This window comes from Pandoraea sp. NPDC090278 (genome assembly GCF_044772185.1).
GTDB lineage: Bacteria > Pseudomonadota > Gammaproteobacteria > Burkholderiales > Burkholderiaceae > Pandoraea.
This window is the reverse complement of sequence record NZ_JBIVYJ010000007.1, coordinates 1-56816: the sequence shown is the minus strand read 5'-3', so window position 1 is coordinate 56816 and position 56816 is coordinate 1. Positions and strand designations below refer to the sequence as shown.

At 63.4% G+C, this 56816-nt stretch carries 49 protein-coding genes and 1 tRNA gene (1 of these 50 running past the window's edge); 30 read left to right on the top strand and 20 right to left on the bottom strand.

The window, feature by feature from the left end:
- Window positions 1-498, top strand: the 3' portion of a protein-coding gene (locus ACIQWO_RS23205; RefSeq protein ID WP_402829306.1) for a filamentous haemagglutinin family protein. 11706 nt of this gene lie to the left of the window's left edge; 498 of the gene's 12204 nt are visible here — the last part of the coding sequence; the start codon falls outside the window, past its left edge; it ends in the stop codon at window positions 496-498.
- Between the two features lie 64 nt (window positions 499-562).
- Here ACIQWO_RS23205 and ACIQWO_RS23200 read toward each other — a convergent pair whose 3' ends face one another.
- Window positions 563-1468 carry a LysR substrate-binding domain-containing protein gene (locus ACIQWO_RS23200; protein ID WP_402829304.1) on the bottom strand — a complete coding sequence of 302 codons (906 nt, stop codon included), beginning with the start codon at window positions 1466-1468 and terminating at the stop codon, window positions 563-565.
- Between the two features lie 351 nt (window positions 1469-1819).
- Here ACIQWO_RS23200 and ACIQWO_RS23195 point away from each other — a divergent pair, with 351 nt between their 5' ends.
- From ACIQWO_RS23195 to ACIQWO_RS23180, 4 genes are all read left to right on the top strand, one after another.
- Window positions 1820-3427 carry an MFS transporter gene (locus ACIQWO_RS23195; protein WP_402829302.1) on the top strand — a complete coding sequence of 536 codons (1608 nt, stop codon included), beginning with the start codon at window positions 1820-1822 and terminating at the stop codon, window positions 3425-3427.
- 60 nt (window positions 3428-3487) lie between these two features.
- Entirely contained in the window at window positions 3488-4747 is a 1260-nt protein-coding gene (locus ACIQWO_RS23190) for an NAD(P)/FAD-dependent oxidoreductase (protein ID WP_402829300.1), read from the top strand.
- Between the two features lie 259 nt (window positions 4748-5006).
- On the top strand, window positions 5007-6152 hold the full coding sequence (locus ACIQWO_RS23185) for a porin (RefSeq protein ID WP_402829298.1): 1146 nt from the start codon (window positions 5007-5009) through the stop codon (window positions 6150-6152).
- A 13-nt stretch (window positions 6153-6165) separates the two neighbouring features.
- Window positions 6166-7365 carry a 3-hydroxybenzoate 6-monooxygenase gene (locus tag ACIQWO_RS23180; RefSeq protein ID WP_402829296.1) on the top strand — a complete coding sequence of 400 codons (1200 nt, stop codon included), beginning with the start codon at window positions 6166-6168 and terminating at the stop codon, window positions 7363-7365.
- Here ACIQWO_RS23180 and ACIQWO_RS23175 read toward each other — a convergent pair.
- Complete coding sequence (locus ACIQWO_RS23175) at window positions 7355-8305, bottom strand: LysR family transcriptional regulator (protein WP_402829294.1); 951 nt, start codon at window positions 8303-8305, stop codon at window positions 7355-7357. The two genes, ACIQWO_RS23180 and ACIQWO_RS23175, sit on opposite strands and share 11 nt — an antisense overlap.
- Window positions 8306-8396: 91 nt before the next feature.
- Here ACIQWO_RS23175 and ACIQWO_RS23170 point away from each other — a divergent pair, with 91 nt between their 5' ends.
- Window positions 8397-9473, top strand: coding sequence for a zinc-binding dehydrogenase (locus ACIQWO_RS23170; RefSeq protein ID WP_402829292.1), 1077 nt, complete (start codon window positions 8397-8399; stop codon window positions 9471-9473).
- Between the two features lie 61 nt (window positions 9474-9534).
- Here the strand turns inward: ACIQWO_RS23170 and ACIQWO_RS23165 are convergent, their stop codons facing one another.
- Entirely contained in the window at window positions 9535-9960 is a 426-nt protein-coding gene (locus ACIQWO_RS23165) for a GFA family protein (protein ID WP_402829290.1), read from the bottom strand.
- Between the two features lie 165 nt (window positions 9961-10125).
- Here ACIQWO_RS23165 and ACIQWO_RS23160 point away from each other — a divergent pair, with 165 nt between their 5' ends.
- Window positions 10126-10584 carry a YaiI/YqxD family protein gene (locus ACIQWO_RS23160; protein ID WP_402829288.1) on the top strand — a complete coding sequence of 153 codons (459 nt, stop codon included), beginning with the start codon at window positions 10126-10128 and terminating at the stop codon, window positions 10582-10584.
- Window positions 10585-10590: 6 nt separating this feature from the next.
- Here the strand turns inward: ACIQWO_RS23160 and ACIQWO_RS23155 are convergent, their stop codons facing one another.
- Window positions 10591-11235, bottom strand: coding sequence for an ankyrin repeat domain-containing protein (locus ACIQWO_RS23155; RefSeq protein WP_402829286.1), 645 nt, complete (start codon window positions 11233-11235; stop codon window positions 10591-10593).
- A 126-nt stretch (window positions 11236-11361) separates the two neighbouring features.
- Window positions 11362-12234 carry a LysR family transcriptional regulator gene (locus ACIQWO_RS23150; protein WP_402829284.1) on the bottom strand — a complete coding sequence of 291 codons (873 nt, stop codon included), beginning with the start codon at window positions 12232-12234 and terminating at the stop codon, window positions 11362-11364.
- Window positions 12235-12553: 319 nt separating this feature from the next.
- On the opposite strand from ACIQWO_RS23150, the gene ACIQWO_RS23145 reads away from it, so the two are divergent.
- From ACIQWO_RS23145 to ACIQWO_RS23135, 3 genes are read left to right on the top strand one after another with little or no spacing between them, the layout of a single operon-like run.
- Window positions 12554-13831, top strand: coding sequence for an efflux RND transporter periplasmic adaptor subunit (locus ACIQWO_RS23145; protein ID WP_402829282.1), 1278 nt, complete (start codon window positions 12554-12556; stop codon window positions 13829-13831).
- A gap of 5 nt (window positions 13832-13836) precedes the next feature.
- The gene (locus ACIQWO_RS23140) at window positions 13837-16989 is read left to right on the top strand and encodes a multidrug efflux RND transporter permease subunit (RefSeq protein WP_402829280.1); all 3153 of its coding nucleotides are present in this window, start codon (window positions 13837-13839) and stop codon (window positions 16987-16989) included.
- Window positions 16986-18446, top strand: a complete 1461-nt coding sequence (locus ACIQWO_RS23135) for an efflux transporter outer membrane subunit (RefSeq protein ID WP_402829278.1) — start codon at window positions 16986-16988, stop codon at window positions 18444-18446. The genes ACIQWO_RS23140 and ACIQWO_RS23135 overlap by 4 nt, the downstream gene beginning before the upstream one ends.
- Window positions 18447-18563: 117 nt before the next feature.
- On the opposite strand, the gene ACIQWO_RS23130 is transcribed toward ACIQWO_RS23135, so the two are convergent.
- The gene (locus ACIQWO_RS23130) at window positions 18564-19163 is read right to left on the bottom strand and encodes a nitroreductase family protein (protein ID WP_402829276.1); all 600 of its coding nucleotides are present in this window, start codon (window positions 19161-19163) and stop codon (window positions 18564-18566) included.
- 202 nt (window positions 19164-19365) lie between these two features.
- Here ACIQWO_RS23130 and ACIQWO_RS23125 point away from each other — a divergent pair, with 202 nt between their 5' ends.
- Window positions 19366-20319: a LysR family transcriptional regulator gene (locus tag ACIQWO_RS23125; protein WP_402829274.1), complete on the top strand. Its 954-nt coding sequence runs from the start codon at window positions 19366-19368 to the stop codon at window positions 20317-20319.
- Here the strand turns inward: ACIQWO_RS23125 and ACIQWO_RS23120 are convergent.
- A complete protein-coding gene (locus ACIQWO_RS23120) occupies window positions 20219-21394 on the bottom strand; it encodes an MFS transporter (protein ID WP_402829272.1) in 1176 nt (391 codons plus the stop codon). The genes ACIQWO_RS23125 and ACIQWO_RS23120 overlap by 101 nt on opposite strands.
- Before the next feature lie 101 nt (window positions 21395-21495).
- Here ACIQWO_RS23120 and ACIQWO_RS23115 point away from each other — a divergent pair, with 101 nt between their 5' ends.
- The 3 genes from ACIQWO_RS23115 (at window position 21496) to ACIQWO_RS23105 (ending at window position 23863) form a co-directional block, all read left to right on the top strand.
- Window positions 21496-22389, top strand: coding sequence for a LysR family transcriptional regulator (locus ACIQWO_RS23115; protein WP_402829270.1), 894 nt, complete (start codon window positions 21496-21498; stop codon window positions 22387-22389).
- Window positions 22390-22537: 148 nt separating this feature from the next.
- Window positions 22538-23305, top strand: coding sequence for an autoinducer binding domain-containing protein (locus ACIQWO_RS23110; protein WP_402829268.1), 768 nt, complete (start codon window positions 22538-22540; stop codon window positions 23303-23305).
- Window positions 23306-23599: 294 nt separating this feature from the next.
- Window positions 23600-23863 carry a DUF4148 domain-containing protein gene (locus ACIQWO_RS23105; protein WP_039400593.1) on the top strand — a complete coding sequence of 88 codons (264 nt, stop codon included), beginning with the start codon at window positions 23600-23602 and terminating at the stop codon, window positions 23861-23863.
- A 271-nt stretch (window positions 23864-24134) separates the two neighbouring features.
- Here ACIQWO_RS23105 and ACIQWO_RS23100 read toward each other — a convergent pair whose 3' ends face one another.
- From ACIQWO_RS23100 to ACIQWO_RS23080, 5 genes are read right to left on the bottom strand one after another with little or no spacing between them, the layout of a single operon-like run.
- Entirely contained in the window at window positions 24135-25643 is a 1509-nt protein-coding gene (locus ACIQWO_RS23100; protein WP_402829638.1) for an efflux transporter outer membrane subunit, read from the bottom strand.
- A 5-nt stretch (window positions 25644-25648) separates the two neighbouring features.
- Window positions 25649-26620, bottom strand: a complete 972-nt coding sequence (locus tag ACIQWO_RS23095) for an efflux RND transporter periplasmic adaptor subunit (RefSeq protein WP_402829266.1) — start codon at window positions 26618-26620, stop codon at window positions 25649-25651.
- A complete protein-coding gene (locus tag ACIQWO_RS23090) occupies window positions 26617-26826 on the bottom strand; it encodes a DUF1656 domain-containing protein (protein WP_039400588.1) in 210 nt (69 codons plus the stop codon). The genes ACIQWO_RS23095 and ACIQWO_RS23090 overlap by 4 nt, the downstream gene beginning before the upstream one ends.
- A complete protein-coding gene (locus ACIQWO_RS23085; protein ID WP_402829263.1) occupies window positions 26823-28838 on the bottom strand; it encodes an FUSC family protein in 2016 nt (671 codons plus the stop codon). The genes ACIQWO_RS23090 and ACIQWO_RS23085 overlap by 4 nt, the downstream gene beginning before the upstream one ends.
- A 15-nt stretch (window positions 28839-28853) precedes the next feature.
- Window positions 28854-29327, bottom strand: a complete 474-nt coding sequence (locus tag ACIQWO_RS23080; protein WP_150662332.1) for a MarR family winged helix-turn-helix transcriptional regulator — start codon at window positions 29325-29327, stop codon at window positions 28854-28856.
- A 210-nt stretch (window positions 29328-29537) separates the two neighbouring features.
- Between ACIQWO_RS23080 and ACIQWO_RS23075 the strand changes: the two genes are divergently transcribed.
- From ACIQWO_RS23075 to ACIQWO_RS23040, 8 genes are all read left to right on the top strand, one after another.
- Window positions 29538-30707: an acyl-CoA dehydrogenase family protein gene (locus ACIQWO_RS23075; RefSeq protein ID WP_402829261.1), complete on the top strand. Its 1170-nt coding sequence runs from the start codon at window positions 29538-29540 to the stop codon at window positions 30705-30707.
- Window positions 30708-32111 (top strand): MFS transporter, encoded by a 1404-nt coding sequence (locus ACIQWO_RS23070; RefSeq protein WP_402829259.1) that lies wholly within the window; start codon window positions 30708-30710, stop codon window positions 32109-32111.
- A 355-nt stretch (window positions 32112-32466) separates the two neighbouring features.
- The gene (gene nirB, locus ACIQWO_RS23065) at window positions 32467-34944 is read left to right on the top strand and encodes a nitrite reductase large subunit NirB (protein ID WP_402829257.1); all 2478 of its coding nucleotides are present in this window, start codon (window positions 32467-32469) and stop codon (window positions 34942-34944) included.
- A gap of 9 nt (window positions 34945-34953) precedes the next feature.
- Window positions 34954-35319: a nitrite reductase small subunit NirD gene (gene nirD, locus ACIQWO_RS23060; RefSeq protein WP_402829255.1), complete on the top strand. Its 366-nt coding sequence runs from the start codon at window positions 34954-34956 to the stop codon at window positions 35317-35319.
- A 55-nt stretch (window positions 35320-35374) separates the two neighbouring features.
- Window positions 35375-38089, top strand: coding sequence for a molybdopterin-dependent oxidoreductase (locus tag ACIQWO_RS23055; RefSeq protein WP_402829253.1), 2715 nt, complete (start codon window positions 35375-35377; stop codon window positions 38087-38089).
- Window positions 38090-38154: 65 nt separating this feature from the next.
- Window positions 38155-38922 carry a uroporphyrinogen-III C-methyltransferase gene (gene cobA, locus ACIQWO_RS23050; RefSeq protein WP_402829252.1) on the top strand — a complete coding sequence of 256 codons (768 nt, stop codon included), beginning with the start codon at window positions 38155-38157 and terminating at the stop codon, window positions 38920-38922.
- Window positions 38923-38950: 28 nt separating this feature from the next.
- Window positions 38951-39526: an ANTAR domain-containing response regulator gene (locus tag ACIQWO_RS23045; RefSeq protein WP_402829636.1), complete on the top strand. Its 576-nt coding sequence runs from the start codon at window positions 38951-38953 to the stop codon at window positions 39524-39526.
- A gap of 9 nt (window positions 39527-39535) precedes the next feature.
- Window positions 39536-40735, top strand: coding sequence for a CmpA/NrtA family ABC transporter substrate-binding protein (locus tag ACIQWO_RS23040; protein WP_402829251.1), 1200 nt, complete (start codon window positions 39536-39538; stop codon window positions 40733-40735).
- A gap of 9 nt (window positions 40736-40744) precedes the next feature.
- Here ACIQWO_RS23040 and ACIQWO_RS23035 read toward each other — a convergent pair whose 3' ends face one another.
- Window positions 40745-41005, bottom strand: coding sequence for a hypothetical protein (locus ACIQWO_RS23035; RefSeq protein WP_150576399.1), 261 nt, complete (start codon window positions 41003-41005; stop codon window positions 40745-40747).
- A 237-nt stretch (window positions 41006-41242) separates the two neighbouring features.
- Between ACIQWO_RS23035 and ACIQWO_RS23030 the strand changes: the two genes are divergently transcribed.
- Window positions 41243-41641 (top strand): GFA family protein, encoded by a 399-nt coding sequence (locus ACIQWO_RS23030; RefSeq protein ID WP_402829248.1) that lies wholly within the window; start codon window positions 41243-41245, stop codon window positions 41639-41641.
- A 2-nt stretch (window positions 41642-41643) separates the two neighbouring features.
- On the opposite strand, the gene ACIQWO_RS23025 is transcribed toward ACIQWO_RS23030, so the two are convergent.
- On the bottom strand, window positions 41644-41985 hold the full coding sequence (locus ACIQWO_RS23025) for a zinc ribbon domain-containing protein YjdM (protein WP_150576401.1): 342 nt from the start codon (window positions 41983-41985) through the stop codon (window positions 41644-41646).
- A gap of 187 nt (window positions 41986-42172) precedes the next feature.
- On the opposite strand from ACIQWO_RS23025, the gene ACIQWO_RS23020 reads away from it, so the two are divergent.
- Together ACIQWO_RS23020 and ACIQWO_RS23015 are read left to right on the top strand one after the other, a co-directional pair.
- Window positions 42173-42469: a hypothetical protein gene (locus tag ACIQWO_RS23020; RefSeq protein WP_402829245.1), complete on the top strand. Its 297-nt coding sequence runs from the start codon at window positions 42173-42175 to the stop codon at window positions 42467-42469.
- 165 nt (window positions 42470-42634) lie between these two features.
- Window positions 42635-43042 (top strand): hypothetical protein, encoded by a 408-nt coding sequence (locus ACIQWO_RS23015; protein ID WP_402829243.1) that lies wholly within the window; start codon window positions 42635-42637, stop codon window positions 43040-43042.
- Window positions 43043-43048: 6 nt separating this feature from the next.
- Here the strand turns inward: ACIQWO_RS23015 and ACIQWO_RS23010 are convergent, their stop codons facing one another.
- Window positions 43049-43849 carry a hypothetical protein gene (locus ACIQWO_RS23010; protein WP_402829241.1) on the bottom strand — a complete coding sequence of 267 codons (801 nt, stop codon included), beginning with the start codon at window positions 43847-43849 and terminating at the stop codon, window positions 43049-43051.
- 453 nt (window positions 43850-44302) lie between these two features.
- Between ACIQWO_RS23010 and ACIQWO_RS23005 the strand changes: the two genes are divergently transcribed.
- Window positions 44303-49048: an IPT/TIG domain-containing protein gene (locus ACIQWO_RS23005; RefSeq protein WP_402829239.1), complete on the top strand. Its 4746-nt coding sequence runs from the start codon at window positions 44303-44305 to the stop codon at window positions 49046-49048.
- 63 nt (window positions 49049-49111) lie between these two features.
- On the opposite strand, the gene ACIQWO_RS23000 is transcribed toward ACIQWO_RS23005, so the two are convergent.
- The gene (locus ACIQWO_RS23000) at window positions 49112-49612 is read right to left on the bottom strand and encodes a PaaI family thioesterase (protein WP_402829237.1); all 501 of its coding nucleotides are present in this window, start codon (window positions 49610-49612) and stop codon (window positions 49112-49114) included.
- Window positions 49613-49691: 79 nt separating this feature from the next.
- Between ACIQWO_RS23000 and ACIQWO_RS22995 the strand changes: the two genes are divergently transcribed.
- On the top strand, window positions 49692-51059 hold the full coding sequence (locus ACIQWO_RS22995) for a PLP-dependent aminotransferase family protein (protein ID WP_402829235.1): 1368 nt from the start codon (window positions 49692-49694) through the stop codon (window positions 51057-51059).
- Between the two features lie 141 nt (window positions 51060-51200).
- Window positions 51201-52169, top strand: coding sequence for a GNAT family N-acetyltransferase (locus ACIQWO_RS22990; RefSeq protein WP_402829233.1), 969 nt, complete (start codon window positions 51201-51203; stop codon window positions 52167-52169).
- Between the two features lie 11 nt (window positions 52170-52180).
- Here ACIQWO_RS22990 and ACIQWO_RS22985 read toward each other — a convergent pair whose 3' ends face one another.
- Window positions 52181-52804, bottom strand: a complete 624-nt coding sequence (locus ACIQWO_RS22985) for an isochorismatase family cysteine hydrolase (protein ID WP_402829231.1) — start codon at window positions 52802-52804, stop codon at window positions 52181-52183.
- A 165-nt stretch (window positions 52805-52969) separates the two neighbouring features.
- Here ACIQWO_RS22985 and ACIQWO_RS22980 point away from each other — a divergent pair, with 165 nt between their 5' ends.
- Window positions 52970-53692, top strand: coding sequence for a hypothetical protein (locus tag ACIQWO_RS22980; RefSeq protein WP_402829229.1), 723 nt, complete (start codon window positions 52970-52972; stop codon window positions 53690-53692).
- 55 nt (window positions 53693-53747) lie between these two features.
- Here ACIQWO_RS22980 and ACIQWO_RS22975 read toward each other — a convergent pair.
- Together ACIQWO_RS22975 and ACIQWO_RS22970 are read right to left on the bottom strand one after the other, a co-directional pair.
- Window positions 53748-53824: transfer RNA gene (locus ACIQWO_RS22975), tRNA-Met, on the bottom strand.
- Between the two features lie 125 nt (window positions 53825-53949).
- The gene (locus ACIQWO_RS22970) at window positions 53950-54678 is read right to left on the bottom strand and encodes a transporter (protein ID WP_402829227.1); all 729 of its coding nucleotides are present in this window, start codon (window positions 54676-54678) and stop codon (window positions 53950-53952) included.
- A 365-nt stretch (window positions 54679-55043) separates the two neighbouring features.
- Between ACIQWO_RS22970 and ACIQWO_RS22965 the strand changes: the two genes are divergently transcribed.
- Window positions 55044-55502 (top strand): metal-dependent hydrolase, encoded by a 459-nt coding sequence (locus ACIQWO_RS22965; protein ID WP_402829225.1) that lies wholly within the window; start codon window positions 55044-55046, stop codon window positions 55500-55502.
- 25 nt (window positions 55503-55527) lie between these two features.
- Here ACIQWO_RS22965 and ACIQWO_RS22960 read toward each other — a convergent pair whose 3' ends face one another.
- The gene (locus tag ACIQWO_RS22960; protein ID WP_402829223.1) at window positions 55528-56538 is read right to left on the bottom strand and encodes a serine/threonine protein kinase; all 1011 of its coding nucleotides are present in this window, start codon (window positions 56536-56538) and stop codon (window positions 55528-55530) included.
- Window positions 56539-56816 lie beyond the last annotated feature (278 nt).

The following is a 56816-nucleotide window of genomic DNA, read 5'->3' as shown; positions in this document are numbered from 1 at the left end:
ATTGCAACGCTCGCGCCGTTGCCGGAAGTACCACCGGGCGACGTCGATCTGGTCGCGCCGCTGGGCACGATCGATGCAGGCGAGGCCGGGGTGCGGGTGTCGGGCAACGTCAACTTCGCCGCGCTGGCGGTGGTGAATGCGGCCAACGTTCAGGTGCAGGGTAAGTCGACGGGGCTGCCGGTGATTGCGGCGGTCAATGTCGGGGCGCTGACGAATGCGAGCGCGACGGCAGCGCAGGCGTCGTCTGCGGCACAGGACGCAATGGCGCGTGAGCGCGTGGCGCAGCGACAGAACACACCCTCGATCTTCACCGTGCGCATGTTCGGTGGAGAGCCGTCGGGCGGCGCGTTTGCCCCGTCGACGTCGGTGCATCCGGGCGGTGCCACTTATGACTCCGCGAGTGCGGTCCAACTGATCGGGGTGGGCGCGGACTACGACGCGAAGCAAGTCGCACGATTGAGCGACACGCAGCGGCAAAGTCTGGCACGCGCCCGCTAGGCCGCATTAATGCACGACGTCCGGTCGGCTGCTTTCATGGGGCTGACCGGGCATCTGTCCGAGACTACGCGACAGGTTGCTGCCCAAACAACTCCGCGACGCTCTGCCGTATCCATCGACAGGCAGGGTTCTGGTGAAAGCGGGCGTGCCAGTACTGCATGATCGTGAAGGAGGGCAGGCTCACCGGCATCGGCAGCACGCGAAGTGCATTGCGCCGCTGCAGCACGTCGGCGAGCAATCGCGGGACGGTGGCCAGCAAGTCGCTGCTCGTCAGAATCTCACCGATCCCGAGATAGCTCGGAATACGCAAATGGACCCGGCGCAGCGGCGCTTCCGTCTCAAGCATTCGAATGACGGCAGCAAAGCCGCTGCCTGCGACCTTCACTTCCAGATGAGCTTCGGTCAGATAGCGCTTGAGCGTCAGACGCGAGTCGATCCTCGGATGGTTGTCGCGCAGCAGGCAAACCACATGGTCGTCGAACAGCTTCTGTTGATAGAAGCCCGCTTCGATTTGCGGCATGTAACCGATGATCAGATCGACTTCGCCGCTCTCCAGTTGAGCCGCGGTTTCCGTGGAGATATGCGTCGTCTCGATGCGCACGTTCGGGGCCTCGGCGCGCACTTTCGCGAGAATTTGCGGCAGCAACACGACCTGACTGATGTCCGTCATCGCGATGTTAAATACGCGTTGCGACGACAGCGGATCGAACACGGCCTGAAGCGACAACGTGTGCTGCAACAGGCGTAACAGCTCGCGTATCTGCGTAATAAGCGCTTCCGCATGCGGCGTCGGCCGCATCCCGCCACCGATCCGCACGAACAGTGGATCGTTGAATCGCGTTCGCAATTTGGCAAGCCCCACACTCAGCGTTGGCTGACTCAATTCGAGTTTTTCCGCTGCACGGGACACGCTTCCCGTGGCGTAGATCTCGGCAAAGATCTGAAGCAACTTCAGATCGAATTCATTCATGCCACACCCCATCGTTTGGCTTCCGGCATTGACGTCCCCCGGCGCTCGATTCCATTTCCTGAGGAAAGCGAGGATGTCATATCGCCCGGATTTTCGCCGTTGCCATGCACCGGCCGGACCACGTCGAATCCCGTCGAATCCACGTCAGGCCAAGCCGGGCGGCCTTTATTAGGTTTCGTAATAGAACGTATTGAATCCGATTTATGGACCTTACGTCGGTCAGCGTCTACCGTAGCCCAATACATGCATATCCACGCGGTCGATGACCTCCCATGAGGTCAATCGTCCCGGAAACGGCACCGATAGCCGTCATTAAATAATTCAAATACTGAATAATCAGGAGACATGCAATTGGAAACTTCGCTAACCCGGAAGCAGGAAAGTCACTGCCCACGCCCGCGAGCGCATGCGGTGAAGGGCACGCGTGTGGTGCTGGCGTCGTCCTTCGGCGCGCTGCTCGAATGGTACGACCTGTATATCTACGCCGCACTCGCCAGCACCTTCGCCCATCTGTTTTTCCCGCCGGGCAATCCGACGGCAGCGGCATTGTCGAGTCTGGCAGTGTTCGGGGCCGCCTTTGTGCTGCGACCTATCGGCGCGATTGTCTTCGGATACATCGGCGACCGTGTCGGACGCAAACGCACCTTCGGCATGACCATCGTGCTGATCGGCGGCGCAACGCTGGGTATCGGGTTGTTGCCGACCTATGCCCACATCGGCATTCTTGCGCCGACGCTCCTCGTCGTGCTGCGACTGCTTCAGGGCCTTGCGCTCGGCGGTGAGGTCGGGGGCGCAGCGACCTATCTGACGGAACATGCGGATCAGCGGCGTCGCGGCTTCATGAGCAGCTTCCTGCAAGTGACCGCGACCGGCGGTCTGGTGCTGTCGATTGCCGTAGTGACCGTGACGCGTGCGTGCATGAGCACGGCAGCGTTCGAAACCTGGGGATGGCGCGTGCCTTTCCTCGTCTCGCTGATCCTGCTGTTCATCGCGATCAAGCTGCGTGCGGGACTTGGGGAGTCGCCTGTCTTCGAACAGTACAAAGCCGAGGGCAAGCTGGCGCGCAATCCCATCGCGGCAAGCTTTCTTGACCGCAAGAATCTGAAGAACGTGTTTGTGCTGCTGTTCAGCGCGGCCTCGGGTGTTGGCGTGCTGTATGGCACAGCGCATTTCTACTCGTTCTACTTCGTCGGCACCGTCCTCAAGGTCGATCCGGAGACGACGAATCTGCTGATGGTGATGTCGTTGCTGGCGGCGGCGCCTTTCTACTTCGTTTCCGGCTGGATGTCGGACCGGTTCGGACGCAAATGGGTCATGGTGCTGGCGTGTCTCGCGGCGGCGCTGACCATTCAACCGGCGTTCAAGGGGCTGACTCATTTCGCCAATCCGGGTCTGGAAACGTTCCTCGCGAACACGACGGTCGAAGTCTCCGCCAATAACTGCAAGTTCCATCTGTTCTCCGCGCCTGGGTCCGACTGCGACAAGGTGCGCGATTTTCTGAGCGCCTCCGGGGTGTCGTACACGATGACACCGGCCACGAGCGACAGCGTCGTCACCCGCATCGGGTCGCAACGTATCGACAATTTCGACGTGCCGGCGCTTAAATCCGCACTGGAAAGCGCCGGATGGCGGGCGCACGCAGACGACCGGCAGATCAACAAGCCGATGGTGTTCCTGATTCTCTGGTACCTCATCGTGCTGCTGGCCATGGTGTACGGCCCGATTGTGGCGTTCATGGTGGAACTGTTTCCTGCGAACGTTCGCTACACGTCGCTCTCGTTGCCGTATCACATCGGGTCCGGCTGGTTCGGCGGCATGCTCCCGTTCGTTGTCTCGGCGATGAACCTCTCGTTGGGGAATGTCTATGGCGGGCTGTGGTATCCGGTCGGTGTCGCGGCGCTCTCGTTTATCGTCGGCGCGTTGTTCATGACTGAGACGCGCCACAACAAGATCGATTGATGCGACCGGTCCGATTGCCGAACGCATGAATGCCTTGAGCTCTTTTATTCAGGAATGATCATGAAGCGTATTTTGATTGTCGGTGGGGGATTTGCCGGGCTTTGGAGCGCGTTGGGCGCGGCACGCAAACTCGATGAAGCGCAGGCGACGTCGGATGTCGAAGTGGTGCTGGTGAATCCCACGGCGCATCACAGCATCCGCGTGCGCAATTACGAGGACGACCTCGATGCCACGCTCGTCCCGCTGGTCGACGTGCTGGAACCTGCTGGTGTGCGCTGGATTCGGGGAAGCGCAACGCACATCGATGCCGCCGCCAGAACGGTGACGATCGATACCGACGGCAAAGCGACGTCCGTCGCCTACGACAAGCTTGTGCTTGCGTCGGGCAGCCACTTGGCCTATGCGCCCGTCGAAGGTCTGGCGGTGCATGCTTTCGATGTGGATACGTACGAGGGCGCGCGGCGGCTGGAGCAACATCTGGCGACCGTCGTGAGGGAGGACGGCGCTGGCAAGCGAACCGTGATTGTGATCGGCGCGGGGCTGACTGGTGTCGAGCTCGCGGCCGAACTGCCGAGCCGCCTGCGCGCGCTCGTCGCAGCGCAGGGTGGGCACGCGGATCAGCAGGCATCGCGCGTGATCCTCGTCGACCGGACCTCGCTGATCGCATCGGCCATGGGCGGCGCGCAGCCTGTCATCGAACAGGCGATGACCGAGATGGGCGTGGAGATGATGCCCGGCGTCGATATCAAACGCGTGGACAGCACCGGCATCACGCTGGCCGATGGCACGCATATCGAGGCGGCTACGGTGGTCTGGTGCGGTGGCATGCGTGCGAGTCCGTTGGCGGAATGTTTCCCGGTCGAGCGCGACGCGTTGGGCCGTTTGCCTGTCGACAAGAACATGCAGGTCGACGGTGTCGCGAACGTCTTCGCCGCGGGTGACGTAGCGCGTGCGCTCTTCGAGGACGGCAAGCACGCGTCCGTCATGTCGTGCCAGCACGGACGCCCGATGGGGCGCTTCGCGGGACACAACGTGGCCGCCGACTTGCTCGGCCTGCCGATGCTGCCGCTCGACATCGACTGGTACACGACGATTGTCGATCTCGGCCCGTGGGGGGCGGTCTACACCGAAGGCTGGGACCGCAAGCTAGCGGCGCAGGGACAGCTCGCTAAAAAAGTCAAACAGGTCATCAACTGCGAGCGCATTTACCCGCCGCGCACAGGCGTACGGGCCGACCTCTTCAAGGCCGCCGAGCCGTCCGTTCAGGCCCCGCCGCCCATCGGCAAACAAACGTCGGTCGACGCCAGCGCGGAAGGTTGACGACGACGCGCTGCGTCCTCGCTTCCCCGTGAGTCGCACGCTGCTATCGAATCAAGTCGTCTGAGCGACGACGCGAACATCCGGCAGCGCGCTTTCTAAAAGGAGACCGTCGGCGTCCCACGGGACCTCGACAAGAGCATTCCGGCAAAGGTGCGGAGGTATCGACACGCCTGCCCGGAGGTCGGCGCTCGTCTTTCGATCCGCCGAGCCACACACATAACAACGCAATAACAAAGATAAATTCGGTTTGGAGACAACCATGATCTCGAAGAGTCATCAGCAGATGTTGCGGGGCGCGCTCGGCGGCGCACTGCTATGGAGTTGCGGTGCTCACGCCACCAGCTACATGAATCTCTACGGCGTTTTTGACACGGGCATCGAGTACGTTTCACACGCGTCGATGAGCGGCGGACTGTTCCGTGTACCCAGCCTGACGGGGGAAGTGCCATCGCGATGGGGGATTCGCGGCGTTGAGGATCTGGGCGGCAACCTCAGCGCAGTCTTCACGCTCGAAAGTGGCTTCAACCCGAACAACGGCACGTTGGGGCAGGGCGGCCGATTGTTCGGACGTCAGGCTTTCGTGGGCTTGCAGTCGGATTATGGCCTGGTGTCGTTCGGCCGTCAGTACAACATGACGACCTGGGCGCTGGCAGACGCGAACCTGCTCGGCCCCAACATCTACAGCATCAGCTCACTCGATCCGTACCTTGCCGTGGCGCGCAGCGACAACACGGTCGCTTACAAGGGCACGTTTCGCGGGCTGACCGTCGGTGCGACGTATTCCCTCGGGCGCGACGCCGGGGGCACCGGCAACACGCCGGGGCAAGGCACCTGCTTCGGCAGTATCCCGGGCCATACGTCGACGTGCAGTCAGTGGACGGCGATGCTCAAGTACGACGCTGCACACTTCGGTCTGGCGTTCGCCTACGACGTCCAGCATGGCGGTCCGGGCGCTGCCGTCAGCTACTTCGACGGGACGCCTTCGACGCCTCTGACCGGCCAGATGGACAAGGACGTGCACACCACCGTGAACGGCTACGCCACGTGGGGCGCGCTGAAGGTCGGCGGCGGATGGATCGGGCGCTACGTGACGACCGAGGGCGGCGCGCCGGAAGGACGCTACGACATGTTCTTTGCGAACGCGAGCTACACCTTCACGCCCGCCTTTCAGGTCGACGGGCAGCTCGTCAGGATCATCAATACGCATCAGAACACGCGCGCGACGCTGGCGGTGTTGCGCGGGACGTATTCGCTCTCGAAGCGCACGGCGGTCTATTTGCAAAGCGGCTATCTGATCAACAGTGCGAACGCCAGCTACACAGTGAGCGTGGGCGGCGGCGGAACGACGCCGCCACAAGGCGCGACCCAGCTCGGCGTCATGGCAGGCATGAAGACAAGTTTCTAAGCAGGAGGCAACGATGACGGAAAAGGACAAAGGACGGCGTGTGCTGATCGTGGGCGGTGGCATCGGCGGGCTCGCGGCCGCGCTGGCGCTCGCGCGTCAGGGGATTCGGGTGCAGTTGCTGGAGCAGGCGGCAGAGATCAAGGAAATCGGTGCCGGGATTCAGCTCGCGGCGAACGCGTTCAATGCGCTCGATGCGCTTGGCGTCGGCGAAGCGGCGCGCCGACGAGCCGTGTTCACGGACCACATGACGATGTTCGATGCCATCGACGCGAAGGAAGTTGTGCGCATCAACGTCGGTGCGCCGTATCGCGTGCGCTTCGGCAATCCGTACGCGGTGATCCATCGTGCCGACATTCATCTCTCCATTCTCGAAGCCGTGCAGGACGATCCGCTGATTCGGTTCCACACGAATACGCACGTATGTGGACTGGAACAAGACGCCAGCGGGGTGACGGTGACCGATCAACATGGCGAGCGATATCGCGCCGATGCCGTGATCGGCTGCGATGGCGTGAAGTCGACTGTCCGTGAGGTGCTGATCGGCGACGACGTGCGGGTAACGGGGCACGTCGTCTATCGCGCTGTCGTCGACGTCGAGAACATGCCGACGGACTTGCAGATCAACGCGCCGGTCGTCTGGGCGGGGCCACATTGTCACCTCGTTCACTATCCGTTGCGCGGCGGGCTGCAGTACAACCTCGTTGTGACGTTCCACAGCCGCGAGCAGGAGGAATGGGGCGTGCGTGAGGGTAGCAAAGCGGAGGTGCTTTCGTACTTCGAGGGCATCCATGCGCTGCCGCGTCAGATGCTCGATCGTCCGACCTCATGGAAGCGATGGGCGACGGCCGATCGCGATCCGGTCGAGCGCTGGAGCTTCGGACGTGCGACGTTGCTGGGCGACGCCGCGCATCCGATGACGCAATACGTCGCGCAGGGGGCGTGTCAGGCGCTGGAAGACGCTGTGACGCTGGGCGCAGCCGTTGCCGCCAGCGACGGCGATTTCGAGCGTGCGTTCCAGCGTTACGAGACCGCCCGGATTCCCCGCACCGCACGTGTGTTGTATTCGGCGCGCGAGATGGGCCGGATCTATCACGCCCAAGGCGTCGAGCGGCTGGTGCGCAATTCGCTGTGGACGGGGCGCACCGACGAAGGCTTTTACGATGCGCTGGACTGGTTGCACGGCTGGCGCGCGGAGGACTGCCTTAAGGTCTGACGGGCCCACCACGCATCACCACTTCTCTCGAAACCCCGGCCGCTTCACCTAGCCTCTCTCGTAGCCACACCATGCCGGGATCGTTGTGATTACGTGGGTGCCATGCCGCGCTCAGCGAGAAGCCGGGGAGGGGGAAGGGGAGAGCGAAGGCGTCCAGACGGTCGGCGTATCGGGACACCAGTCGTGCTGGCATCGTGCAGACGTAGTCGCTGTGGCACAGCAAGTCCGGTACCACCGTGAACGTCTGAACCGAGACCGCGACGTCGCGTGAGCGTCCGAGCGACTGGAGGTGTTCGTCCACGAAGCCCGTGAAACTGCCGCCGCTCGTCGAGACGAGCACGTGCCGCAGTGCGCAGTAGGCACTCAGCGTGAGCTTGCGAGTGCCACGAGGGTGCGACTTGCGCTGGGCCATCACGAACGTCTCATCCACGAGCTTTCGTGCGCGCATGGTCGGCGGCACCATGCGCTCGGAGCCGATCAGCAAATCGACTTCGCCGGATTCGAGCTGTGCAGCGATGTCCGTCGCACGTGCGTGGACGAAGGCAATCTGCACCCCTTTTCCCGTCACGGAGGGCAGTGCCTCCAGCAACGCCATGCCGATCGTTGACGTCGCGTTATCGCTTGCAGCGATGACGAAGCGGCGCGCATCGGACATCGGATCGAACGTCGGCGACTGATGCACGACCGTCGCCAGATCGCTTAACGCTGCGCGTAGCGGCGTGAGCAGCGTCAAGGCGCGGGCCGTGGCGATCATGCCGCGTCCGGTATCGGCCGGGATCAGCAGCGGATCACCGAACAGGCGCCGTAGTCGCGCCAGCTGGGCCGACACGGCGGGCTGCGACAGTCCGAGCCGCTCCGCCGCGTGCGTGACGTTCCGGTCTGCGAGCAGTGCGTCCAGCGTCACCAGCAGATTCAGATCTATTCCCTTGAAATCGACCACGGTTATGCCTCGTATGTTTGTTATCTATTTCAAACATACGTCCGCAGCGCCTAGAGTGCAAGGCATGTCATCTCAACCCGGAGTGTCGATCATGAAAGCCTGGATTCTCGAACGTATCGGACAACCCCTCGTACTGCGCGACGTCGATACCCCGGACGTGCGGCCCGGTGCCGTGCTCGTGCGCATGGAAGCGGTCCCGCTGCTCAGCTATACACGCGCCTATCTGAACGGCGAGTTGCCGTATCAGTACCCGGAAGGGCCGTTTACACCGGGGACGAACGGCGTCGGCACTATCGTGGCAACGGGGGCTGGCGTGCATCACTTCCGCGCCGGTCAGCGTGTGGCGGTCAATCCGTATCTGACGAGCACCGAAAACGTCGACTCGCCTGCGGAGGTCCTGATCGGACTGACGGGCATCAGCGACGACAGCGCGCCGCTGCTGCAAGACTTCCCGCATGGCACGTTGCGTGAGATTGCCGAGTTTCCTGCGTCGGCGCTGGTGAGTCTGGAGGGGCTGGAACATGTCCCGTCGGAACGGCTGGCCACGCTTTCCAAATTTGCTGTGCCGATGGGCGGCTTACGTCGCGGGCGTCTGGTGGCGGGTGAGACGGTCGTCGTGAACGGCGCGACGGGGGCCTTCGGTTCGGCCGCCGTACTGGCTGCGCTGGCGATGGGGGCGTCGAGCGTCATCGCGCTGGGACGCCGCATCGAGCCGCTTGAATCGCTCGCCCGACTCGGCGGCGAACGGGTGCGCCCGGTGGTCTTGTCCGGCGACGCGGTGCGTGATGCCGCGGCCATCCGGTCGGTTGCGCCCTCGGGCGTCGATCTGGCGTTCGACATGGTGGGGCAGGCGACGGACCCGTCCAGTACGCTGGCCGCGCTGCGAAGCCTCAAACGCCGTGGACGCATGGTGCTGATGGGCAGCATGAACGTGCCCCTGCCGCTGCCCTATGGCGAGATGTTGCGCAACAGCTGGGAGGTGATGGGCCACTTCATGTACGCGCCGTCCGACTATCGCGCACTGGTGGCCATGGTTCGCGCGAACCAGCTTTCCCTTGAGACGATCAGCGTCAAAACCTTCGTGTTCGACGCCATCGAAGCCGCGATCGACGCCGCAGGCGCGCAGGCGGGACTGGATGCCACTGTGGTTTCGTTTGCCCGCGACTGAGCGCGGTAGTTGGTGACCGTCACCGCGCTGACGGCTACGCGTGGTGCCGTCGTCTGGGGGCTTACGCCGACACGTAAGTCGGGCCGTCCCAACCGTCGAGGTACTTCGGCAAGTCGTCGACGACATCCACCACGCGTTCCCGGTAGAACAGGTGCATCGTCGGCGCGAGTGCGGCGTCGAGTTTTCCGCCGGTCGCGCGGGCGGTGAGGGCGTTCGGCACCACCCGCATGCCAAGACGATTGGTGCCGAAGACGACTTCGCCGCAGACGTCGCAGAACGTTTTCGTCATCTGCTTTTCCGGGTGTTTGAACGTGTGTCCGACGCGCTCGCCAACCGTGACGGCTTCAGACGCCCACGCCGTCGCGGAAAAGACCGACGTGCCGTAAAAGTCCCTGCATGACGAACAGTGACAGTTCGCGCGCGCAGCGGGACTTCCGTGCAAATTCAGGGTCATATTTCCGCACAAGCACGTAACGTTCAGTGACATGAGTCTCTCGCTAAGATGATGTCGACAATCTTTTTTGGGGGCGACGAATTCGCACTGCGAACTAGTGTCAAGAATCTGCGTCGCGCCCGAGTCTAGCACTCGTCGCAACGGCACCGTTCGCGCCTTGCCGTATCATGACGGCCTCTCTCCCGAAAAAGTCCTGAAATGCAAGTCCTCGTCGACGCTGACGCCTGCCCCGCAGTCATCAAGGACATCCTGTTCCGTGCGGCCAAGCGTGAAGAAATGATGGTGACGCTGGTGGCGAACCAGTTCCTGCGCACGCCGCCGTCGCCGTTCGTCAGATCGATTCAGGTGCCGTCGGGGTTCGACGTGGCGGACGCGCGTGTCGTCGAGATGGTCGAAGCCGGGGATCTGGTGATTACCGCCGACATTCCGCTCGCGGCGGCGGTCATCGAGAAGGGTGGGCGTGCGCTCGACCCGCGTGGAAGCTGGTTCACGTCGGAGAACATCAAGGAGCGTCTGTCCGTGCGCGACATGATGGATCAGTTGCGCGCCGCCGGGATCGAGACCGGCGGTCCCGCCCCGTTCAGTCCGCGTGACAGCAAGGTGTTTGCCGGTGAGCTAGATCGCTTTCTGGCACGTCAGCGCAAGTCGCCTCGCTAGGCTTCGTCAGTCCTCTGCGCGAGGCCCGCGCGCCGTCAGCGCCACCAACATCTCCACGATATCGCTCGGCAGCTTCCGTTCGCGGGCGATGTCCACACAATCTCGGCCACGGTCGTCGGCAATCGCAGGGTCGGCACCCGCATCGATCAGCAGACGCAGCGTGGCGAGTCGTTGCAGCCGTGCGGCGTAGAACATCGGCGTCTCGCCGTGGGCGCGCAGGTTGAGCAACGGACGGTGGGCGAGGAGGGCGCGACACATGGCGTCGTCGTCGCGCCAGACGGCGGCCCAGAGCGAATAGCTCGGGTTCGCACCACGACGCAGCAAGAATTCCACGAGCGAACGGTTTTCCCCGCGCGCCACGGCGTACCAGAGGGCTGTCGCCTGAAAATCGCCCTCGTCCTCATCCATCGGGACGACTTGCTCCAGTACCGCGCCCGCGTCCAGCAACGTCTCGACTGTCTTCAGGCCGTTCGGCTCGGCCAGTCCTGCCGTCTCCGAGGGACGGATAGAACAGGCCAGATGTAGCGCCGTCCGGTGCTTCGGATCCATGGCGCCAACGAGGTCGGGAGCGTCGCTCAGCAATCGCTCAACCGTGCCGCAATCCCACTTCCGTGCTGCATTGAACAACGCTGTTTTCGAGGGCTTCGCCATTGCTGGCTCTCCTTGAGGGCGTCTGCGACGCCCAGGTCCATGACCGTCTCCTAGACTAACGGTGCTATGTGTGCGCGGTGTGGCAATCGGTGATTCTCTGCGCCGTGCTTTGCTTGCCGCGCAAACTCACGCTTGTGGCGCACTCGCACGCAGCAATTCGGCAAAACGTGCTTCGCACCAGCGCATCACGTCGTTGGGTTCGCGACCGAACCGCCACAGCATGCGCACCGGCAACTGCGGAAGACCGAGATCGTCGCAACGAAGTTCGTGAAGATCTTCGTATGCCGCAATATCGATGGGCAGCACTGCCCAACCCAACTTGTCCACGACCATGCTGGCGATGACGTACGAGCTGTCCGCACGCCAGATCGACGGGCTCAGTTGCAACGGTGTGATGTCGTCCATTTGCAACAGAAGCTGACGATATTTCGCGAGATCGCCGCGCGTGACCTGATCCCGATAGGCCAGCGGATGGTCCCCAGCGACGAACACGCCTTGCACAGCTGAGCCGATGTACTTGTGGCCGAGCGCCGACGGGATCGCCCCACGGTCGACGTGAAAGCCGATATCCGCGCGCTGCTTTTCCACGTATTCCGTGACTTCCGTCGAGGTGCCGTTGAGCAGCGTCAGTTCGAGATAGGCGAACTGATAGGCGAGATCGCGCACCAGTTCGCTGACGGCCTGATACGGCAGCGCCTCGTCCAGCGCCAGCGACAACTGCGGCTGCTCGCCGAACGCCAGCGCGTTCGCCCGATGGTTCAACCCCTCGGCCTGCCGCAACAATTCCTTGGCTTCGAGCAGCATCACCTCGCCCTGATCGGTGAGGCGCGCATTTCGGCGGCTGCGGTCGAATAGTTCAAATCCCAAATCCGCTTCGAGCAGCGAAATCGCCGTGCTCACCGCCGACTGGGCTTTCCCCATGCGACGGGCGGCAGCGGATATCGAGCCGTCCTCCGCTGCCGCCACAAAGTAGCGCAATTGTTCAATTGTCCAGTTCATCCATTCATTTTATAGATAGGTTCCAACTTTTTCTAACAACAATTTCGCGGCAGAATCGCGCAGCTCCAATATGAAACGCCAGATTGAAATGCCAACATAGGCTTGGCGGCAGACGACCGGATCCCCCGGTCCGGTGGTCTCGGGCAATAGACCTCCTTCGCGCAACGCGTACCTGCCGTCCATGGTGTCTCCGGAGCGATGCGGGGCCCCCGGTCCTCCCCCATCGCTGGCTCACTTGCAGCCAGCCCGTCGCTCGACGCCGCGCACCGAACGCGGTTGCGACACCCTTGACCGGATGTCGTAAATCCAACGTGCTTACATGTCATCGAAAATCGATAACCGAACTCTCCGTACCCGTTTCGGAGTCCTGACGGGTGTCTCCGCCACCCTGATCGCCAGCGTGCTGCTTCTCGCCGCGTGCTCTGGCCGCGACAAAAAGGAAGAAGCCGACGCCACACCGGAGGCCGTCGTGCGCACGGTCGAGCGTCGTGCCGAGCCGCTCACGACCGAGCAGCCCGGCCGTCTCGAGGCCTACCGCAGTGCCGACGTGCGCGCCCGTGCGGGCGGCGTCGTCATGGAGCGTAAATACCAGGAAGGCCAGAAGGTCGCCAAGGGCGATGTGCTGTTCCGCATCGACCCGCAGCCGCTGTCCGCTGCGCTCGACGCCGCGCGTGGTGCGCTCGCCAAGGCGCAAGCCGAACACGATTCCGCGAAAGACAAGATCGAGCGCTATCGTGGCCTGCTTGAGGAGCGTGCCATCAGCGCCCGTGAAGACGCCGAGTCCCGTGCCGCCGAAGCGCGTACGCGTGCCGAAGTGCTGGCCGCCCGCGCCGAAGTGCGCAAAGCGGAACTCAACCTCGGTTACACAAGCGTCGTCTCGCCTATCGCGGGACGCGTGCGTCGTGCCGAAGTCACCGAAGGCGCGCTGGTCGGCCTCGACTCGCCCACACTGCTCACGCGGGTGGAGCAGATCGATCCGATCTACGTGAACTTCTCGCAGCCCGCCGCACAGGTCTACGCCATGACGCGCGACCTGCGGGCAGGCAAGCTGGAGCATGGCAACGAGGCGGCCGCGCCGCAGGTGCACGTCACACTGCCGGACGGGCGCGAGTACACCTTGCCCGGCAAACTGCTCTTCACGGACCTGGCGGTCGACCCCGGTACGGACACCATCGCCATGCGCGCCTTGCTGCCGAACCCGGACGGCGTGCTGCTCCCCGGCGCGTTTGTACAAGTGCGCATGCAGGGTGCGGTGAATCCGAACGTGGTGCGAGTGCCGCGCGAAGCGCTCACGCGCACGACGGCGGGCGCCATCGTCCGTGTGGTCGGCGCCGACGGCAAAGTGCACGACCGCAAGGTCCACGCCGACGCCATCGAAGGTCATGACTGGCTGGTGACGGACGGTCTCAAGGGCGGCGAGCAGGTCATCGTTCAGAACCTGACGCAGTTCTCCGACGGCATGAAGGTCAAGACCAAGGTTGCAGGCAATGACGCCAAAGATGCCAAAGACGTGAAGAACGCTGGCGAAGACACCGCCAAGTCCACTGACGCCAAGCCTCAGGGCAACGGCAGTCCGGCCTCCAAAGCGGAGACGTAATCCAAATGGCTCGTTTCTTTATCGATCGCCCGGTCTTTGCCTGGGTGATCTCTCTGATGATTACGCTCGTCGGCCTGCTGGCCATTCGGGCGCTACCCGTCGCGCAGTACCCTGACATCGCGCCGCCGATGGTCAGCGTGTACAGCAGCTACCCGGGCGCTTCGGCGAAGGTCGTCGAAGACTCGGTCACGGCCATCATCGAACGTCAGATGAACGGTGCGCCGGGGTTGATGTATACGTCGGCCACGAGCGGTAACGGTGAGTCGTCGGTCAACCTCACGTTCCGTCAGGGCACCAGCCTCGATCTGGCCGCCGTAGAAGTGCAGAACCGGCTGAAGACGGTCGAGTCGCGCTTGCCGGAAGTCGTGCGTCGCTATGGCGTGAAGGTCGAACGTGCGGCCGACAACATCCACATGGTGGTGACGCTGTCGTCGCGCAATCCGGCCATCGGCGAATTCGATCTGGGTGAGTTGGCGGCGTCGCAGGTCGTCAACCAGCTCAAGCGTGTGCCGGGCGTCGGTCAGGTGCAGTTCTGGGGGACGGAGAAGGCCATTCGCATCTGGCCCGATCCAGCCAGACTCGTCGCGCTCGATCTCACCGCCTCGGACATCGTGTCCAAGGTGCGGGCCTATAACGCGCGCGTGACGGTGGGCGATCTGGGCGCGGGCTCGACCCCGACGTCCGCGCCGATCAACGCGAACGTCGTGTCCGACACCACCTACTCCACGCCGGAGCAGTTCGCCAGCATTCCGTTGCGCGTGCGCGCCGATGGTTCGGCCATCCGGCTGGGCGACGTCGCGCGTGTGGAACTGGGCGCGTCGGACTACAACTATTCGTCGCGTGTCGACGGGCTTCCGGCCACCGCAATGGGCATCAAGCTCGCGGCAGGCTCGAACGCCGTCGAAGTCATGAAGGCCGTGCGCGCCGTGATGGACGAGCAGGCGAAGCTGTTCCCGGCGGGCGTCGAATATCAGATGCCCTACGAGACGGCATCGTTCGTGAAGGTGTCGATCCAGAAGGTCGTGAAGACGCTGCTCGAAGCCATCGTGCTCGTGTTCATCGTGATGTATCTGTTCATGCAGAACCTGCGTGCGACGCTGATCCCGACACTCGTCGTGCCGGTGGCGTTGCTGGGCACGTTCGGCGTATTGCTGGGCCTCGGGTACTCCGTCAACACACTCACGATGTTCGGCATGGTGCTGGCCATCGGCATTCTGGTGGACGACGCCATCGTCGTGGTGGAGAACACCGAGCGGATCATGGTCGAGGAGGGGTTGTCCCCGTACGCGGCGACGGTCAAGGCGATGAAGCAGATCAGCGGCGCCATCATCGGTATTACGGTGGTGCTGGTGATGGTGTTCATCCCGATGGCGTTCTTCTCGGGTGCGGTGGGCAACATTTACCGGCAGTTCGCGGTCACGCTCGCGGTGTCGATCAGCTTCTCGGCATTCCTCGCGCTCTCGCTGACACCGGCGCTGTGCGCGACGTTGCTGCGTCCGGTGGCACACGACCACCACGAGAAGCGCGGCTTCTTCGGCTGGTTCAACCGTACCTTTGCGGTGGGCACCGAGCGCTACACGCGCCGGGTCGACAAGACGCTGCGTCATCCGTGGCGCTCGATGCTGGTGTACGGGGCGATCCTGATCGCGGTGCCGCTGGCGTTCATGCGTCTGCCGTCTGCCTTCGTGCCGGAGGAAGACACCGGCAGCTTCATGGTGATGGCCTCCGAGCCTCAGGGCGCAACGTTGCCTGAGGCGATGACCGCGCTCAAGCGCATCGAGAGTTATCTGATGCAGAACGAGCCTGTCAAGCACGTGTTCGTGCTGGGTGGCTGGAACGAGTTCGGTGCAGGTCCTGGCGGCGGCATGTTGTACGTGACGCTCAAGGACTGGCACGAGCGCACGTCGAAGCATGACGGCGTGAACGCCATCGTCGAGCGCGTGAACGCGAAGTTCACCGGCCAGCCGGACCGCATGATGATCGCGATGAACAGCCCGGCGTTGCCGGAACTCGGTTCGTCGAACGGCTTCAATCTGCGGTTGCAGGATCGTGCTGGTGTGGGCGCGGAAGTGTTCACCGCTGCGCGCGACGAGTTGCTGCAAAAGGCGGCCAAAGATCCCGTGCTCAAGAACGTGATCTTTGCCGGGCAGGGTGAAGTGCCGCAGATCGACATCGCCATCGACCGTCGCAAGATGGAAGCGCTCAAGGTCAACATGGACGACGTGAACACCACGCTTGCCACCATGTTCGGGTCGGAGTATGTGGGCGACTTCATGCTGGGTGCCGAGAATCGTCGCGTGGTCGTGCAGTCGGACGGGCGTCAGCGTGTGTCGCCGGACGACATCGGCAACCTGCGTGTGCGCAACGCCAGCGGCGAGATGGTGCCGCTGTCGTCGTTCGTCACGCTCAAGTGGAAGCTCGGTTCGCCGCAGTTGAAGCGTTACAACGGCTATCCGTCGTTCACGCTGCAGGGCGAATCGGCCCCGGGCAAGAGCAGCGGCGAAGCCATGGCGCGCATGGAGCAACTGATGTCGGAGATGCCTGCGGGCATCGGGCACGAGTGGAGCGGCCAGTCGCTCGAAGAGCGAGCGTCGGGCGCGCAGGCACCGATCCTGTTCGCGTTGTCGGTGCTGGTGGTGTTCCTCGCGCTCGCGGCGCTTTACGAGAGCTGGGCGATTCCGGCGGCGGTCATCATGGTGGTGCCGCTGGGCGTGATCGGTGCACTCGGTGCCGTGAGTCTGATGGGCATGCCCAACGACATCTACTTCAAGGTGGGCCTGATTGCGACCATCGGTCTGTCGGCGAAGAACGCCATTCTGATTGTGGAAGTGGCCAACGATCTCGCGAAGCAGGGCATGACGTGGTTCGATGCGGCGGTGGAAGCTGCGCGACTGCGTTTGCGTCCGATCGTGATGACGTCGCTGGCGTTCGGCTTCGGCGTGGTGCCGCTCGCGATTGCGACCGGCCCGGCATCGGGTGCGCAGCGTGCGATCGGTGTGGCCGTGCTGGGCGGGATCGTGACGGCCACGGTGCTGGCGATCTTCCTGGTGCCACTGTTTTTCCTGCTGGTGGGCCGTTTCGTGCGCCGCTCGCATCCGGGTAAGGATGCGCCGCATGATTCGCAAGATGCCGCACCGGCCGTCGAGGGGAAGGTATGACGATGTTTCGACCCCGCATGCGCGGGATAACGCTGGCCGGTGTGTGTCTGTTCTCACTGCTGGCCGGATGCACGATGGCGCCGACGTATGAGCGTCCGACTGCGCCGATGCCGACGACGTATGAAGCGCCGACGGGCAGCGGTGTGCACTTGGCACTCGCCGATCCGCTCTCCGCCGACGCCGACTGGGCCGAGGTCTTCTCGGACGCGGACTTGCAGACGCTGATTCGCCGGGCGCTCGCACAGAATCGCGACTTGCGGTTGGCGTCGCTGCGCGTACAGGAAGCGCGCGCGTTGTACGGCATTGAGTCGGCCAATCTGCTGCCGAGCGTTCAGGCGGGCGGTGCGTTCTCCCGTCAGCGCTACTCCGGCTCGGCCGGGCAACCCGATGGCGCAAGCAATATGCCGGGCGGTTATGTCGCCAATGATGTGCGTGCGACGGTGGGTGTAAGCGCGTTCGAGCTGGACTTCTTCGGGCGCGTGCGCAGTCTGCGCGACGCTGCGCTTCAGGAGTATCTGTCGAGCGAAGAAGCACAACGCGCGGCGCAGGTGAGTCTGGTGGCGGAAGTGGCGGCGTCCTATATCGGGCTGGTCGCCGCGAACGAGCAGATCGCTTACGCCCGCGATGTGCTGGCGGCGCGTGAGGACGGCATTCGCGTCATTCGTCTACGTGCTGAGCGTGGGCTGGTCGACGACCTCGACCTGAACACGGAGACGACGCAGGTCGAAGTGGCGCGGGCGGCGCTCGCTGAACGCGAACGTCAGCGCAGCGAGATCGTGCACGCCTTGCAGGTGCTCACCGGCGACGTCGGCGCGAAGCCTGCGGCGGCGGCGTCGCTTGACGGTGCTTTCGTCGTGCCGGTCGCGGCGGGCTTGCCGTCGTCGTTGCTGATGCGTCGTCCGGACATTCGTCAGGCCGAAGCGAAGTTGCGCGGAGCCAACGCGAATATCGGCGCGGCACGCGCGGCGTTCTTCCCGTCGGTCAGACTCACGACCGACATCGGCACCGCCAGCGCCAGCTTCTCCGATCTGTTCGGCGCAGGCACAGGCGTGTGGTCCTTCATGCCGCAGATCACCGTGCCGATCTTCAGCGGCGGGCGCAACATTCAGGGCCTTAATCTGGCCAACGTCCGTAAGGAGATGGCGGTCGTCTCGTACGAGCGCACGATCCAGACGGCGTTCGCGGAAGTCGACGATGCGCTCACGGCACAGCAGTTGCTCTCGCGTCAGTATCAGGCGCAGAAGCGTGTGTCCGACGGTGAGCGCGAGCGCCTGCGGCTGGCTAAACGTCGCTACGTGAACGGGGTGGCAAGCTATCTCGAATTGCTCGACGCGCAGCGCAGCGAATTCCACGCGGCGCAGCAGTTGATCGACGTGAAGCAGCGGGTGCTCGTCAATCACGTGGCGCTGTATCGTGCGCTGGGTGGCGGATGGAAGCCGGAGGGCGACGCGTCGTGACGTGATCGTGGTGTGACCGCATCGGTCGCCGTCAAACAAAAACCCCGCCGGGTCTCGCGATCCGGCGGGGTTTTTTCATGCATCACCGGCCATGTGGTGACGACAGGCGCAAGCGCATTAGAACGCGAAGCGGCCTTCCGAAGCGATCTTGGCGATCGGCTCGCGCGGGCTCGGCACTTCGCGAGCGCGCAGGCCTTCGGGCAGTGCGTTCACGTCGCCGCCCGGACGGCCGATGGCGATGGCCGCTTCGATCTTGTACTTCGGCGACAGATCGAGTTCGTTGCGGATCTTGTCGTGTTCGATTCCGGCCAAGCCGTGCGTCGCCCAGCCCGAGAGCGAGGCTTGCAGGGCGAGGTAGCCCCACGCGGCACCTGCGTCGAAGCTGTGGGTCGAAGCCGGGACTTCCTTGTCGCTGCCCGGGGGCGTGAGGGTCGACTTCGAGATCACGAGGACGATGGCGGCGGCGTTCTTGGCCCACGTCTGGTTGAACTCGTTGAGGAAGCCGACGAACTGGTCCCAATGCGGCGTGCCACGACGGGCGAAGACAAAGCGCCACGGTTGCGCGTTGTAGGCCGACGGTGCCCAGCGAGCCGCTTCGAAGAACGACAGCAGGGTGGCTTCGGGAATCGTTTCGTCCTTGAATGCCCGCGGCGACCAGCGGGCCACGAATTGCGGGTCGATAGGATGATCGGCTTGGCGGGTGGTGATATCGGTCATGCGAATAGTCTCGTCGGCTAAAGTGCAATCAGTGCGGCCATTTGCGACTGATCGGGCCGCTAGGATACCCCGCGCGACGCTTGATCCCAACGAATATCGCCGCACGAGCATATGACTTGCGGTTATCTCGGCGGGCACGCCTTTGTCGTCGCAGTGACTTCGTCGCCTGTGCTACCGCCGTCCCGCGATATCATCGCCCTCCATGAACACCTTAAAGAACATGCGGATCTTCGTGCGCGTGGCCGACGTCGCGAGCTTTGCGGGCGCGGCGCGCGCGCTCGACATGACCACGCCTCAAGTGTCCAAGGCCATCTCCGAACTCGAAGCGCACCTGCGCACGCGGCTGCTGCATCGCACGACACGTAAGCTTGCTCTGACGGACGCGGGCAAGCGCTACCTCGAGCGTTGCCGCGACATCATCTCGCTGGTCGATGTCTCGGAGGCCGAAGCCGGAGCCGCGAGCGCCGCACCTAGCGGCACGCTGCGTCTGCACGCGCCAGCCAGCTTCGGGCAGGTGTTCGTGGTGCCCGCGCTGGCGCGCTTCCTTGAGCAATACCCGGACGTCGAGGCTGACTTGCTGCTGTCGTCGCGCGTGCCCGATCTGCTGGAGGAGAACATCGACGTGTCGCTGCGACTCGCCACGGCGCAGTTGCCCGATTCGGGGCTGGTGTCGGCACGGATTTGCCGGATGGCGTCGGTGCTGTGCGCAGCCCCCCAGTACCTCGCCGAGCATGGCGCACCGTGCTCGCTGGACGAACTGGCGCAGCACACGCAGGTCCGTCTGAACGCACCGCATTACTCTGTCGATCACTGGCTTTTCGAAGGCCCGGACGGCGGCGTGAAGCTGCCGGTGCCCTCGGGGCGGCTACGCGTGAATACGGCCGACTCGCTGGCGGCAGCGCTTATCAGCGGCTGCGGCGTGGGGCCGGTGCCCTTGCTCTCGGCACTCTCGGCGCTGCGCAGCGGCTCGCTGGTGCGGGTGTTGCCCGAGTACGAGTTGCAGGGGACGAACGTCTACGCGGTCTACGCGTCGCGGCTGTACCTCGACGCGAAGGTCAAGACATGGATCGAGTTTCTTCGGACATTTGTGGAGCAGGCGCTGTCTGCCCCAGACGCCGCAGCGATAGCGCAGCCACCGCGATCAGCAGGCCGATGACCAGCGACACCCAGAGGATGGCCGCGTCGCCCCAGTGCGCGCGGGCCACCGAGTAGCCCCAAGGGGCGACGGCCGAGACCGCGAACGCAGGGGTGAGCAAGGTGCCGAGCGCCCGCGCATAGGCTTCGTGCGAGAACAGTTCCAGCGGGAGGCTGGCGCGTAACAGCGTTGCCAGCCCGTTCAGTGCGCCGTAGAAGAAGATGAAGACCCCGGCGGCGATGATGGACGACATCCCCGCCAATCCCAGCCCGAAGCACAGCGGCAGCCCGCAGCCAACCACGACGTTGAGATTTACTGCGCTCGACTGACGCGGCTGAAGCCACTCCAGCGTTCGCGCACACACCTGACCCAACCCCCAGAGTGCGGCGAGACCGACCGGCAGCCCCTGCACGCTCAACAGCGACGTCAGGTGCGCTGCCAGTCCCGAGGACAGGATCGACACCAGCGCCATGATCGTGCCGTAGAGCAGGGCGGGCCGCCACGGCAGCGCGGCGCGTGTCTTGCTACTCCCGGTGGTGGCCGGTGCACGCGGGGGCGTTGGCGGCAGACTACGCAGCAAGGCCCACGCCAGCAGACCGAACGCGCCATACACGAGCACCCCCGGTCGCCATCCCCATGTGTCCCCGAGCCAGTTGCCCACCGGCCAGAAGACAGTCGTGGCGAGGCCGCCGATCAGGGTGATCTGTGTCATTGGCCGACGCGCGGTGGGGCCGTAGAGGGCGGCAAGTGTGGCGAAGGCGGCGTCGTACAGCGACAGACGCATGCCCACGCCGAGCAGGCACCACGCGACGAAGAACTGCACGAGCGTCGTGCTCGTGGCCAGTGTGGCGCATCCGGCGGAGCAAATCAGGGTGCCGAGGCACATCACGCGGCGTCCGCCCATGCGTTCGAGCCAGCGGCCCGAGAGCGGCGACACGGCGGCCATCACCAGCATGGCGAGCGAAGGACCGGCGAAGACCCATGTCTGCGCCCAGCCGGTGTCGCGCGCGATGCGCCACGCAAAGGCACCGGGCAGATAGAAGCTCACGCCCCAGTTGATGAGTTGTGCGAGGCCGAGCCGGAGAACGAGAGGCATGACGATATGAGGGACAAAACGTCGGATTCAGACATGGTGCGCTCACGCCATCTCTTGGTAAAGTCTTGGCATCTTATCCGATTCATAAGGAAAACTTTGAGATGAAGCGCCTGAATCTGGATCAGTTGCATACCTTCGCCGAGGTCGTCGACGCCGGAAGTTTCTCGGCGGCAGCGGTGCGTCTCGACCTGTCTCAACCTGCCGTCAGCCTTCAGGTGCGTCAACTGGAGCAACGCCTGAACGTGCGCCTCATCGAGCGAGTGGGTAAGCGGCTCAAGCCGACGTCAGCCGGCCTGACGTTGCTCGAACACGCGCGCCGCATCGATGCCGCCGTCGAAGAAGCGATGCAGGCGCTGACGAGCCACGCGCGGGGTGTGGCGGGCGAAGTGGCCATCGGCACGGGGGCGACGGCCTGCATTCACCTGCTGCCGCCGATGCTGCGCGCGATGCGCAAGCGGCATCCCCAACTGGACATCCGGGTGAGCACGGGCAACACCGATGACGTCGTTGCGGCCGTCACCGAAAACCGGCTCGATATCGGCCTCGTAACGTTGCCCGCTGCGGGGCGCAGCCTGCATGTCACGCCGGTCTTGCGCGACGAGTTCGTCGCCATCGCACCGGCGAACGACAACACATGGGGCGACGAAGTCACACCGCACACGCTGGCCGCCGCCCCCATGGTCGCGTTCGAATCCGGCAGCAGCACCCGTCTGCTGATCGACGACTGGTTTCTGCAAGCCGGGTTGCGCATGCGTCCGGTCATGGCGCTCGGCAGTATCGAAGCCATCAAGGAGATGGTGGCGGCAGGACTCGGTTACAGCATCGTGCCGAAAATGTCGGTGAATGCCGTTCATCACCGACGCGGATTGCGTATATCGACACTCACACCGGAATTAACGAGAACGTTGGCGATTGTCGTCAGGCAGGATAAACCGCTCACGCCGGGATTGCGAAAAGTCTTGTCGGCATTGGAGGGGCTGGGCAGCGTGTTGTGAAATTCAATGAGAAAATGATTCGCACTCCACGTGAAAAATCGTGATTGTTTTATTGGGCAAAATTACTCCCCGCAAAACACAAGGCTCGGACTACAATGCGCGAATAACGGCATCCAAACCGGCAATTATTGAGAACGTGTAACTCGCAATGCATCACAACCTTTATCGATATGAGGGGCTGCTGGGAGCCCGCTCGGTCGAGGCGCTGGACGCCGAGTTTCAGAAGCTGACGCAATCGCTGGAATACGACGCGCTATTTTATGCGCCGTTGTTGCCGCGTCGCGAGCGAGAAGCCGCAGCATTCCAGATGGAAGATCAGATCATTTCTGCGCAGGGCATGCCGAGTCGTCACATCTTTACGACGTTTCCGCCTGCCTGGATCGAGCGCTATCAGCGCGCGGGATATGCCGAAGTCGATCCGGTGCTGGTGGCGGCGAATCTGTCGCCACTGCCGATTCTCTGGCGCACGTTTCTCACGCAAAAGCGGCCGCATCCGATCTTTGCCGACGCGAGAGCGCATGGTCTGGGCAGCGGCGTATCGATCCCGATCTACGGCGCTGCGGGTGAGCGGGCGATCTTCAGCGCAGCGACCGCAAAATCACCGGAAGAATCGGCCGAACTCGAAGCGCGCATGGTCGGTGAAATCTATCTGACGGCGTTGTATTTCCATCAGGCGATTCAGCAACTCGACATGCAGTGGGTGGCCAGCCGTTGCACCGGCAAGCTCAGTCCGCGCGAGATCGAAAGTCTGCTGTGGGCGGCGCGTGGGAAGACGGCCTGGGAAATCGGATTGATTCTGAAGATCTCCGAGCACACCGTCACATTTCACATCAATAACGCCAAGCGCAAACTTGGCGCGGTCAACCGGCATCAGGCGATTGCCGCCGCGATCAGCACCGGTCTGATTTCCCCCTGAAGTTATCCATTTTCAAGCGAGATTCGTGAGCGCTATTTCCGGGCGCTCACGAATCTCGTTTTGCTTTGTGATTTCACATTTGTCGCCTCTGCCCATTGCGCGACATATTCCCGCCATTTTCGAGACATTCCACCCCTGAATTCAGCCGATTTCACATCTTTTCCGAAACGGTGTGTTGTCGCTTTGAGGCTAGTTCAATTCCTAGGGAAAACTATAATTTACTCATGGCGAAAACTGATTGGTTAGCGGTTTTCGTCACTTTGAACGACATACGAACGATAAAAGGAGTTTTCCATGAAAAAGAACCTGCTGAGCGCCATTGCGCTGGTCAGCCTGACCGTAGCCGCTGGCTCGGCTTTCGCTGCCGATCAATCGACTGGTGTGACCCGTGAACATGTGCGTGCCGAACTGCAAGCTGCACGCGAACTCGGTCTGTCGCCGGTGACGGAATTCAACTTCCCGTACACGTTCGAGCAATCGGTCCAGTTGCAAAAGCGCACTGCCGAAATCGAAGCGGCGCAACACAGCGCTGCCCCGCAAGCCCCGGCGGTCAACTGAAGTCTTGATGTGTGGAAGGGGGACAGTCAGTCCCGAGATGTACTGAAGTTCTGAAGCCGTACCCGATTCGCCGACGGCCCGCCTGATTCGTTCGATCACATCGACCCTTACGAGTCCCGCCCGCGCCGCGCGAATCTTCCTCACGACGCCCTAGCGCGTCACTTGCCACAGCCCCGCCAGAGGACCTCGGTCCCGACGGGGCTTGTGTGTTTCTGGAGGTCCGGCAGCGTATCCGATGTCATATCGCGCGATACGCGCCAGCAACCTCGTTTCAATGCGTAGATGCGTCGGACGAATGCGATTCGGCCATGGCGGCCTTGTCCTTTGCGACGCTCGATTGCCATCCGCCGCCCAGCGCCAGGAACAGATTGACCTGATCCATAGCGACCTGCGTTTCGGACGCGGCGAGTGCGGCTTCGGCGCTCGCGTGCGTGCGCTCGGCGTCGAGGCTCGTGAGGTACGGCGCACGGCCCGCCTGATAGAGCTTGTGGTTCTGTTGCGCAGCGGCACGGGACTTGTCGCGTGCGTCACGCAGCGCGTCGTCGCGTTGCAGTTCGCGGGTGTACGCCGAGAGCGACGTTCGCGTTTCCTGAATCGCTTTGAGTACCACGCCGTCAAAGTGCGCGAGCGCGGCGTTCGCACCGGCTTCCATGCCCTTGATGTGCGAACGTACGCCGTTAGTCGGCAGCGACCATGAGATCATCGGACCGACGGTCCATTGCTCGGTGCGTCCCTGACCGAAGTGTTCCAGCACGCCGTTCGCGCCAATCGATGCGCCGAAGCGAATCGTCGGATAAAGGTCCGCCGTCGCCACGCCGATCTTCGCCGTGGCCGATGCCAGTTCGCGCTCTGCCTGACGCACATCCGGGCGGCGCTTGAGCAGCGCCGTGCCGTCACCGACGGGCAGCGCCTGCGTGAGCTGCGGAATACGACGGCATTGCGTGAGGCTCGCGTCGAGCGTGCCCGGTACCTTGCCGAGCATCACGGCCAGCCGGTAGTTGGCGGCTTCGTTCTGCGCCAGGTAATGCGGCAGCCCGGCACGCAACGTGTCGGCTTGCGCCTGTGCGCGCAGCAGATCTGTCGGCTGGTCACGCCCGGCGTCCACCAGCTTGCGGGTGATCGCGACGCTGCGTTCCTGCAACTTCAGTTGCTCGTTGGCAATGTCGTACTCGTGATTGGCCGCGCAGCTTTGCACATACGCGCGCACGGTTTCGGCCGCCACGCTAACACGTGCGACATCGAGCGCGGCCTGACTCGCTTCGGCGGCGGCGAGTGCGGCTTCGTCTGCACGGGCGAGCTTGCCGAAGAAGTCGATCTGATACGAGATACCGAGCGTGGCGACGGCAATGTTCACCACCGGCAGCTTTTCTTCCTTGAGCAGACTTTCGCCCGAAATCTGTGCGCGGGCCGCTTCGGCCTGCACGCCGCCTTGCGGCAGATTCTCGGACTCCACTTCGTGATACAGCGCGACCGCGCGCTGCACGTTGGCCAGCGCCACGCGCACGTTCGTGTTGGCGACGAGCGCCTCTTTCACGAGCGCGTCGAGCTTCGGATCGTCGTACAGCTGCCACCAGTCATCCGGCACCGCTGCGATGGAGACAGTGCCCGGCTTCGAGACATTCGCGAGCGCGCCGTTTGCTTCGGGCGAGCGCATGACCGAATTCTCGGGCAAGTGATAGTCCGGCCCGACAGTCGTGCATCCCGCGACAAGCGCGGCAGCGACAGCCACGGCGCTCAGCAGAAGGAGGCGGGGCCGAGTCGTCTTCAAGGCCGTCTTCATTGTGCTCACTTGCGCACTCCTGCCTGTGCGTCGCTTCGCGTGACGGCGGCCATCACCGTCGGTGCTGTGCTGTCAGGCTGCGCCGCGTGCTTCGGCTGAGCGGGTTTGTCCTGACCTTCGACGACCGTCACCGTAGCGGTACGCCCGGCGACGAGACGCATGTCGGCGGGCACGTCGTCGAGCGCGATGCGCACCGGAATGCGCTGTGCGAGACGGACCCAGTTGAAGGTGGGGTTGATGTTCGGCAGCATCGACGCGCCGCTGGTGCGGTCACGATCCTCGATACCGGCGACGATGCTCTGCACATGCCCGTGCAACACGTGATGCTCGCCCATCAGGCGAATCTCCACCTTGTCGCCGATATGGATGCCGCGCATCTTGGTTTCTTCGAAATAGCCTTCGACGTGCAGCGAGCCCGCGTCGACCATCGAGAGGACCGGACGGCCCGTCGTGACGTAATCACCCACGCGCGGCAGGCGGTCATTCAGGTAGCCGTCGGCAGGTGCAAGCACGCGGGTGCGTTCCAGATTGAGCTTCGCAAGACGCACCGCAGCGTCGGCCTGTGCCACGGCGGCTTCACCGGATTCGACCTTGGCCTGACCGGCTTCGACGACTTCCTTGGCTACCACTTCGGTTAACTGATGATTACGTGCGTTCTCGCGGCGAGCCTGCGCAAGCGTGGCGCGCTGTGCGGCGGCGGTCGCTTCGGCTTGCTGCAATGCGAGCGTGTAGCGATCGCGGTCGATCACGAACAGCAGATCGCCACGGTGCACCGGCTGGTTGTCCTTGACCTCGACGTCGGTAATCAGTCCGGACACATCAGGCGCGACCTGCACGATGTCAGCGCGAATACGACCATCGCGTGTCCACGGGGCGACGGTGTAGTAGTCCCAGAGATGCAGCAGCACGTAGACCGCCACGCAGGAGACCGCGAGCGTCAGAACGACGGGGCCGAGAGAGCGAAGTTTCAGTTTCATGGTTGGCAGGCGTGCGCGATGGCGACGATGCCGCCCAGCGCGATGATGTACACAGCAAGGTTGAATAAGGAGCGGTGCCAGACGAGCTTGTAAAAGCCGATGCGCGCCAGCACGAAGCGCAGCGCGCCCGTGAGCACGAACGCCACGACCATCAGGGCCAGCAGCGTCGGCACGAATACACCGTAGATGTCGATCTCGCCGCTCATTGGGCACTCCGTGTCGAAGCGGGGGTAGGGGCAGCGGGAGGGAAGAGCGCGACGTGGATGTCCATGAGCGAGGCGCGCGCGCTGCGCGAGGCCTGATCGCTATGGGCCACCAGCGAGCGCACGGCCCCCAGCAGTTTGTCTTGCAGCGTGGCGTCGGGCTGGCTCACCTGCGCGTCGAGTCGCGCCTGGTAGAAGCGCGCCACGTCGGACAGCGCGGCCTCGACGGCGTTGCGCTGCGATGGATTCAGATTCGGCAATTCGCGTTGCAGGGCGAGCGCGGAGAGTTCGACGCGCACTTCGGTAAAACCGTCGCTCGACGTTTCGCTTTCGCTCGCCGCCAGACGCGGCACCAGTTGGCCGAGCCGGTCGAGCAATCGCGCCCGCAGCCGGTTGTGTTCGCTCACGGAGCGGCCCATCGCGTTCTTTGCGATGTCGCGCCAGCTCGAATGAATCAGTCGACGCATGGCGACGCGGGTGCCGAACGGGCGCGTCTGCAACGTCCACAACAATGCGAACAGCACCCCGGCCAGACCGGCGATGTTGTTGTTCAGGAAGCTCTGGAAGTCGGCGTTGTATCCGCCCTGAATCCCCACGAAAGTCGCCGTGTTCACCGCCACGAGCATCGCCACCATCGTGAAGCGCGGCTGCGGGATCAGTGTGCCAAGCAACACGAACGGAACGGCAAAGAGCGCCACGAGCAGACCGAAGTCGTGGGCGTTCGTCAGGATGAAGAACACGTACACGGCGGCAAACACCACGCACACGGCCGTCGCCCAGAAGAACGAGCGGATGAACGGCGCAGGCTCGTCCATTGCCGCGAAGAAGCAGCAGGCCACCGCGCCGAGCGAGACGCCGGCCGCGCCGTCGTTCCAGCCCGTATAGATCCACGCCATGCCCATCAGGAACGTGCACAGTGCGGCCGAGATCGTCGAGAACAGCAGCAGGCCGTGGTCATAGTGACGCGCGCCGCCCAGTTCCCAGTGCGGGAAGGCGGGCGTCCATTCGGGGGCGTCTTCATGCTGCCCGAAGCGGCGTTGCAGCGAGGCGCAGTCCTGCCACAGCTGCACGAGCGAGCGCAGACGGTCCTCCGTCGCGGACACGAGCGCACCGTACCAGTCAGACGCTTCGCCCGCCGATTGTGGCGGCTTGAGCAGATGGGCGGGCGCGGGCGACGGTGCGCCCCGGCGCAGCCACGCGACGATTTCCGCCATCTTGGCTTCGAGTGCTTCCGGCGCACCGTTCGGATGCAAACGCAACGTCTGCACCAGCGACGCCACGGTCGAGAGCACCGGCATCATCATCGTCATGCGACCGCGCAGTTCCTGTGCGTCGCGCACGCGCTCGGACGTATCGGCGTCATACGACAGTTGGCTGATCAACTGATCGAGCGCCAGAATGTCGGCCGCCATGCGGTGACGACTCATGTGACGCGTGGCCTTGCCCTCGGGGTCGGCCGACAGCATGTCGGTGGTCCAGCGCGCTGCATCGGTGAGCCAGCGGGCCGAGCGGTCGTGCAGCACCTTCGCTACGCTCGTGGGCAGAATCACGGCGCCCACGACACTGGCGCAGACGATGCCGAGAATGATCTCTTCCGAACGGGCAATCGCAATGTCGAAAATGCCCGACGGAGTGTTCACGGCGGGCAGGGCGATGAGCGGCAGCGTGTACGACGCCAGCAAGAACACGTAACTGCGAGGCGAGCGGTGCAGCAACGAGATATAGAGCAGCGTGCCGGTCCACAGACCGACGGCGGCCATCAGTAATTCGGGCGTGTTGACGAGCGCGGGCACAAACGCAATGGACGCCGCGGCACCCAGCAGCGTGCCGAGCACGCGGTACAGCGCCTTGGAGCGCGTGGCGCCCGTGAGCGGATGCGAGACGATGTAGACGGTGGCCATCGCCCAGTACGGACGCGGCAGGCCGAGCGCGAGCGCGATATAGAGCGCCAGCATCGAGGCGACGAACGCCTTGATCGAGAAAATCCAGTCGCGAGAGGAAGGCCAGGTAAGCACGGTCGACGTCTTTGACTACTTCTTGGGGAGTTCCATCGCGAGGATGGAGCCGTCCGGATCCGCCGCGCGGTTGAGCGTCTCGAACACGCGCAGCACGGCATCGAAATCTTCCCGGGGGATGTTCGCGAACACCTTCGCGCGCAACTGGCTGAGTTCGACTTCGAGCTTCTCGGCGAGCGTTTCACCCGCTTCGGTGAGTCGCAGCGCATTGGCGCGACGGTCGCTGGCATCGACCTCGCGCACGACCAGACCGGCCGCGCACAACTGATCGAGCAGTCGCACGAGCGATGCACCTTCGAGCCCGACATACTCGGCCAGCTCGACCTGACGCACACCCTGGCCAAGACGGCGGATGAACAACAAGGGGCCGGCGCTCGCCGCGGAAATGCCGTATTCGACGATCGCGCCCTGCGATAACTGGCGCCATTGTTTGCCCGCCAGCAGCAGATGGCTGGTGAAGACAAAGCGGAGCGATTCTAGGGAGGTCATGGAGAAAGATTATATGTTAACTAATAATTAGGATGCTAGCTAATAGGTTGTTGCGAAATCCGTGGGAATCGTGGGAAGCCTCGCTCGCTAATCGTCGCTAAGGCCGATGCGGCGTGCCTTTCCGGGATTCCGGCGGGTAAGATAGCGGCATCCGGCGCGCGGGCTTCACGCCCGTCGCCAAGTGTTACGACATATTTCAAGGGACGCCCAATGACATCCAAGGGACTGGACAGCGAATCGTTCGAGCTACTGCTCGCTGCGGTGCAACGCTTCATCCGCGAGCGGCTCGTGCCTGCCGAGAACGACGTGGAGGAGCACGACGAAGTGCCCGCAGCCATCGTCGAAGAGATGAAGGAGATGGGACTGTTCGGCTTGTCGATTCCCGAGGAATTCGGCGGGATCGGTCTGTCGATGGTGCAGGAAGTGCGCGTGGCCTATGAGTTCGGGCAGACGTCGCTGGCGTTCCGTTCGGTGTTCGGCACGAACGTCGGCATCGGCTCGCAGGGCATTCTGATGGACGGCACGGACGCGCAGAAGCGCGAGCTGCTGCCGCGCGTGGCGAGCGGCGATCTGATCATGTCGTTCGCGCTGACCGAGCCGGATGTGGGATCGGACGCGGCCGCGCTCAAGACCCGCGCGGTGCGCGACGGCGACGTCTATGTGCTCGACGGCGTGAAGCGCTTCATCACCAATGCGCCACGCGCCGGGGCGTTCACGCTGATGGCGCGTACCGGCGGCGAGGGCGCAGGCGGCATTTCGGCGTTCATCGTCCCCGCTGACACGCCAGGCCTGTCGCTGGGCAAGGCAGACAAGAAGATGGGCCAGCGCGGCACGAAAACCTGCGACGTCGTGCTGCAAGGCGCGCGTGTACCGGCGGCGAACATCATCGGCGGCGAAGCGGGCAAGGGTTTCAAGACGGCCATGAAGGTGCTCGACCGGGGGCGTCTGCACGTGGCGGCGCTCGCGTGCGGCATGGCGCAGCGCATTCTCGACGAGTCCGTGGCCTATGCGCGCGAACGCAAGCAGTTCGGCGAGCGCATCGGCGACTTCCAGTTAGTACAGGCGATGCTCGCCGACAGTCAGGCCGAACTCTACGCCGGGTGGTCGATGGTGCAGGACAGCGCGGCGCGATACGACGCCAAGCCCGTGGGCAAGCGCGATGCCGACGTCAGCACGCGGGCGTCGTGCGCCAAGCTGTTCTGCACGGAAATGGTCGGACGCGTGGCGGATCGCGGCGTGCAGGTGCACGGCGGCGCGGGCTACATCAACGAGTACAAGGTCGAGCGCTTCTATCGCGACGTGCGTCTGCTGCGCCTGTACGAGGGCACCACGCAGATTCAGCAACTCATCATTGGCCGCGCGTTGATGCAGGAGGATTGAGTGAGCCGACGCGCGCTGCCCTTTCTGGTGGCGTCGACGTTCTTCATGGAGAACCTCGACGCCACCATCATCACCACGTCGCTGCCCGCCATGGCGACGGACTTCGGCGTCGCGCCGTCGCAACTGTCCATCGGCCTGTCGGCTTATCTGGTCGCACTCGCTGCGTTCATTCCGGCGAGCGGCTGGCTGGCAGACCGGCTCGGGCCGCGTCGTGTGTTCCCCGCCGCCATTGCGTTGTTCACGCTGGCGTCCGTGCTGTGCGCGATGAGCACGAGCCTCGGCATGTTCACTGCATGCCGGGTGCTTCAGGGGCTGGCCGGGGCGATGATGGTGCCTGTGGGGCGACTCGTCGTGCTGCGCAATACGCCCAAGCCGGAGCTGGTGCGCGCCATCGCAACGATCACGTGGCCGGGCCTCGCTGCGCCCGTCCTCGGGCCCGCGCTCGGTGGCTTCATCTCGTCGACGTGGAGCTGGCACTGGATCTTCCTGATCAACGTGCCGCTGGGCCTCGCGGCATTCGCGGGCGCGTTGTGGCTGGTCGGCCCGTCGCCGGGCGAGCGCAAACCGTTCGATCTGCCGGGCTTCGTGATGAGCGGTGTCGGCGCGAGCTTGCTGATGTTCGGCGTCGAGCTGGCGAGCCGCACGCCTGCCGACTGGCCGATGGTGATCGGTTGCCTCGCCATCGGATTGCTCTCGATGGGCTGGTCGATCCGGCACTTCCTGCACACGCCGCACCCGCTCATCAATCTGGCGGCCATGCGCGTGCAGACGTTTGCCGTGACGGTGTGGGGCGGTTCGCTTTTTCGCATGACGATCGGCAGCGCGCCGTTTCTGCTGCCGCTGATGTTCCAACTGGCGTTCGGCCTGAGCGCGGTGACGTCCGGCCTGCTGATGCTCGCACTCTTCGCGGGCAATCTGGGCATCAAGCCCGCAACGACGCCGATCCTTAAGCGCTTCGGCTTCCGTCGTGTGCTGCTGGGCAACGGCGTGCTCGTCGTGATCGGCTTTCTCATGTGCGCCGCGCTGTCGTCGACGACGCCGTTCTGGATCGTCGGGCTCGTGCTGCTGTTCGGCGGCATCTGCCGCTCGATGCAGTTCACCACGCTTGCCACGATGGCATTCGCCGACGTGCCACCCACCGACATGAGCGGCGCTGCGACGTTGTCCTCCGCGCTCCAGCAGATGATGACGGGCATGGGCATCGCACTCGGCGCGCTCATCCTTAAGTTCACGGAAGTGGCAGGTGTCGCACCATTCAGCACCGCGAGCTTCCGCTGGACGTTCGTCGTCATGGCGGTCATTGCGTTGCTCGCGCTGATCGACGGCATGCGTCTGCCGCACGACGCAGGCGCCCAAGTCAGCGGACACAAATCGTCAGGGACTAAACCGAAGGAAGCTAGCTGACGCACCGCATGCAGGCATCAAGTTGGTGCGCGCGGGGCGGCGGCCCCGCGTCATGCACTGGTGCGGTGCAGCAGATTTGACGTTTTTTAGCGCCACGTTCGGGCGTTTCCCATAGACAACTTCCGATCTTCTCCTTGCCCGGCAATGCCCGGCGGGTGACGTCTCACGTGCTGGCACGCTTGTTGCATTAGCGTTAGTGCCAGCGGCAAAGGCGTCGCCGGCAAAGAATTCAGGTGCGACGTCGGGCGGGACAGCCTGCGACGTACCCACAGGACAACGGCGTCCCTCTGTGCTTCGGCACGGATGGACGCCGTTTTGTTTTTCGGGCGCTGCAGGCGCAACAGGAGAAGACAGCATGCGCAAACCTCGTCTGGTCGTCATCGGCAACGGCATGGCCGGCATCCGCACGCTCGAAGAGCTGCTTGAGATTGCACCGAATCAGTACGACATCACCGTGTTCGGCGCCGAGCCGCATCCGAACTACAACCGCATCCTGCTCTCGCCGGTGCTCGCTGGCGAACAGGCGTTCAAGGACATCGTGCTCAATCCGCTCGACTGGTATGCGGAGAAGGGCATCACGCTGCATCTGGGCAAGGAAGTCACGCAGATCGACCGTCGGTGCCGCGTGGTGCGTTGTGCCGATGGCACCGAAGCGCCGTACGACCGTCTGCTCATCGCGACCGGTTCCAGCCCGTTCATTCTGCCGGTGCCGGGCAAGGATCTCGATGGCGTGATCAGCTATCGCGACATCCGCGACACCGAAATCATGATCGAGACGGCGAAGGTGAAGCGTCACGCGGTCGTGATCGGCGGCGGGCTGCTCGGGCTCGAAGCGGCCAACGGCCTCAAACTGCGCGGCATGGACGTCACGGTCGTGCATCTGGCCGACACGCTGCTGGAGCGTCAACTCGACAGCACGGCGGGCAAGCTGCTGCAACAGTCGCTCGAAGCGCGCGGCCTTGCGTTCCGTCTGTCCCACCAAACGTCGGAGATTCTTGGCGACGACAACCGCTGCGTGCGCGCTGTGAAGTTCAGCAACGGCGACGAAATCGCGGCGGATCTCGTCGTGATGGCCGCAGGCATCCGCCCGAAGACCACGCTGGCCGAGGCGGCCGGTTTGCACTGCGCACGCGGCATCGTGGTGTCGGACACACTGCAAACCTACGATCCACGCATCTACGCCGTGGGCGAATGCGTGAGCCATCGCGGTGTGGCGTATGGTCTCGTCGCGCCGTTGTTCGAGCAGGCCAAGGTCTGTGCGAATCACCTCGCGCTCATGGGCATCGGCAGCTATCGCGGCTCGGTGCTTTCCACGAAGCTCAAGGTCACGGGCATCGATCTGTTCTCGGCGGGCGACTTTCTGGGCGGCGAAGGCACGGAGGAAATCGTGCTGTCGGACCCGGCGAGCGGCGTCTACAAGAAGCTCGTGATTCGTGACGACAAGCTCGTCGGTGCCTGTCTGTACGGCGACACCGCTGACGGCGCGTGGTACTTCAAGCTGCTGCGCGAAGGACGCACGCTGGGCGAATTGCGTGAGCGCATCATGTTCGGCGAGTCGAGTGTGGGCGACGTCGGCACGCAAGGGCAGAACCGCGCATCGGCGATGGCCGACACCGATGAGGTGTGCGGCTGCAACGGTGTTTGCAAGGGCGCCATCGTGAAGGCCATCACGGAGAAGGGCCTGTTCACGCTCGACGAAGTGAAGAAGCACACCAAGGCCGCCAGCTCGTGCGGCTCGTGCGCGGGTCTGTGCGAACAGATTCTGATGAGCACGCTCGGCTCGACCTATGACGCTGCGCCGAAGGAGAAGGCCGTGTGCGGCTGCACCGACCTGTCGCATGCGGATGTGCGTCGTGCGGTGCGCGAGCATCGTCTGACCACCCACCGCGCCGCCTTCGACTTCCTCGAATGGCGCACGCCTAATGGCTGCGCGACGTGCCGTCCGGCGCTGAACTACTACATGCTCAGCACGTGGCCCAAGGAAGCGGTGGACGATCCGCAAAGCCGTTTCGTCAACGAACGCGTGCACGCCAACATCCAGAAGGACAACACGTTCTCCGTCATCCCGCAGATGAAGGGCGGTGTGACGAATGCGAGCGAGTTGCGCCGCATTGCCGACGTGGCAGACAAGTATCAGATTCCGATGGTCAAGGTCACGGGCGGTCAGCGCATCGACTTGCTCGGCGTGAAGAAGGACGATCTGGTGAATGTCTGGCGCGATCTGGGCATGCCGTCAGGCCACGCTTACGGCAAGTCGATCCGCACAGTGAAGACGTGTGTGGGTAGCGAGTTCTGCCGCTTCGGCACGCAGAACAGCACGCAGATGGGCATCGATCTGGAAACGATGCTCGCGAACATGTGGTCGCCGCACAAGGTGAAGCTGGCCGTGTCGGGTTGCCCGCGCAACTGCGCCGAAGCCGGGATCAAGGACGTGGGCGTGATTGCCGTCGACTCGGGTTGGGAGCTGTACGTGGGCGGCAACGGCGGCATCAAGACCGAAGTGGCGCAGTTCCTCGTGAAGGTGAAGACGGCCGAGGAGGTCAAGGAGTACACCGGCGCGTTCCTTCAGTTGTATCGCGAGGAAGCCTACTACCTCGACCGCACTGTGCATTACATCGATCGCGTGGGCCTCGATTACGTGAAGCAGCGCGTGGTGGCGGACGCCGCCAATCGCCGGGCACTCTACGAGCGTCTGTTGTTCTCGCTCGACGGACTGCCCGACCCGTGGCAGGCGCGTATCAATGGCGTGCAGGCCAACGAGTACAAGCCGCTTACAGCGACGACGCAGAGCGCGGCGCCTGCCGAAGTCCCGACCGAAACCACGACTGCCTGAGGAGATCCCATGACGACGCCATCCCAACCGATCTGGCTGCATGTCTGCGACGTGAATGCGATCCCGCGTCTGGGCACGCGCGTGCTGAACCACGCAAGCGGCAACATCGCGCTGTTTCGCACCGAGAGCGACAACGTCTTCGCGCTGCGCGACAAGTGTCCGCACAAGGGGGGGGCGTTGTCGCAGGGCATCGTGCACGGCGAGAAGGTGACGTGTCCGCTGCACGCCTGGAACATCGATCTGACGACGGGCGAAGCCTGCGCACCGGACGTCGGCTGCGCGCAGCGCTTCCCGGTGCGGATCGACGCGGGCGAGGTGTATCTGTCGATTGACGAGACGGTGAGCATCACCGCGACCGAAACGGTAGCGGCCTGACGTTCTCCGTTTCGCGTAATAACTACGACACCTACCCACAAGCGCCGGAGCCTCCATGACAACCATCACGCAAACCACTTGCTGCTACTGCGGCGTCGGTTGCGGCATGCTCGTCGAGAGCGACGGCGAGCGTATCGTCGGCGTGCAGGGCGATCCGAATCATCCTGCGAATTATGGACGGCTGTGCAGCAAGGGCACGACGCTGCCGCTGACCGCGCAGTCGCTTGCCGGACGCGTGCTGATGCCCGAGATGCGCGCCACGCGCGATGCCGAGCGCGTCCCCGCAACGTGGGACGCTGCGCTGGAAACGGTGGCGTCGCGCTTTGCCGACATCATCCGTCGTCACGGACCGGACTCGGTGGCGTTCTATGTCTCGGGGCAATTGCTGACCGAGGACTACTACGTCTTCAACAAGCTCGCGAAAGGGCTGGTGCGCACCAACAACATCGACACGAACTCGCGACTCTGCATGTCGAGCGCCGTGAGTGCGTACAAGATGGCGCTCGGTGCCGACGGCCCGCCCACGTGCTACGACGACCTCGAAGCCGCGCGCACCGTGATCTTCGCGGGCAGCAACATGGCGTATGCGCATCCGGTGCTGTTCCGACGTCTTGAGGCGGCGAAGGCAGCAGATCCGTCGATTCGCTGGATCGTGGTCGATCCGCGCCGCACCGATACGGCGGCGATGGCGGACCTCCATCTGCCGATCGTGCCGGGCACGGACGTCGCCCTGTTTCACGGCATGCTGCACCACCTCATTTGGGAAGGACGCATCGACCGTCGTTACATCGACGCGCATACCGACGGGTTCGACGGCCTCAAGCAAGTGTTGCGTGCTTACCCGCCGCAGCTCGTCGCGGACATCTGCGGCATCGAAGAGTCGGCGTTGCGTCAGGCGGCGGACTGGTTCGGGGAAAGCCCTGCGGCGCTCTCGCTGTATTGCATGGGGCTCAATCAGTCGAGCCACGGCACAGAGAAGAACCTCGCGCTCATTCATCTGCATCTGGCAACGGGGCAGATCGGACGCGCCGGTGCCGGGCCGTTCTCGCTCACCGGTCAGCCCAACGCCATGGGCGGACGCGAAGTCGGTGGACTGGCCACCATGCTCGCCGCGCATCGCGACATCGGCAACGCGGCCCATCGTGGGGAAGTCGAGCAGCTCTGGGGCGTGCAGGGACTCTCCGACACGCCGGGCTTGCCCGCTGTGGAGATGTTCGACGCGGTGCGCGACGGGCGCATCAAGGCGATCTGGATTGCCTGTACGAACCCGGTGCACTCGATGCCAGACAGCGCACGCGTGCGCGAAGCGCTGGCGAACGCGGAGTTCGTCGTCGTGCAGGAAGCTTTTCATCAGACGGATACGGTGCCCTACGCGGATGTACTGCTGCCTGCAGCGAGTTGGGGCGAAAAGGCCGGTACCGTCACGAATTCCGAGCGCCGGATTTCCCGTGTGCGTGCGGCGATACCCGCACCCGGCGATGCGCGCGCCGACTGGTGGATTGCGGGCGAGGTGGCGCGGCGTCTCGCACCGAAGCTCGACGCGTCGCCCGAGCCGTTCGCGTTTTCGTCGATCGAGGCGATCTTCAACGAGCATCGCGCGCTCACGGTGGGCCGCGATCTCGATATCGGTGGCATCGATTACGCCTTGCTGGAGCGCGACGGGCCGCAGCAGTGGCCGTATCCGGCGGGCGCAGCACGCGGCGCGGCACGTCGCTATGAAGACGGCGTGTTCGCGACCGGCGACGGCCGTGCACGCTTTCACGCGTTCGAGTATCGGCCGGTGGCCGAGCCGATCAATGCGCGACATCCGCTGCGTCTGATTACGGGACGGTTGCGCGATCAGTGGCACGGCATGAGCCGCACGGGACGCGTGGGGCAGTTGTTCGAGCATGCCCCTGAACCGGCGCTGACGATGCATACGGCGGATGCAGCGCGTCGCAGCCTGCGGGCGGGCGACTTCGTTCGTCTGTCGAGCCGTCGCGGCGAACGGGTGCTGATGCTGACGGTGAGCGACGACGTGGCGTCGGGCACGGTGTTCGTCCCGATGCACTGGAGCGGTCAGTTTCTCGGTGGCGGTGGCGTGAACGACACCACGATCGGTGCCGTCGACAAATACTCGAAGCAACCGGAACTCAAGCATGCAGCGGTGCGCGTCGAACCCGTGACGCTGCCGTGGCGCGTGGCGGCGGTGCGTCGTGGCGATGCGCTGCAATTGCATGCGGCCGTGCAGCCTTTGCTCGCAGAGCGACGGTTCGCGACGGTGCGTCTGGAGGGGGAAGACCGGCTGATAGTGACGGCTGCCGATGCCGAGTCGGATGCCGACTGGCTGGAGCGTCTGCACACGGCTTTGGCCCTGCCGCGTGACGAATCGCTGTTGGAGTATCGCGACGCGCGTCGGGCGATGACCAAGCGCGTGGCGTGGCGCGACACGCTCATTGACGGTGTACTGGTCGCGGGCAGCGAGGCGGACGTTGCGGGATCGACGACATTGCTGGCGCGCGTGAAAAGTGCGTCGCCGTGGACGCGCGCACGTCACGCGGTGTTCGTGGCCGATAGCGGGCCAGCGGCGCCCCGAGACCGCACCGTCTGTCAGTGCAAGTCGGTGACGGCGTCGAGCATCGACGCAGCGATTGCCGCCGGGGCCGACGTCGCGCAACTTAAAGCGAAGCTCGGCTGCGGCACCGTTTGCGGTTCGTGCGTGCCGGAGTTGCAGCGCATGTGCGCAGCGTCGGCCGGGATCTCGTCGGCGGTGACGACGAATGCAGCTTAAGTGTTGTGAGTGACACGCATCCATGCACGACATCGAGGATGTACAGGAATCAAGGGAGAACGATCATGAAGAACGGCAAAGTCACTCTGCTCAGCGCCGGGCCTGGCGCACTCGATCTGCTGACGTTGCGCGCGGCGCGCGTGCTCGGCGAGGCCGACGTGTTGCTCGTGGACGATCTGGCCAATCCGGAGATCGCCACGCTCGCACCGCAGGCGCGCGTGATTGCCGTGGGCAAGCGCGGCGGTTGCCGCTCGACGCCGCAGGCGTTTATCGAACGGATGATGTGCCGTTTCGCGAAGCGCGGCGCGCATGTGGTGCGGGTCAAGGGCGGCGACGCGCTGATGTTCGGCCGCGCGGGCGAGGAGATGGCGGCGTTGCGGCGTGCGGGCGTGCCGGTCGAGATCGTCAACGGGATCTCGTCGGCATTCGCGGCGGCGGCCGGTCTCGGCATGTCGCTCACGCACCGCGATCACTGCGCGGGCGTGACCTTCGTCACCGCACACCGGCAGGACGGCAGTGCACCCAACTGGGCGGCGCTCGCCGCGACGGGCACCACGCTGGCGATTTACATGGGACTGCATCGGGTGGAGGAACTGAGCGCGACGTTGCTTGCGCATCTCGATGCGGACACACCGGCGGGCGCGGTGCAGTGGGCAGGCACGCTGCAGGAGCGTCGCATGGTGACGACGCTGGGGCGACTGGCGGCCGACGTGCGCGCGCAAGGCTTCGCCAGTCCCGCCATTCTGCTCGTCGGCGGGGCCGTGGGTGAGGCGTCGGTAGCGATGGGCGGGACGGGCCTGGTCGCTGAGGAAGTCGTCGCTCGTGCCGCCTGACGCCCCCATCACCACGAGCGAGCACGGCATGCTGCGCGTGCTGCTCGTGACCGATACCGACAAGCCGATTGGCGAATTGCGGGTGGCGCTCGCGCGTCTGGGATGCGAGATGCTGGCCGAAGTCGCCAAGCCGCAGGCATTGCCGCGCGTGGTGGAGAGCGAGCGGCCGGACGTGGTCATCATCGATACCGAGTCGCCGTCGCGCGACACGCTGGAGCAACTGGCGGTCATGAATGCGGCCGCGCCGCGTCCGGTGCTGATGTTTTCCGCCGATGGCAATCAGTCGCTCATCCGCGCGGCAGTCGACGCCGGGGTGACGGCGTATTCCGTCGAGGGGCTGGCGGCGGACCGTCTCGCGCCGATTCTCGAAGTCGCGCTCGCGCGCTTCGCCCATGAGGAGAAGTTGCGCGCGCGACTGGTCAAGGCGGAAAGCGAACTGGCCGACCGCAAGCTGATCGACCGCGCCAAGCGGTTACTGATGGACCGGCGACGGATTTCCGAGCAGGAGGCCTACGCCATCCTGCGCAAACGGGCGATGGATCAGGGCGAGAAGCTCGTCGAAGTGGCGCGCCAACTCGTCTCGATTGCCGAATTACTGGGATAGACACTGCACATGTCGACGTCATCATGGTTGGCTTCCGATGGGCCATCGCCGGACCGGCAAGATCGAATTTCGGATGGTGTGCCCGAGAAGCGTCATTTACGCGTGGGGTTCGTCGCGCTGTCGGATGCTGCGCCGCTGGTCGTGGCGAAGCGTCTGGAGCTGGGGCATGAGCATGGACTCACGCTGGAGCTGAGCCGGGAAGCCTCTTGGGCGGCGATCCGCGACAAGCTGCTCACCGGTGAACTGGACGCGGCGCATTCGCTTTACGGGCTGGTCTACGGCGTGCAACTGGGCATTGGCGGGCCGCGCGAGGACATGGCCGTGCTCATGGTGCTCAACCGCAACGGGCAGGCGGTGACGGTGACGCCGTCGCTGGCCGATGCGCTCGCCGAGGCGGGAGATTTGCGCGAGGCACTGGCGTCGCTTGGTCGCAAGCCGGTATTCGCGCAGACGTTCCCGACGGGAACGCACGCAATGTTCATGAACTACTGGTTCGCGGCGCAGGGCATCGATCCGTTACGCGACATTGCCAGCATGGTGATTCCGCCCGCGCACATGGTGGCGGCGATGGAAGAGGGCGGGCTGGACGGTTTCTGTTGCGGCGAGCCGTGGCATGCGGTGGCGCAGGCGCGTGGGTTGGGACGCACGGTCGCGGTGTCGAGCGATATCTGGCCGAATCATCCGGAAAAGGTGCTCGCCAGTCGGCGGGACTTCGTCACCCGCTATCCGAAGACGGCGCAAGCGTTAGTGCGCACGCTGCTGAGCGCGTGCCGGTGGCTGGATATGCCGGGGCACCGGGCGGAAGCGGCGGGCTGGCTGGCCGAACCGGCGTGGGTGGGGGCGCCTCGCGATCTGATTGCAGCGCGCTTGCTCGGGGACTTTGGGCGCTTGTCCGGGCGGCATGCGTTGCTGCCGGTGAGTTTCTTTGACGATGGCGTGGTGAATTACCCGCATCCGTCGGACGGGATGTGGTTCGTCTCGCAGTACCGCCGTTGGGGGATGGTGGGCGACGATGCGGTCGTTCATGCCGCGCAAACGGCGGCGGAAGTGAATCAGACCGACCTGTTCGTGGCGGCTGCGCGTGCCGAGGCGGTGACGGTGATGTCGGAGGCTACCGGCGAAGTGCTGTGCGATGGGCGTCGGTGGGATGCGGCGAGTGCTGCCGATCTGACGGCTTATATCGACGGATTCGCTATTCGAGCGCGCTGAGCGGCCGTCTTACTGTGCGAAGACGTCGCAATCGACGCCACCCCGCGCGAGGCAGGCGCGCACAGCGCGTTCGCGGTGACGGTGGTGCATGTTCAGGTGATAGACGAGCGCGAGCAGGACAACTTGTCGCGACACGTTGGCGAATACGGGGCCGAGTCCGGCTGCGCGGGCCAGTTCACGGCGCAGGACGGGGTGCAGACAAGCGAGGGCAAGGATCGCGAAAGATCCGGGCACTGCGAGAAACGCCGCTAAAGCAATCTTCTTTTTCATGGCCGTCGTGTGTGGTGAGGGCGTTGTGAGGACGCACCTGCTGGAGACGGTTGGGTTCTTAACGGAAACCGGCGCACCGATGTGCGCCGGTTTTTCCATTTTGGCGGGCGTCTCCTCCCGTCTCACTGCATCACTGCATGTGTGACAGTGTAGGGAGCCGCCTCATTTCGATAAACGCGCGAAAATGAAAGCCTCTCTTGCGTAAAGTGAGGGGAATCATGTCAAGGAGGGAATCGTATGTCGACAGTGCTTGAGGGACGCTGCCTGTGCGGCGCCATCCGCTTCGAGATTCGCGAGCCGATGGTCAAATTCAGTCACTGCCATTGCACGCAATGCCGCAAAGGGCACGGCGCGGCATTCGCCAGCTATGGACGGACGAAGCGTAAAGACCTTTACGTCCTGTCGGGTAAAGAGCGCATCAAGGCTTACGCCTCGTCCGAATCGGTCCGCCGGGAGTTCTGCGCAGACTGCGGGTCTTCTCTTTTCTGGTCGAGCAATACGCCGGAGTTGGCCGACTGGATCTCGGTGGCGCTAGGCACCATCGACACCCCGTTTGCCGCCCCCGGACTGCGACATCTTCACGTGGCGTCGAAAGCGTCTTGGTATGAGATTGAGGATCGGTTGCCGCGCGAATAGCTTTATACCTTCTTCACGAACTCCGTTTTCAGGCTCATTGCACCGAAGCCGTCGATCTTGCAATCGATGTCGTGATCGCCGTCGACCAGGCGGATGTTCTTCACTTTGGTGCCGATCTTGATCGTGCCGCCACCGCCTTTGAGCTTCAAGTCTTTGATGACCGTCACGGTGTCGCCGTTTTGCAGTATCGCGCCGGTGGCGTCGCGATAGACGCGCTCGGTCGGCTCTGCCGCCGCTTCGGCCTGCGCCGACCATTCGTTGCCGCATTCCGGGCAGATGCACATCCCGCCGTCTTCATACGTGAATTCGGAGTTGCATTTCGGGCACGGGGGCAGAGCGCTCATTTGGTATTTCCCTGAAGTCATGCGAAGGCAATAAGAGCGCGAGAGTATAACGGTGTCGGCCGAGGCGTCCCTTGCGTTGGCTCAAAGGCACGGGTGATCCCGAAACCCGCGTGCAAATCCCATCGGCTAAAGAATGTCGATGGCAAGACGATAAATTGCCTATGTTCACTCTTTCCCACCAGATGTCATGCCTTCGACTTTGATGATCCATTCCACTAAGCCGGAGCGTCGCGTGAAGCCTGGTTTCAACTGGGCCGCACTGCTTTTCGGATCTCTGTGGGCGTTTTCGGAAGGGCTCGTACGCCGAGGTGGGCGTTTGGTTGCCGTCGACTGCCTTGTTGGTGTGCTGTGGTCCATCGGATATCCGGCGACGATGTTGGCCGGGAGTGCCGTGTTTATCGCGAAGAACGTTGTTGTCGCTCGTTCCGGTGGGACATGGCTGCAGCAACATCTCGCAGCGCAGGGCTATCGCGTGATCTCGTAGTTTGTGCAAGGTTGGGGGCGCGGGACCGTGCACGGGCGTTGAAATCCCTAATGGCTCTCGGGCGTCGCACCGGCGATACTGGTTTGGTCGATAATGGGCGCCACGCCCGCCATTCCCTGTTGTACGTCCCATTAAGTACGCCCCCTTAATTGCGCTGTCCCCGTCATGGCCGCCGAGATTCAAATTTCCATTCGTACGGAGTGCCCGCCCGGTGCCTGCACCTGCGAACGGGAGTCGCTCTTGCAGGATACGCAAGGCGACCGGCGCATTCTGATGCTGACGCAAACCGAGGAAAAGCGACTGATCGCGCGAATCGAGGCGATTTCCAGCTACAACGATCTGAATCGCATGATCGGTCTGATGCACGCCCAACTCGGCATCCGATTGCGCATTACGCCGAGCCCGAACGAAGTCAAAACCCTGCGCGGCATCATCATTCAATTGGACGCGCAACCCGGCTTGTGCCGGAAAACCCGCGCCAATATTCCCGCCGCCATTCGACGCTGTCTCGACGCCCGCCCCGAAATCGCCTTCGCCATTCTCGATTCGCACGATTTGCTTGGCGGGATATGAGGCAAATCAGGTCAGGCGAAGCGGGCGTGTCGACAGCTTCGACAGCACAAATGCCATCGCCGCCATCATCAGAAGCAGCATCACACTTGGCAAAAAGTCGAGTTGAAGCGCATTACGCGTTGAGACGGTCGTCAGTGCGGTGAGTACGAGCTGATACGCGGTGAAAAGACCTGTCGCCATGAGGGTAATGGCGAAGTCGCGATACGCCAGGCTAATGTTGCGCCGAATCGCCCATCCTATGAGCAATCCGAGTGCTGCACAGACAACGACCACAATGACGACGGTCCACGGCGCAAACACGTGCGTGAACTGACCCAGCAAATTGCGATAGATGGTGAACGCCCACAGCAGTTGAAACAGTGTGGCAAGCAGTTCTCGTATGTTGATAAGTGGCTCTCCGGCTCGACTCCGGGAAAAGAACTTGCACGCATCGGCGTTACGGAAAAGCAGGTAAATCGTTCCCGCCACGTATGCCATCGATACAACAAAGGGCGCCAGCCCGTCGATGTTGTTGACCGGGATGGCAAGCACCAAGCCAATTGCGCCGGTGATAATCAGAACCCATCGTGACCATGCATAACCGCGCAGTATCGCGACCATCAAAATTAGCGATAAAAGCACGGAATAGCTGAGATAGGTCCACTGCGCCTGAAGCGAGAGCCAATCGTTATCGAAAAGCTTCCATTTCCCGATCAGTGGTGTCTTGAAGATTTGCAAGCTTGCGCATGCAACTAGAAATTGGAGATAAGCGATTGCAGTGATGAGTGCGGGCCGTTGCATAGCGGTGGTCTGTTCTTCTTTTCTCATATTGTGATAATGCCTTGCTCGAATTTTAAGTGAAAACCCTCGATTTCTCTGTGTCGGCGCTTGAATTTTGTAAGCGCTTATTGACATAAAAATTCAGTTTTCCTAATCTTGCGCTCGCGCTCGCAAGGTGTTGATTGGCAATGGAAAGTACTAATAAATAATTGCCAATGAGGGAAGTCTGACTATCTGTGCAGGGCGCCTGTGTAATTGATGAATATAACAATGTGATCCTCGAACGTTATCCGACGAGGATTCGGGGAAAACATGTCGTCGTCCTGCATTCGCTTGCGCCGCGTCGAGCTTCGCGCTCGTTACGGCTTGTCTACGCTTTGGTCTTTTTGGCTGAAAGTTCTGTTGGCGCTCGTCGCGAGCTTTGGCGCGTCGTCTGCCTTCGCGGGGGCGTGTAATGTCAGTTGGAACGCGTCACCGGCCGGACAAGGCAGCTATACGATCATGGCCTCCGATTCCGCGGTGGGCGTGTCAGCCCTATGCGACCCCGGACTTGTCGGACTTTACAGCCCGAGCGGTGGTGCCAACGCGCCCGTGGTCGACCCACGCGATGGTTCGACGCTCGTGGCCAACGTGCCGACGACGCCGGGCAACAATTATTCCCTGACGTTTACACCGAGCCCGTCGACAACGCTCACGAGCTGGTCGTTTGTGCTGTACCTGAATAACAACCCGTCGAACACGGTCACGATCAACGTCACGCGCCAGCTCGGGGTCCCCATGCCCAGTCGCACTTCTCCGTCCAGTGGGCCGACGGTAGGGGGTAATACGGTCGTCATCACGGGGACGAACTTTGTCCAGGGGACCCACGTTATCTTCGACACCACTGAGGCCACGAGTGTGACGGTGGACAGTCAGACGCAAATCACTGCCGTCGCACCGAGCCACTCGGGAGCAGGCGCTGTCAGCGTTGGGACGTATAACACCGGAGGGTCGTCGGCAGGGAGCAACCTATATACGTATGTCGATCCGCCAACGATCTCGGGCGTTTCGCCTAACAACATACCGGCGGCGGGCGGTAGCTCCGTCACCATCACGGGCACCAACTTCATCTCAGGATCGACGGTGACCATCGGGGGCACCGCCGCTACCGGCGTCACGGTCAACAGCGCGTCTTCAATCACGGCAACTGCCCCAGCACACGCCCCGGGTGCTGTAGACGTCATCGTCGCGACGGCGGGCGGTTCGGCGACGCTGAGCGGTGGGCTCACGTACCTACCGGCCCCGTCCATAACGTCCGTCTCGCCCACAGAAGGGCCGGTCGCTGGCAACACATCCGTGACGATCTCCGGGACGGACTTCACGGGTGCGTCGCAGGTGACGTTCGGTGGGACGTCGGCGAGCTTTGTCCTCGTCAACGCCACACAGATCACGGCGACAGCACCGCCGCATTCTGTCGGTACCGTCGATATCCGCGTGACGACGCCCGGCGGCACCAGCGCGACTGGCCCTGGCGATCAATACAACTACACGGCCGTACCGACAGTGACGTCGGTTTCACCGAATACGGGCGGCAGCAGCGGCGGTACGAGCGTGACGATCACCGGTACCGGATTCACCCCGTCGTCGACCGTGAAGTTCGGCACGACTAATGCCACGAACGTCTCTTACAGCAGCAGTACGACGCTGACCGCCAATGCACCCGCGGGCACCGGCACGGTCGATGTGACCGTCACGACGTCGGGTGGCACGAGCGCGACCAACGGCAACACCAAGTTCATCTATATTCCGGCGCCAACGGTGACCAGTCTGACGCCGAACATGGGGGTGACTGGGGGGGGCACGTCCGTGACGGTGACGGGCACAGCGTTCACCGGGGCGACGGCCGTGAAGTTCGGCGCAACATCGGCGGCGTTCACCGTGAACAGCGTCACGTCGATCACCGCGACGTCGCCGGCCGGGGCGGCCGGGGCGGCCGGGACGGTGGACATCACCGTCACGGGCCCCGGAGGCACGAGTTCCACCAACGCGGCCGACCGCTTCACGTACGTCGCCGCGCCAACGGCAGCCAATCTTTCCCTCTCCAACGTGCCGTTCAATAGCGGGGCGGTACCCATCCCGCTCGATCTCTCGAACCACATCACGTCGGTAGCTGTTAGCACAGGGGCCGCCCACGGCTCGGCTGTCGCGACCGGTACCACGCTGACTTACACACCGACACCTGGGTACTCGGGCTCGGATACGTTCACCTACACCATGACGAACGTGGCCGGGATGTCGACTCCCGGTACCGTCACCGTCGCGGTGCTGCCGTCGACGTTTGCGTACACGCCGTCAGCACCTGCTCCGGGCACAGTTGGCGTGGCTTACAGCACCACGTCGCTGGCGTCGGCCTCGGGTGGATCGGGGACGTATAGCTACGTCGTGGTTTCAGGCGCCTTGCCGACCGGCCTGACACTGAGTTCCAACGGGACGCTTTCCGGTACACCGACGGCGATAGGCACCTTCAGCTTCTCGATCAAGGCGACCGACACCGTCACGACGACCAATCCGCCGGTCACCAGCAGCTCGCTGACCATGACGATCAATGCACCGACGATTACGCTCACACCGTCGGTCCTGTCGGATGCGACTGCCGCGGCCCCTTACACGCAGACGATTCAGGCAACCGGTGGCGCCGCCCCCTACACGTATGCCCTCACCGGCACGTTGCCAGCGGGACTGAGCTGGAACGCGACGACAGGCACGATCAGCGGAACGCCCACACAGACATCGGTCGGCAGTCCCGTGACGGTCTCGGCAACGGACGCCAACCATTTTTCGGGAACGATCTCATACAGCGTGCGCGTACTGGGCCCGAATCTGAACATCGGAACCAGTTCGCTCGCCGCCGGAACGCTGGGTGTGTCTTATACGCAAGGCATCTCCGTTTCGGGCGCGAATGTGGGCTTCACGCTGACGGCGACGGGCCTGCCGAACGGCTTACAGCTCACGCAAAACGGTAGCGCTTACGCAATCACGGGGACGCCAACCGCAGCGGGGGCGTTCTCCGTCACGATCCACCTGAATGACTCGACGACAGGCACGGGCGCGCCATTCTCCGCAACCGTCACGCTGCCCCTGAACGTCAACACGGGATCGATCACGCTGACGCCGACCACGCTGCCCACACCGGTCGCCGGTCAGGCGTACAACCAGACGTTCACAGCCTCGGGCGGTGTCGCACCTTATCGCTACACGGTCACCACCGGTGCGTTGCCCGCAGGGCTCACGCTCGACCCGGTCAGCGGGGTGTTGTCCGGCACGGCGACGTCGACCGGCACCAGCACATTTACCGTCACCGTGAAGGATTCGAGTACCGGGCCGGGCACGCCGCTGAGCGCGCTGCAAAGCTACAACTTCAACATCACGGCGCAGGTCGCATCGGCTCCGGCCGTGCAGACGCAAACGCTCTCCAGCGCTCCCGTCACGTTCCGCGCGACGGCCAATGCCGTGGGCGGGCCGTTCACGCGCATTGCGATTGCAACGCCGCCTGCCAGCGGCACGGCCGTGGTCAATGGCGAGGACATCGTCTATACGCCGACGCCGAGCACCAACGGCGACGTGACGTTTGCGTACACGCTGACCAACGCGATCGGTACGTCCGCTCCGATTCCGGTGACGGTGAGCGTGCGTGCCGTGCCGGTCACGGCTGCACCGCAAGAGACGTCCGTCGCAGCGAACGGCACGGCGGACTTCGACATCACCACCGGCGCGACGGGTGGCCCGTTCACGGGCGCGAACGTCATGTCGATCTCGCCTGCGAATGCCGGGACAGCAACGATCATCAGCACGTCGGCTGCGCCCGTCGCTGCGGGTGTCGCGCGTGCCGCAGTCGCCACAGGGAATACGTACACGCTGCGCTTCGTACCGGCGGCGGCGTTCGCGGGTGTCGCTGTGATTACGTACACGGTGTCGAATGCCAATGCGACGTCGGCCCCGGGCACGGCGAAGGTGACGGTCGCACCGCGTAAAGACCCGACGACGGACCCCGACGTGACCGGCCTCATCGGCGCACAGGTGGAAGCTGCGCGCCGCTTCGCGACGACACAGATCGGCAACTACAACCAGCGTCTCGAGATGCTGCACGGTAAGGGACGTGCGCCGTCGAGCAACGGGTTGAACGTGGTGCTGCCGTCGGCGGATCGTGGCGCGAGTCGTGACCTCTCGCGTTGTCAGGACATCGCCGGTATCACCGATCGCGACGCCTGTCTGCGAGGCGACGTTAGCCCGACCGCGCTTAGTCAGATGAACAAGGCGAAGAGCCTCGACGTGCGCGACAAGTCGGACAAGAACGCGAGCGCGAGCGGCACAAGTGGCACGAGCGGCGTTGCCACGGGCGACGGCCCCGACCTGCCCGGCGAAGGCGAGAACGGCGATCAGCGTTTCGCTTACTGGACGGCGGGTACGGTCGACTTCGGTTTCGCCAACACGGCCGCTCAGCGTTCGGGCTTCAAGTTCACGACCGGTGGCGTGACGATGGGTGCGGACTATCGCTTCTCCGACCAGTTCTCGTTGGGCGCGGGCGTCGGTTACGGACACGACTCGACCGACATCGGTAGTTCGGGCACGCGCAGCACGGGCGACAGCTACAGCGGCGCGTTGTACGCGAGCTATCGTCCGATTCCTGTGCTTTTCGTCGATGCCGTCGCAGGCTTCGGCACGCTGAGTTTCGACTCGCGTCGCTGGGTCATCGACGCGAACGACTTCGCGCGCGGCAAGCGCAACGGGCAGCAGTTCTTCGGCTCCCTGTCGGCGGGCTACGAGTACCGGACCGACGACTGGCTGTTCTCGCCGTACGGACGTCTGACGGCGTCGCGTTCCACGCTCGATCAATACAGTGAAACCGGGGCAGGGCTGAACGCGCTTACGTACTTCAAGCAGAACGTGAATACGCTGTCAGGCACGCTGGGCGTGCGCGCAGGTTTCGCGAAGGCGACACGCATCGGGACGTTCTCGCCTTACATTCGCGTGGAGTTGCAGCACGACTTCAACGGGCAGAGTCTGGCGGGGCTGGCGTACGCGGATATCGCGTCGAGCGGGCCGGTGTACTTCGTGCCGGGCAGTCCGTACGGCAGCGACCGCGTGCAAGTCGGCGCGGGGACGAAACTGCGTACCGGTACGCTCGTCTTCGGGCTGGATTACAGCGTGACGACGGGGATGGGCGGATTGCAGCAAGGCTTCCGACTGACGTTCACTGCACCGTTCTGAAGGTCGTCGCCAGTGGATGAACAGGCCCGCCGGTCTCAGGATCGGCGGGCTTTTTGTTTTCTGTCATCGGCCCTTGGCGTGTTCGCCGCGCAGGGTCATGACGGCGCTGTCCACGCGCGCGACGACCTTGCCGTCGTCTCGTTGGATGTCGCACTGGTAGTGCGAGACAGTGCGTCCGCGATGCGTCGCCCATGCGCGTGCCAGCAGGCGTGCGTCCCACACCGGGCGCAGGAACGTCGCCTTCAGATCGATGCTCGTGAACGTCTCGCCTTCGCTCATGAGTGTCGAGTGCGCGGTGCCGATGGCCGCGTCCGCCAACTCGCACAGCAGCCCGCCGTGGACGGTGCCTTGCTGGTTGCCGTGAATCTCGGGATGGGTATTGAGTTCGATGACGGCGAGCGCCTCGCCGACTTCCACGATCCGAAAGCCGAGGAATTGCGAGATCGCCGTCGGGTAGCGCATGTGGATGGATTCGTTGCCGCCCAGCGTGCCGTCGAGCAGTCGCTGCAAGTAGGTCAGCACGGGGTATTGCGCGTCTTGGGGGATGTCGGTCATCTGGGGCATGGCGGTCTCTTTTGACGTTTGCGATCTGAAGTGTCGCCGCCTAGAATCGGACAATCAAGAAATTGTCCTACGTACAGTCATGACCGATTCCCTCGTCTCCCCTGTTTCCGCGCTCGTCGAACGCCTGTCAGGCGATATCCGCAGTGGTGTGCTGTCGCCGGGCTCGGCACTGCCGACGCATCGAAAGCTGGCGGCGCAGTACGACATTGCGATTGCGTCTGCGACCAAGGTCTACGCGAAGTTGCGCGATCTGGGGCTAGTGGTCGGCGAGGTGGGGCGGGGGACGTTCGTGCGGGATCGTCCGATGCAGCGCGAGTGGGACGTCGACGACGAGGCGCGACTGAGTTCCAGCGCGGTGGATCTGTCGTTCAACCATCCGTCATGGCCGTATCAGAGCGAGTTGCTGCGCGCGACGTTGCGTGAGCTGGCGACGGCCGGGGATCTCAGTGCGCTGATGCATCAGCAGCCACCCGGCGGTCGGCAACACGAGCGCGAGACGGTGGCGGCGTATCTGCGTCGCGCGCGGGGGATCGACGTGCTGGGAGACCGCGTCTTTCTCGTCGGTGGCGCGCAACAAGGTCTCGACGTCGTGGTGCGAACGGCGTTGCGCCCGGGCGATGCCGTGGCCGTCGACGCGTTGACGTATCCGGGATTCAAGATGACGGCGTCGCTGGCGGGACTGGCGTTGAAGCCCGTCGCGGCGGGGCATAGTGGGCGCGGTGGACATGTAGCGCCCGATCTCGATGCACTCGAAGCGGTATGCCGTCGCCACGCCGTGCGGGCCATCTACACGATGCCGACGTTGCACAACCCGCTGGGTTGGGTGATGAGCACGGCACAGCGTCGACGGTTGGTGGAGATCGCGCGACGTTACGACTGCCTGATCATTGAAGATGCGACTTATGCGTATCTCGTCGATCACGCGGGACCGTCCATCGTCACGCTCGCGCCCGAGCGTACGTTTTATGTAACGAGTCTCTCGAAGAGTGTGGCGACGGGGTTGCGCTTCGGATATGTCGTTGCACCGGAGACGTACGCAGCGCAGGTCAAACGCGTGGTGCGGGCGTCGTACTGGAGTCTGTCGAGCGTGGTCACGGCCATCGCGACGCGCTGGCTGGCGAGCGGTGACGTCGAGCGTCAGGAGGAACGTCAGCGCGCGCAGGCGAAGTGGCGTCAGACGGTTGCCCGTGAGGCGTTGCGCGGCATGGAGGTGGTGACGCATCCGTCGTCGTTGTTTCTCTGGCTGCCGTTGCCTGAGGGATTGCGTATGGATCGAGTGGCGTCTGCGCTGGCTGCGCGCGGTATCGCCGTATCGAAGGCGCAGGCTTACGCCACTACGCGGCACGCGCCTCATGCGCTTCGGCTGGGATTGAGTTCGATGAGCGAGGCGCAGGTCGCACCGGTGCTCGCCGAGGTGCGTGAGGTCATCGATCTGATGCCGCTGTGATGGGCGGCAGCGGATCTTCCTGGATCACGGAATTTCGCCACCTTGCATAAGTTGCGATTCGCAACTATATTGGTTGCGTTACGCAACTTTTCTGCGCCATCGTCATGTTTGACGTCATTCGCGACCTGTGTGAGATGCCCTATGGACCTCGTCGATCTGCCCGGTAAGCCCCGCGAAGCGGAGATTCTCGAACTCCGCGACTTCTCCCGAAAACTGGTGCGCGAGCTGGGGTTCATGCGAACCACGCTCGCCGACAGCGACCTCTCGCCATCGGCCGTCCACGCCATCATCGAGATTGGCGCAACACCCGGCATCAGCGCCAAGGATCTCGGCAATATTCTGCGCCTCGACAAATCGAACACCAGTCGGCAAGTGGCCAAGCTGGAGGCCAGCGGCCTCGTGCGTCGCGCAACAGCCAACGACGACGCGCGAACCTCCGAACTCTCGCTGACCGAGGCCGGGCAGAAGCTGCGACGCAAGATCGACCGCTTCGCGACGGATCAGGTGTCGAGTGCTCTGCGACGTATCGTGCCCGCAGATCAGGAGGCGCTGGTCCGCTCACTCGCGTTATATGCCGATGCGCTCGCTCAGGACAATTCGGCAAAACGGGTGGACGAGGCCGGGATCGATGCGCAGATCGCGGAGGGATACCAGCCCGGATGCATCGGCGATATCGCAAGTCTGCACGCGCGCTACTACGCAGAGCATTGGGGCTTCGGCGCTTACTTCGAGAAGAAGGTCGCGACGGGGCTGGCGGAATTTGCCGGGGCGCTGCCTGCGGAGGGCAAAGCGCTATGGTTGTACGTCGAGAACGGCCGCACGCTGGCGTCGCTTGCCATTGATGGAAATCTGGAGACGGGGGGCGCGCACTTGCGTTGGTTCATCGTGGACGATGTGCTGCGTGGCTCGGGCGTTGGACGGCGTCTCATGTCGGCTGCGATGACGTATGTCGACGCGCGTTTCAACGAGACCTACCTGTGGACGTTCAAAGGGCTCGACGCGGCGCGTCATCTTTATGAATCGTTCGGCTTTCGTCTCGCCGAGGAAGCGGAAGGCGAGCAATGGGGAAGCCGCGTCGTCGAGCAGCGGTTTAACCGTCGTAAGGCGTGAACGGTCGCGATTTACATAAGAAGCGTTAGCGCGTCAGCAAGCGACAGCACCGTCGTTCGCGAATCGAAGGCCGTCGAGAAAAGATGATCGTGAACGATCGTGTCGGGGTCGTAGCAACAGTCCTTGACGGTGAAAAGCCGGTAATCGGCGTCGCTTGCGTAGGCCACGGAAGACAGCATGACGCCGGTCGAGGCGATGCCGACCATCATCAGCGTATCGACGCTGCTCGCGCCGAGTCGTGACTGAAGGTCGGTGCCGTAGAAAGCGCTGGCGCGATGCGCGATGACGAGCGGCTCGTCGTCGCGTTGTGCCAGCTCAGGCGAAATCCGGTCGTCGACGAACAATCCCAGTCGTTTCACGCCTTGCCCGTTGCGGTTCATCGGGCTGACTTCCGGATAGCCGGGGCTGAAGTGGAATTTGACGAAGTAGACGGCGATACCCCGGGCGCGCGCCGCGTCGCATAACGCGCGTGTGTTGGCGAGCAGTGTCGGCGCGACGGCGGGGAACAGCGCGAGGATGTCCGTCTGATAGTGCATGACGATCAGTGCGGTCTTCGCCGGGATCAGGGTCTTGCTGAGGGCGTCGGGGTTCTGCGGCGCTGGATCGATGGTCTTGCGTTCGACAGATGACGTCATCGGATGTCTCGAAGGAGAGTGACGCAGAGGGATGGCACGTGTTGCGGCGACTTTATCAGAATGCGTCAGGCTCTTTGCGTCGAATGACGGGTATCTGGCAGTGCTGAGTGGTTGCCTCGTGTGACAATGCCCATCCCATGAGTGATCGAATAATCGGACGCTGCGATGTGGAAGTTTTGCAAAAGGCTGGGTTTCGTCGTCGGGATCACGCTGGCGCTTGGCGCTGCGGGCATGGCCTATGCGCTACCCTCGGCCGTCGCCGCAGCGTGCCCGGCATGCTACGGGTTTGAAGACATCGGGAATCGCGTCTATGTCCAGCGCCAGACCACGGCGCAGGAGCAGGCCGCAATTATCGACGTCGTGGATTCGGCGCGTGAGCGTTTGACCCAGTTCTGGGGGCCGCTCAGGGCAACGCCGCGTGTCTTTGTCTGCTCGGACGATGCCTGCTTCCGACGGCTGGGCGGCGGCGGACGGCGCGGTATGTCGTTGTTCGATCAGGTGGCCGTGCTGTCGCCTCGCGGAAGCGATGCTGTGATCGCCGCGCACGAACTCTCTATGAACGAACTGCATCGCCGCATCGGACTATGGGCGTTCGCTACGGGACGGGTACCGATCTGGTTTAACGAAGGCGTCGCGATGGTGTCGTCCGACGATCTTCGATACCTTGCGCCAGCCGATCAGGCGGATCGTTGCCTCGCAGCGGTGTCTGCGCCGTTGCCTGTCGGGATGTTCGAGTGGAATCGTCTCGCACTCACGGATCGACAGCTTTATGCCAAGGCTGCTTGCCAGACGATTCGATGGATGGCGTCGCACGGCGGCGCTTCCGGTGTTGTGGCGCTCGTCGACAAGGTGGGTGCTGGCGATACGTTCGAGAACGCGTCGCAGTGATCTGAAAAGCAAAAGGCCTTGATTTCTTTACGAAATCAAGGCCTTTTACAGTGTCTGGTTGCGGGGACAGGATTTGAACCTGTGACCTTCGGGTTATGAGCCCGACGAGCTGCCAGACTGCTCCACCCCGCGTCTGAGAAGAAGAATAATACGGGTATTCTGCGCATTGTGTCAAGCATTTATGACACTTAATTTAAAGTGCTCCCGAAATTCATGCGCGAGGTGTGCATTTTTTAGGCATCCTGCGCATTCGCCGCTCACCACCGGATCGTGACGCCCGCCTGTACGGAATGGCTGAGGGACGCGGGATTCAGGCCGCGTTTGTAGCCCACATCCAGATCGAGATCCTTCGTCGGACTGTAAATCACGCCGACCAGCGCGTAGGCCGGTTTGGTCGACGTCGAGCTGTCGGGATTGGTGGCCAGGCCGATGTCGCCGACGAGGCGCACTTCTTCCGTCACGCTGAAGAGCACTGCCGTCGACGCATTCCACAAGCTCGTGCGATTGCCCAGGCCGTTGTTATTCCACGTGTAGCCGACGTTCGCGAGAAACGTCCAGCGATCGAGGTTGTACTGCATCAACAGATTCGCCCCGGTCGTCGCGCGACCGTTACCCAGGCCGCGGTCCTGACTGGCCGTCGGGAGCGTGATGAAGGGTTTGAAGCCGAGACTCCATTGCTCCCCTTCGAGGAAGCGCCATTTGGCTTGTAGTTGGAGATCGGTGAAACCGTTGGTCCAGCCGTCGCCGTCGGGGCGCGTGCGCTGATAGGGCGCTTGAATGGCGACGTCGAGATTCGAGAGCACGCCGTAGGTCAGCGTGTTGTTCCACTGCTGTTGACGCGACGTCGGTTGCGTCAGCCATTCGCTGTTGAGTTCGAGCTGCCAGTTGCCCGTGTCTTGCGTACCGGTGTCGTCCGTGACGAGCGGGTTCGTCGCGTGTGCGGCCAGCGGAGCGAGTGTCGCGGCGAGGATCAGAAACTTCTTCATCGAAAACTCCGGCGGGACCTGTTCTCTGTGTACGGCGTCGTCTTACTGTGAATCTGCTGCGGATTTGCTGTGAATCCGTCTGTCGTTTGGCCGAGCGCGCGATGGATCGCGCAATCGGTCGGCGGGATCGTACGGGCCGCATATGACACCGTCAATCGGATTGCACTGAAAAACCGGCGAACGTGTCGTATTTGCCGATGTTTCCGGTTTGAGAGGGGGAAGGTCTTGCGTGTTGGTTTTCGGTGTGGTGACGAACGGCGAAAACGTGCAAGCCGCAGCCGGTGCCCGGTGGTAGACTTCGGCCCCTTTTTAAGCGCGGAATCGCATGCGATTTTCGCGGGCCGTCACCTATTCACTCGTCCTTCATGCAAGCCAGAAGTCATCTTATTTTCGGCGTCGCTGCCACGTGGCTGATGCATCGCACCGGTTGGGCTGCCAGCGTTCATGCGTGGCCGCTTACGCTCGTCGGTGCGTTGCTGCCCGACATCGATCATCCAAAGAGTATGTTGGGGCGGCGCGTTGCCCCGTTGTCGATGGTGATCTCCGGATTGTTCGGGCATCGCGGCATGACGCACTCTCTGTTGCTGCCCGCGCTTGCCATAGCCGCATGTATTTATGGCTGGGGGCACGTGCCGCCGTGGATGCTCGCGTTATGTGCGGGATATCTCTCGCATCTGCTGGCCGACTGGTTGACACCTTCCGGTGTGCCGCTCTGCTGGCCGCTTCGAACGCGCTTTCGGTCGCCGCTATATGTGACGACCGGGTCGAGTGCGGAATGGTGTGTCGCGGCGGCGCTGGCGTTCGCGATGTGGCGGTGGTGGTAGAGGGCGTCAGACGGCGACGCGATAGTTAGCGCCAGGTCAGCGGCGGTTCGTCCATTAATGCGACTTGTTCGCGAAGCTCAAGGATTCGGTCCTGCCAGTAACGTTGCGTGTTGAACCACGGGAATGCGGCGGGAAACGCGGGGTCGTCCCAACGTCGGGCGAGCCAGGCGCTGTAATGCAGTAGGCGCAACGTTCGCAAGGCTTCCGTCAGATGAAGCTCGCGGGGATTGAAGTCGGCGAAGTCTTCGTAGCCGGAAAGGACTTCGTCCAGCTGACCGGTCATCTCCGCGCGCGTGCCCGAGAGCAGCATCCAGAGGTCTTGCATCGCCGGGGCCATGCAGGTGTCGTCGAAGTCGACGAAGTGCGGGCCCGCGTCCGTCCATAGGACATTGCCACCGTGGCAGTCGCCGTGAACCCGTAGCAGTTTGACGTCCCCCGCTCGCTCATAAGCGCGGGCGATGCCGTCGAGTGCCAGATCGACGATGGTGCGCCAGGCGTCACGCAGGTCGGACGGGATGAAGTCGTTCGTCCACAAATAGTCGACGGGGGCGCGGCCGTATGTGTCGATGTCCAGCGTGAGGCGGTGTTGGTACGGTTGCGTTGCGCCTTGGGCGTGGATGCGGCCGAGAAAGCGGCCGAGCCAGTTGAGGGTGTCAGGATCCTGAAGCTCGGGGGCGCGGCCGCCGCGTCGCGGGAAGAGGGCGAAGCGGAAACCGTCGAAGTGATGCAGGGTTGCACCGTTAATTTCAAGCGGGGCGACGACCGGGATTTCTTGCTGCGCGAGTGTCTGGGTGAAGGCGTGTTCTTCGAGGATGGCGTCGTCGGTCCAGCGTTGAGGACGGTAGAACTTCGCGATCAGCGGCGGGCCATCTTCCATTCCCACCTGGTAGACGCGGTTCTCGTAGCTGTTGAGGGCGAGCAGACGCCCGTCGCTATAGCTTCCAAGTTGTTCCACGGCGGTGATGACCGTGTCGGGGAGCAGAGCGGCGAACGGGTGCTGTGGCGCGTCGGCGCCTTGGGGGAGATCGGTGTTCATGCGCGCTATTGTGCCCAAAGGTGAGGGCGGGCGTCAGAGGGTGTCGAGCGGTCCCCTATATATAGGACGATGATGGACGCGATGTGAGACGAACCGAGGAAAATGCGCCTTCGTAAAAATAGTTTCACAAAGGGCTTGCGCTCGTTGGCGAACGTCATTAATATTCCGTCTCTCGCAACGACGGCGACGCAGCGAAAGCAGCGAAGCGGTTGAAGCGACGGGCTGGAAAGCCCGGTGGTTAGTGGTTTTGGAGCTTGTGAGTCGCTACGGCGGCGAAC

What these genes read in the sequence shown, in the direction of transcription:
- ACIQWO_RS23190 (WP_402829300.1), top strand. Translation starts at nt 3,488, where the DNA reads ATGAAGCGTATTTTGATTGTCGGTGGGGGATTTGCCGGGCTTTGGAGC.
- ACIQWO_RS23045 (WP_402829636.1), top strand. Translation starts at nt 38,951, where the DNA reads ATGCTGCGCGTGCTGCTCGTGACCGATACCGACAAGCCGATTGGCGAA.
- ACIQWO_RS23100 (WP_402829638.1), bottom strand. Translation starts at nt 25,643, where the DNA reads ATGAAGACGGCCTTGAAGACGACTCGGCCCCGCCTCCTTCTGCTGAGC.
- ACIQWO_RS23025 (WP_150576401.1), bottom strand. Translation starts at nt 41,985, where the DNA reads ATGAGCGCTCTGCCCCCGTGCCCGAAATGCAACTCCGAATTCACGTAT.
- ACIQWO_RS23140 (WP_402829280.1), top strand. Translation starts at nt 13,837, where the DNA reads ATGGCTCGTTTCTTTATCGATCGCCCGGTCTTTGCCTGGGTGATCTCT.
- ACIQWO_RS23075 (WP_402829261.1), top strand. Translation starts at nt 29,538, where the DNA reads ATGACATCCAAGGGACTGGACAGCGAATCGTTCGAGCTACTGCTCGCT.
- ACIQWO_RS23160 (WP_402829288.1), top strand. Translation starts at nt 10,126, where the DNA reads ATGCAAGTCCTCGTCGACGCTGACGCCTGCCCCGCAGTCATCAAGGAC.
- ACIQWO_RS23145 (WP_402829282.1), top strand. Translation starts at nt 12,554, where the DNA reads ATGTCATCGAAAATCGATAACCGAACTCTCCGTACCCGTTTCGGAGTC.
- cobA (WP_402829252.1), top strand. Translation starts at nt 38,155, where the DNA reads ATGAAGAACGGCAAAGTCACTCTGCTCAGCGCCGGGCCTGGCGCACTC.
- ACIQWO_RS23120 (WP_402829272.1), bottom strand. Translation starts at nt 21,394, where the DNA reads ATGCCTCTCGTTCTCCGGCTCGGCCTCGCACAACTCATCAACTGGGGC.
- ACIQWO_RS23110 (WP_402829268.1), top strand. Translation starts at nt 22,538, where the DNA reads ATGCATCACAACCTTTATCGATATGAGGGGCTGCTGGGAGCCCGCTCG.
- ACIQWO_RS23130 (WP_402829276.1), bottom strand. Translation starts at nt 19,163, where the DNA reads ATGACCGATATCACCACCCGCCAAGCCGATCATCCTATCGACCCGCAA.
- ACIQWO_RS23005 (WP_402829239.1), top strand. Translation starts at nt 44,303, where the DNA reads ATGGCCTCCGATTCCGCGGTGGGCGTGTCAGCCCTATGCGACCCCGGA.
- ACIQWO_RS23115 (WP_402829270.1), top strand. Translation starts at nt 21,496, where the DNA reads ATGAAGCGCCTGAATCTGGATCAGTTGCATACCTTCGCCGAGGTCGTC.
- ACIQWO_RS23135 (WP_402829278.1), top strand. Translation starts at nt 16,986, where the DNA reads ATGACGATGTTTCGACCCCGCATGCGCGGGATAACGCTGGCCGGTGTG.
- ACIQWO_RS22960 (WP_402829223.1), bottom strand. Translation starts at nt 56,538, where the DNA reads ATGAACACCGATCTCCCCCAAGGCGCCGACGCGCCACAGCACCCGTTC.
- ACIQWO_RS23080 (WP_150662332.1), bottom strand. Translation starts at nt 29,327, where the DNA reads ATGACCTCCCTAGAATCGCTCCGCTTTGTCTTCACCAGCCATCTGCTG.
- ACIQWO_RS23105 (WP_039400593.1), top strand. Translation starts at nt 23,600, where the DNA reads ATGAAAAAGAACCTGCTGAGCGCCATTGCGCTGGTCAGCCTGACCGTA.
- ACIQWO_RS22980 (WP_402829229.1), top strand. Translation starts at nt 52,970, where the DNA reads ATGTGGAAGTTTTGCAAAAGGCTGGGTTTCGTCGTCGGGATCACGCTG.
- ACIQWO_RS23165 (WP_402829290.1), bottom strand. Translation starts at nt 9,960, where the DNA reads ATGTCACTGAACGTTACGTGCTTGTGCGGAAATATGACCCTGAATTTG.
- ACIQWO_RS23125 (WP_402829274.1), top strand. Translation starts at nt 19,366, where the DNA reads ATGAACACCTTAAAGAACATGCGGATCTTCGTGCGCGTGGCCGACGTC.
- ACIQWO_RS23035 (WP_150576399.1), bottom strand. Translation starts at nt 41,005, where the DNA reads ATGAAAAAGAAGATTGCTTTAGCGGCGTTTCTCGCAGTGCCCGGATCT.
- ACIQWO_RS23055 (WP_402829253.1), top strand. Translation starts at nt 35,375, where the DNA reads ATGACAACCATCACGCAAACCACTTGCTGCTACTGCGGCGTCGGTTGC.
- nirB (WP_402829257.1), top strand. Translation starts at nt 32,467, where the DNA reads ATGCGCAAACCTCGTCTGGTCGTCATCGGCAACGGCATGGCCGGCATC.
- ACIQWO_RS22985 (WP_402829231.1), bottom strand. Translation starts at nt 52,804, where the DNA reads ATGACGTCATCTGTCGAACGCAAGACCATCGATCCAGCGCCGCAGAAC.
- ACIQWO_RS23040 (WP_402829251.1), top strand. Translation starts at nt 39,536, where the DNA reads ATGTCGACGTCATCATGGTTGGCTTCCGATGGGCCATCGCCGGACCGG.
- ACIQWO_RS23170 (WP_402829292.1), top strand. Translation starts at nt 8,397, where the DNA reads ATGAAAGCCTGGATTCTCGAACGTATCGGACAACCCCTCGTACTGCGC.
- ACIQWO_RS22995 (WP_402829235.1), top strand. Translation starts at nt 49,692, where the DNA reads ATGACCGATTCCCTCGTCTCCCCTGTTTCCGCGCTCGTCGAACGCCTG.
- ACIQWO_RS23010 (WP_402829241.1), bottom strand. Translation starts at nt 43,849, where the DNA reads ATGAGAAAAGAAGAACAGACCACCGCTATGCAACGGCCCGCACTCATC.
- ACIQWO_RS23095 (WP_402829266.1), bottom strand. Translation starts at nt 26,620, where the DNA reads ATGAAACTGAAACTTCGCTCTCTCGGCCCCGTCGTTCTGACGCTCGCG.
- ACIQWO_RS23030 (WP_402829248.1), top strand. Translation starts at nt 41,243, where the DNA reads ATGTCGACAGTGCTTGAGGGACGCTGCCTGTGCGGCGCCATCCGCTTC.
- ACIQWO_RS22970 (WP_402829227.1), bottom strand. Translation starts at nt 54,678, where the DNA reads ATGAAGAAGTTTCTGATCCTCGCCGCGACACTCGCTCCGCTGGCCGCA.
- nirD (WP_402829255.1), top strand. Translation starts at nt 34,954, where the DNA reads ATGACGACGCCATCCCAACCGATCTGGCTGCATGTCTGCGACGTGAAT.
- ACIQWO_RS23020 (WP_402829245.1), top strand. Translation starts at nt 42,173, where the DNA reads ATGCCTTCGACTTTGATGATCCATTCCACTAAGCCGGAGCGTCGCGTG.
- ACIQWO_RS23185 (WP_402829298.1), top strand. Translation starts at nt 5,007, where the DNA reads ATGATCTCGAAGAGTCATCAGCAGATGTTGCGGGGCGCGCTCGGCGGC.
- ACIQWO_RS22990 (WP_402829233.1), top strand. Translation starts at nt 51,201, where the DNA reads ATGGACCTCGTCGATCTGCCCGGTAAGCCCCGCGAAGCGGAGATTCTC.
- ACIQWO_RS23015 (WP_402829243.1), top strand. Translation starts at nt 42,635, where the DNA reads ATGGCCGCCGAGATTCAAATTTCCATTCGTACGGAGTGCCCGCCCGGT.
- ACIQWO_RS23180 (WP_402829296.1), top strand. Translation starts at nt 6,166, where the DNA reads ATGACGGAAAAGGACAAAGGACGGCGTGTGCTGATCGTGGGCGGTGGC.
- ACIQWO_RS23090 (WP_039400588.1), bottom strand. Translation starts at nt 26,826, where the DNA reads ATGAGCGGCGAGATCGACATCTACGGTGTATTCGTGCCGACGCTGCTG.
- ACIQWO_RS23155 (WP_402829286.1), bottom strand. Translation starts at nt 11,235, where the DNA reads ATGGCGAAGCCCTCGAAAACAGCGTTGTTCAATGCAGCACGGAAGTGG.
- ACIQWO_RS23150 (WP_402829284.1), bottom strand. Translation starts at nt 12,234, where the DNA reads ATGAACTGGACAATTGAACAATTGCGCTACTTTGTGGCGGCAGCGGAG.
- ACIQWO_RS23200 (WP_402829304.1), bottom strand. Translation starts at nt 1,468, where the DNA reads ATGAATGAATTCGATCTGAAGTTGCTTCAGATCTTTGCCGAGATCTAC.
- ACIQWO_RS23000 (WP_402829237.1), bottom strand. Translation starts at nt 49,612, where the DNA reads ATGCCCCAGATGACCGACATCCCCCAAGACGCGCAATACCCCGTGCTG.
- ACIQWO_RS22965 (WP_402829225.1), top strand. Translation starts at nt 55,044, where the DNA reads ATGCAAGCCAGAAGTCATCTTATTTTCGGCGTCGCTGCCACGTGGCTG.